Raw genomic sequence first — 55,078 nt, forward strand, 5'->3', positions numbered from 1 at the left:
AAGAAACCGAGCCGGTCGAGCCACGGTGAGCTGCGAGGGTTCTGCGCGATGTAGTCGGCGACGCGGCCGGCGTCGATGTTGCGCTGCGGGAAGATCGAGCCGGGCACGGCCGCGATCGAGAGCAGCAGGAGCAGGAAGAGCGCGGTGCGCATGCTCGTCAGCTGGCGCCATCCCCAGCGGAGCATGCCGATGGTGCCGAGGGTCGGGAGCGTCGGCTCCTGGCGGTCGGGCCGCATCCCCTTGCGTAGGCCGCGGGCGTCCTTGGTGCTCACCCCACCGTTCGCGGTCGCCGAGTCCTGCTCGGTCGCCGACCCGGTGGAGGAGTTGGTGTCGGTGCTCATGTCAGATCGCCACCTGGAAGCCGTTGACGAGCCGCACCTGGATCCAGACGACGACGTCCTCCCAGACCCCGGTCAGCATGAGCAGGCCCACGGCGACGAGGAGCAGGCCGCCGACGTTCTGCAGGGCTCGGCGGTGCCGGCGCAGCCAGTCGCTCGCCGTGCCGGCGCGCTCCCAGAGGGCGGCCATGAGGACGAAGGGCAGGCCCAGTCCGATCGAGTAGATGCCGGCGAGGGCCAGGCCCCGGCCGATCGATCCGGACTCGGCCGAGATCGGGGCTGCCATGGCCTGGATGGCACCGAGCGTGGGACCCATGCAGGGTGACCAGCCGATCGCGAAGGCGGCGCCGAGCAGGGGAGCCCCGGCGAGACCGGCACGCGGTCGCCAGCTGACCGGGACGGCATACGACCGGCCGACCCCGAGGAAGAGCAGACCCATGACGAGCACCACCGCTCCCCCGATGCGCAGCAGTGCGCTCTGGTGCTCGCGGAAGGCGAGGCCGACGGCCGAGACGGCCGCAGCGGCGACGAGGAAGACCACGGTGAAGCCGAGGACGAAGAGCAGCGCTCCCAGCACGAGCCGGCCCCGGGACCGCTTCTCCAGCGACACGTCCGACAGGCCGGTGACGTAGCCGAGGAAGCCGGGGACGAGCGGAAGCACGCACGGCGAGGCGAAGGAGACGAACCCGGCCACGAGGGCGACGAGGGCGGCTGCGAGGAGCGACCCGGAGGCGAGCTCGGTGGTCACGGCGGCCTCAGGCCCCCTCGGCGAGGACGTCGTCGACGAGGCCGAGCAGGGTCGTCGTCGAGACGGGCCCGGAGACGCGGGCAGCGATGCGGGCCTGACGGTCGAGCACGAGGGTCGTCGGGGTGGCTGAGGCCTTGCCCTGGAGCGACAGGATCGGCACGCCGCCGTCGTAGGCGAGCGAGGGGTAGGTGACCTTGTTGGCCGTCTGGAAGGCGAGGCCGGTCTCAGGTCCCTCGAGCTTGTCGAGGCCGATGAACTCGACCTTCTTGCCCTTGGCCTGCACGGTCTCCCACGCCTTCTGGAGGTCGGGGGTCTCCTTGATGCATGGCGGGCACCATGATCCCCAGACGTTGATGACGAGGACCGTGCCCGCACGGTCGGCGCTGCTCCACGGCTTGCCCTCGAGGGTCGTGCCTTCGAGCTTCACCGGCTCTCCGCGGTCGGTGACGGGTAGCTGCTCGATCGAGCCGTCACCGGCGACGTAACCCTTGCGGTCCCCCGAACGGGCTTGGTCCGCAACGGAGTTCGGGTCCGACGAGCACGCGGCGGCGAAGGTCACGAGGCTTCCGGCCATGGCGACGGCGGCCCACCGCAGTGCGGTGCGTCGGTCGAGGTGGTCCATCAGGCGCCCACGCTCTTGCTGGCCCTGGCAACCAGCTCGGCAGCCGGCTCGGAGTAGGTGATCGAGGCGAGCTCGTCGCCGCGGTAGGTCAGTGAGGTCAGGGAGGCGAGCGTGCACTCCCGTTTGCGGGGGTCGTGCCACAGCCGCCGCCCCTCGAGCTTGTTGCGCACCGTCCAGACGGGCAGCTGGTGGCTCACGACGACGGCCTCGTGGCCACGGGCGGCGGCGCGCGCGTCGGCGATGGCCGCCAGCATGCGCACGGCGATGTCCTCGTAGGGCTCGCCCCACGACGGCTTGGTGATGTCGGTGAAGAGGCGCCAGTTGCGCGGGTGGAGCAGGTCGCTCAGGCCGACGCTGCGGCCCTCGAACTGGTTCTCCGACTCGATGACCCGCACGTCGGTCGTGATCTCCACCTCGTGGCCGACCGCGATCGGGGCGGCCGTCTCCTGGGCCCGTTCGAGCGGTGACGCGACGACGTGGGTGATGTCGTTGGTCTCGAGGTGGGCCGCGACGAGGCGCGCCATCTCGCGACCGAGCTCGGAGAGGTGGAAGCCGTCGAGCCGGCCGTAGAGCACGCCGTCGGGGTTGTGGACCTCTCCGTGCCGCATCAGGTGCACGACGGTGAGGTCGCCGGCGCCCGGCGCCGCCCCGCTCGTGCTCTGACCCATGGGCGACAGTCTCTCAAACGTCGTGCTCAGGACCGAATCCGCATCCGAGCCTGTGCACCCCCTGTGACGTGCATCGACGTGCATCGACGTGCACTGGCGGGCGGCGACGTCGGTGGAACGCCGGCCGGGGGGCGGGACGGCCCGACCTAGACTCCGTGACGTGTCATGGTCACTCTGGCTGACGCTCGTCGCGGCGGGCGCGCTCATCTCTCTCACCCCGGGCGCCGGGGCGGTCAACACGATGGCGAACTCGCTGGGGTCCGGCTGGTCCCGCTCGATCTGGGGCATCCTCGGCCAGCAGGTGGCGCTGCTCGCGCACATCGCCGTGGTGGCCGCGGGCGTCGGGGTGCTCGTGGCCGGCTCCCCCGTGCTCTTCAATGTCATCCGGTATGCCGGTGCCGCCTATCTCGTCTACCTCGGCGTGCGGCAGTTCCGCTCGCGTGCGGGGGTCGCCCGGGTCGGCGAGACGGCCAGCGAGCCGGCGTGGTCGATGTTCCGACGTGGCCTGCTCGTCAACCTCACCAACCCCAAGGCCGTCGTCTTCTTCCTGGCCTTCACCCCACAGTTCATCCGCCCGGAGCGGCCGCTGCTGCCGCAGTACGCCGTGCTCGCCGCGACGATCATCGCCATCGACGTCGTCGTCATGTGGTTCTTCTTCGCCGCGGCGGCACGCGGGCTCGGGCGGCTGACCCAGCGAGAGTCGGGTCAGCGCACCCTGAACCGCGTCTTCGGCGGACTCTTCGTCGGCGTGGGCGTGCTCCTCGCCGCCGTCCACTAGCAGGGCAGCGGGCGCACCGGGCCCGACGGAATCAGACGAGCTCGGGCACGTCGAGGTGCGCGATGGCGAGGGAGAACTCGCCGATCTCGGTGATTCTCATGCCGGTCTCCTGCACGAGGTCGGCACGCAGCCCCATCGCCGCGTTGCGGTTCGCCATCATGGCCTCGGGCGAGTCGTACGTCGCGGTGACACATGACCGTCCGGCGGCTCGGTCCACGAAGAGGCTTGCGCTGCAGAAGCCCTCGAGCTGCTCCACCTTGGGCATGATCCCCATGCGGAAGGCCTCGATGATGCTGTCGACCTTCGCGGGGTCCGACTCGGACCACGTCACCCGGGCGCAGCAACCGTCGGCGACCCGGTGGTCGCGGTGGAGGTAGGCGATCTCCCACTCGTCGACCGTCGCTTCGCCGCCGAGGAGGTCTGCGGCCTGCTGTCGGAGCGGTGCGACGCTCTCGGCGGTGGCGCGCATCGCGGCCTCGTCGCGCCAGGCCGTCGTCACGATGCACCGGCCACTGATGCGGTCGGCGACCATCGACAGACCGACACAGCCGTCCATCGCCCTGACCTGCGGCATCACCACGTCCTGGACGTGCGCGATGCCGGTCTCGATCATGCCGGGTCGGCCCATGACAGTCGTGGAGCGTGCGTGCACGACCCCACCTCCTCCGGTCGGGGCGGCACCCGGACGGCGCCGCCGTCACCGACCAGCGTCCTCCACCCGCGGCGGGCACACAATGCCCGACCCACCCGAGCCGGCCGGGCGTATGCCGTGTGGCCGGCTCGGCTCGCCGGTGCCGTCAGTCGGGGGTGGCGGCGGCCCGAGCGGCGGCGGGGAGAGCCGCCAGCACGTGGTCGACGGCCGCGTCATCGTGCGAGGCCGAGACGAACCAGGACTCGAACGCGCTCGGCGGGAGGTGCACGCCCTGGCCCAGCATCGCGTGGAAGAAGCGGCGGAAGGCGCCGGTGTCCTGGTCCTTGGCGTCGTCGTAGCTCGTGACCGCGCCGTCTCGGAAGAAGACGGAGAACATCGACCCGGCCCACTGGATCGTGTGGGGCACCGAGGCCGCGGTCAGCTCGTTCGCCACGGCGCCGGCGATGGCGTGGGAGACCACGTCGAGCCGTTCGTAGACGGCGGGGGTGCAGCCCTGCAGCGTGGCGAGGCCGGCGGCCGACGCGACGGGGTTACCGGAGAGGGTGCCGGCCTGGTAGACGGGCCCCAGCGGCGCGAGCAGCGCCATGACGTCGGCGCGGCCACCGAAGGCCGCCGTCGGGAAACCGCCACCCATGACCTTGCCGAAGGTGAAGAGATCGGGCGCGCCCGCGGCATACGGCCCCTCGAGGCCGTAGAAGCCGGACGCGCTGCAGCGGAAGCCGGTCATCACCTCGTCTGAGACGAGCAGGGCGCCGTGCGCCTTGGTGACGCGCAGCAGGCCCTCCGTGAAGCCGGGAGCCGGGGGGACGACGCCCATGTTGCCGGCCGCGGCCTCGGTGATGACCGCGGCGATCTCGTGTCCTCGCTCGGCGAAGACGGCCTCGAGGGCAGGCAGGTCGTTGTAGGGCAGGACGATCGTCTCGCCGGCGCTCGACCGCGGCACCCCGGCGGAGTCGGGCAGGGCGAACGTGGCGACCCCCGAACCGGCCGAGGCGAGCAGCGCGTCGACGTGGCCGTGATAGCAGCCGGCGAACTTCACGATGACGTCGCGGCCCGTGAAACCTCGTGCGAGGCGGATGGCCGACATCGTCGCCTCGGTGCCCGAGTTGACGAGGCGCACCTGCTCGACGGGCTCGACGCGGGCCACGATCTCCTCGGCCAGCCGCACCTCGTTCTCACTGGGCGTGCCGAACGAGAAACCGTGTGCCGCAGCCTCGGTCACCGCCGTAAGGACGTCCGGGTGGGCGTGGCCCAGGATCATCGGACCCCACGAGCAGATGAGGTCGACGTAGCGCTTGCCGTCGGCGTCGGTCAGCCACGGGCCCGACCCGCTCGCCATGAAACGCGGGGTGCCACCGACCGCCCGGAACGCACGCACCGGGGAGTTCACACCACCGGGGATCACCTCGGCGGCGCGCGCGAGGAGCGCTGCGGACGCCGGCGCGTCGGAGTCGGTCTGGACGGGTAGGGGCTGCGAGCTCATGACCCCAGTGTCTCAACCCGCACGGGTGCCCGACGCACGGCATACGCCATGGGGCCGGTGGGGCCCGGTCAGCGTCCGCTGGCGCTGCCCGGGTCGAGGTGGTCGCGCACGATGCCCATCGCGTCGCCGATCGCCCTGAACTGGGCCGGCGTCATGATGTCGACGAGGTTGTCGCGCACGCTCTCGACGTGGACGCGGGAGATGTCGCGCACGGCCGCCAGGCCGCCCGAGGTCAGCACCAGCTCGACGCCGCGCTTGTCGTCGGCGCACTGCTCGCGGGTGACCCAGCCCCGGTCCTCGAGCCGCTTCGCCGTGTGCGTCAGGCGGCTGCGCGACTGGACGACCATCGCGGCGAGCTCACTCATCCGCAGCCGGTGGTTCTCGCTCTCGGACAGCATCGAGATGATCTCGTACTCGCTCAGCTGCAGCCCGGCGTCGCCGAGGGCGTCGTCGAGCGCGCGTTCGAGCAGCCTCGTCCCGCGCAGGATGGCGCGCCACGACGACTGCTCGGCGTCACTGAGCCAGCGCACGCCGTCGTCCCCTGTTCCTGACATGTCAACCTCCTGCGATTGCACAGATGGTAGTGGTGTCAGGCGGTCCATTCGGCCACGTCGAGCGCGAAGTACGTCAGCACGACCTGCGCGCCGGCACGGCGGATCGAGGTGAGCGACTCGATGGCGGCGGCCCGGAGGTCGATCCAGCCGTTCGCGGCGGCCGCGTGGATCATGGAGTACTCGCCCGACACCTGGTAGGCCGCGACCGGCACCGACGACCGCTCGGCGGCCGCCGAGACGACGTCGAGGTAGGACATCGCGGGCTTCACCATGACCATGTCGGCGCCCTCTGCGATGTCGAGGTCGATCTCGCGGAGCGACTCGACGATGTTGGCGGGGTCCTGCTGGTAGGTGCGTCGGTCGCCCTGCAGGCTCGACTGCACGGCCTCGCGGAACGGCCCGAAGAACGCCGACGCGTACTTGGCCGAGTACGCGAGGATCACCGTGTCGGTGAGGCCCTCCGCGTCGAGCGCCTCTCGGATGACGGCGACCTGGCCGTCCATCATCCCCGAGGGGGCGACGACGTGGGCGCCGGCCCGAGCCTGCGCGACGGCCATCTCGGCGTAGAGCAGGTTCGTCGCATCGTTGTCGACACGGCCCTGCTCGTCGAGCACGCCGCAGTGCCCGTGGTCGGTGAACTCGTCGAGGCACGTGTCGGCCATCACGACGAGGTCGTCGCCGACCGCCTCGCGGACGGCGCGGAGGGCCACGTTGAGTATGCCGTCCGGATCCACGGCGCCCGTGCCCGTCGCGTCCTTGTGCTGGGGCACGCCGAAGAGCATGATCCCGCCGAGACCGGCCTCGACGCAGCGTCGAGCGACCTCGACGACGGTCTCGAGCGTGTGCTGGTCGACGCCCGGCATGCTCGCGATCGGGTGCGGCCGCGTCAGCCCCTCGCCGACGAACACCGGCAGCACGAGGTCGCGCGGGTGCAGCCGGGTCTCGGCGACGAGCGACCTGAGGACGGGGCTCTGGCGCAGGCGACGGGGACGCTCGATCATCCGGAGGCTCCTCTCAGCGGGCGCGGCGGCGCGAGGCCGGGCGCTTGTCGCTGGGACGCTGCACGGGCTGGCCGGCCTCTGCCGCAGCGACGGCGAGTCCGACGCCGTGACCGGCGAGGGCGTCGACGAGGCTGATGGCCGAGGCCTCCGGCGCGAGGACGTCCACACGAAGCCCGTGCTCCTGTGCCGTCTTGGCCGTGGCCGGACCGATGCACGCGACGACCGTTGCGGCGTGGGGCTTCCCGGCGATCCCGACGAGGTTGCGGACCGTCGAGCTCGACGTGAAGAGCACGGCGTCGTAGTCGCCGCCCTTGATGGCGTCGCGGATGTGCGCGGCCGGCGGCGCGGCGCGCACGGTGCGGTAGGCGGTCACGTCGTCGACCTCCCAGCCCATGTCGCGCAGGCCGGCAACGAGCGTCTCGGTCGCGATGTCGGCGCGCGGCAGCAGGACCCGGTTGATCGGGTCGAGCACCTCGTCGAACTCGGGCCACGACTCGAGGAGCCCGGCCGCCGACTGCTCGCCGGCAGGAACGAGGTCGGGGTTGATCCCCCACTCGCGCAGGGCAGCCGCAGTGACGCCACCGACGGCGGCGACCTTGAGACCGGCGAAGGCGCGGGCGTCGAGGCCGAACTCCTCGAAGCGCTCGCGCACGGCACGCACGGCGTTGACCGACGTGAAGCCGACCCACTCGTAGCGGCCCGTGACGAGGCCCTTGACGGCCTTCTCCATCTGCTGCGGCGTGCGCGGCGGCTCGACCGAGATCGTGGGGACGACGTCTGCCGTCGCGCCGTAGCCGGCGAGGCGCTCGACCATCGAACCCGCCTGCGCCTGGGTGCGCGGCACGAGGACCTTCCAGCCGAACAGCGGCTTGGACTCGAACCACGAGAACTCGTCACGCAGGGCGACGTTCGGCGAGACGACGGCGAGGGAGACCTCGAGAGGCTCCTTGCCGCCGAAGACGCCGTCCGCCTCGCCGAGGGTCGTGGCGACGGACGACTGGCGCACCGTCGTGCCGCGGGCCGTCAGGACGACGAGCGAGTCCGAAGGCCGTCCGGCGGCGCGCAGCGCGCTGAGCGCGCTGCGGATGCCGTCGGTGCCACCGAGGAGCACGAGGGTGTCGGTGTCGGCCGCGTAGGCGGACCAGTCGACACCGGTGCGCTCGACACCGACGACGTGGACGGCGCCGGTGGACTTCGAGGTCAGCGGCACCCCGGCATACGTCGGGCCGGCCGTGAGGGCCGAGACGCCCGGCACGACGTCGAAGGTGACACCGGCCTTGCGGCAGGCGCGCACCTCCTCGACGAGGCCGTTGAAGGTCGCGGGATCCCCGTCCATGAGGCGCACGACGAGACCGCTCGGGCCCACGGACTTCGCGGCCTTGACGACGAGCTTGGCGCGCACCGCATGGGTGAGCTCCTGACCCTGCTCGCCGTGTCCGGCATCGATGATCTCGACGTCGGGACGGGTGTGCTCGAGCACGACGTCGTCACGGGCGATGCGGTCGAGCACGACGACGTCCGCGGCGGCGAGCAGGTCGCGACCGCGCAGCGTCATCAGGCCGGGATCGCCCGGACCGGAGCCGACGAAGGCGACCCGCGCCGGCGTCGTCGCGTGCGTCGTCGCGTGGGTGGGAGTCGGGTCCGTCTGCTCTGACGGCTGGCGGGAAGGAGTCACGAAACTTGCTCCGGTTGGTGTGGGGCGTGGTCTGGGACAGGTCCAGCTGGCGTGGCGACCTGGAGGTCGGCGGCGCCGTCCTCCAGCAGGATGTGGGCGAGCCGTGAGCCGAGGGCCTCCGGCTCGTCGTAGGGCCCGACGAGCGAGCGGCGCAGCTCGACGGAGCCGTCCTCGGTGCCGGCGAAGGCACGCAACGACAGCTCGAGACCGTCGTCGCCCTCGACGACCTCGGCGAGTGCCCCGACGGGCGCGGTGCACCCGGCCTCGAGCGTTGCGAGCAGTGAGCGCTCGGCGACGACGCACGCCCGGGTCTCGGGGTCGTCGAGCACCGAGACCGCGGCCACGACGTCGTCGCGGTCGGACCGGCACTCGACCGCGAGGGCGCCCTGCCCGGGAGCGGGGAGGACCTGGATGGGGTCGATGACCTCGGTGGCCTCGCCGAGGCGTCCGAGACGAGCGAGCCCTGCGCGCGCCAGGACGACCGCATCGAGCGCACCGGAGGACACGAATCCGATTCTCGTGTCGACGTTTCCGCGGATCGGTCGGATCTCGACGCCGAGTCCGAGGGCGGCGATCTGGGCCGTGCGACGCGGTGAACCGGTGCCGACGACCGAGCCCGCGGGCAGCTCGCCGAGCGTCAGGCCGTCGCGCGCCACCAGCACGTCGCGACTGTCCTCGCGCACCGGCACGGCAGCGACGACGAGACCGGGCTCGGGCGTGGTCGGTAGGTCCTTGAGGGAGTGGACGGCCACGTCGATGCGACCGTCGAGCAGGGCTCGGCGGATGGCTGCCGCGAAGACGCCGGTGCCGCCGATGGCGGTGAGCAGCTCCCCCGACACGTCGCCCTCGGTGGTGATCTCGACGAGCTCGACCTCGTGACCGGCCTCGCGCAGCCGGTCGGCCACCCAGCCGGACTGGGTGGTGGCGAGGGCGGAGCGGCGCGTGCCGAGGCGCAGGGTGGTCATGGCTGGGCCCGCTTCGGGGGCGTGGACACGTTGGCGACGTCCTTGGGCTCGAGGTCGAAGAGCTCTCGCAGGGCCGCGGCGTAGTCGTCTCCGCTGCCCTCCATGGCGAACTCCTTGACGCGCATGGTCGGCGTGTGGAGCAGCTTCTCGACGATCCGGTGGACGGCGAGACCGACCTCGGCCCGCGTCGTCTCGTCGAGCTCGGGAAGGCGCTGGTCGAGCCGGTCCATCTCGGTCGCGACGAGGGCGGCCGCCCGGGCCCGCAGCGCGGCCACGGTCGGGGCCACCGACTTCTCCATGCGACGGGTCAGGTAGTCGGCGACCTCGCCGGTGACGAGCTCGCGCACCCGGACGACCTGCGTCGTGTCGGCACGACCCTCGAGCAGCAGGCCCAGTGCCTGCAGGTCGATGAGCGTCACGCCCCGCACCGGGCGGACCCAGGAGTCGACGGGCTCGACGTCGCGCGGCAGGGCGAGGTCGACGACGACCTGGGGCCGTCCGTCACGGCGTGCCGCGCTCTCTTCGAGCATCTCGGCGGTGATGACGTGTCCGACGGCTCCGGTGCAGGTGATGACGAGGTCGCTCTCGGCGAGGACGTCGGGCAGCTCGGCCCACGCACGGGCCACGCCCGACGTCGAGGTCGCGAGCCGCTCGGCGCGCTCGGGGGTGCGGTTGACGATCGCGAGCGGGTCGACACCCTGCCGACGCGCCGTCGCGGCGGCGAGGCCGCTCATCCCGCCGGCGCCGACCACGGCCGTGGGGGCGCCGTGGAGAGGCCCGAGGACCGCCGATGCCTCCTCGAGCGCGATCTGCACGAGCGAGACGCTGTGCTGGTCGATGTCGGTCTCGGTGTGGGCGCGCTTGCCGACGCGCAGAGCGCCCTGGAAGAGCGCGTTGAGCGACTCCCCGGCCTGCCCGCGGCCCTGGGCACCGGCGAGCGAGTCGCGCATCTGTCCGAGGATCTGGGACTCCCCGACGGCCATCGAGTCGAGCCCGCAGGCGACGGTGAACGCGTGCGCCACGGCCGCGTCGTCGTAACGGACGTAGAGGTGGTCGGCGAGCGCCTCGGCCCGGGCGGCGAGCGCATCGGCCGGGTCGCCCGGAGGCAGCTCGGCGACCGGACGCGCCCCCTCGGGCTCCTCGATGCCGGCAGCGAGCGCGAGCGCCTCACCGATGGCGGCGACGGCGGGGTGGAAGGCCGGGACCGACGCGTACACCTCGAGGCGGTTGCACGTCGAGAGCACGACGGCCTCGGTGGCCGTGGCCGATCCGAGCACCGACGCCGCGATGGCCTCCGCCCGGTCGGGACGTTCCGAGAGCGCCTCGAGCACCGACAGCGGCGCCGTGTGGTGGGACAGTCCGATGACGAGCAGGCTCATTGCGCGACCACCGCCGACTGGAGGTCTCCCGCGGCGAGCGACTTGCGCTGGGCGTGGAAGGCGAGGATCTGCAGCTCCGTCGAGAGGTCGACACGGCGTACGTCCACGCCGCTCGGCACGGACAGCACGGCCGGGGCGAAGTTGAGGATGGAGCTGATCCCGGCGCCGACGAGGGCGTCGCAGACGGCCTGGGCGGCGGGGGCGGGAGTCGCGATGACGCCGATGGCGATCGGGTCCACGGCGTGGTCGGCGCTCAGCTCGGCGAGCGGGCGGATCGCGATCCCGACGATGCGCTCGTCGGTGAGGGCCGGGTCGTCGTCGTAGAGCCCGACGATGCGGAAGCCCTTGGTGACGAAGCCGGAGTAGGAGGCGAGCGCGTGCCCGAGGTTGCCCATCCCGACGATGGCGACCGGCCAGTCCTCGGTCAGGCCCAGGGCCCGGGAGATCTCGAGGGCGAGCGTCTCGACGTCGTAGCCGACGCCGCGCACTCCGTAGGAGCCGAGGTGGCTTAGGTCCTTGCGCAGCTGCGCGGAGCGCACCCCGACCTCGGCCGCGAGCTCCTCGGACGAGACCGACAGGACGCCGTCCTCAGCGAGGCGCGAGAGCGTTCGCAGGTACTCGGGAAGCCGCGCGACGGTTGCGTCGGGGATCTCTCGACGCAGTGCAGGGTCGGCGGACACTCTTGCTCACCGGCTCCTCTCAAACGAGGCGTTTTTCCCGAACGCAAAGCACGTGGGGACCAGTTCAGGCTAGACGTTTGTGAACCCATGCACAAAGTTGACTTCGCGGGCCTACCACGGCATGGGACGCACCCCGCAGGCAGGTCACCGGACTCGACGGACCAGGGCCCGGGTCGAGCCTCGGTGCGGGGCTCAGGTCAGGGCTGCACGCAGACGACCTTCGTCGACCCTCCAGAAGTCGTGGCGCCGCCCGTCGACGAAGGTGACCGGGATCTGCTCGGCGTAGCGCCGCAGCAGCTCGGGGTCGTCGTCGATGGAGTGCTCCTGCCAGCTCACGCCCAGCTCCTGCGTCACCCGCTCGACGACGGCGCGTGCCTGGTCGCACAGGTGACACCCGGGACGGCCCAGCAGGACCACGCGGGGTGCCGACGGCGTCACGGGCACCGCGATGGGGTGGTCGCTGCTCATGGACCAACTCTAGGCACGCTCGCCCGGACCGGGCGTCGGGTCGGCCACAAAACGTCGTGAGACTCCCGCGCGATGGCGCATTCCGACAGACTGTGCACGATGCGCGCGAACAGGACGCCGGCTCGCCGGCACCGACCTGTCACCGCGTCGGGAAGGACCCCGACGCGAGTGCCGCTCAGCCCTGCCCGGACAGTCCCCCCGGGACTCGTCTCGATGGCCGGCGCTCCCGCGCTCCCGGCTCTCCCGGCGATCGCCCGGCTGCCTGTCCTGCCGACGTGGCGGTCGGCGCTCGACGCCATCTGGTCGGCCCTGGCCGACGACGGAGGCGCCGGTGCCGGGCTCACCCGCACCGGCCCGCCCTCCCCCGGCGACGGTCCGCGCCGGCACCTCGAGCGGGACGCGGACGAGCAGGCCCGCATCGCGGCCCTCGTCGAGCTCGCGCAGGGCGGCGACAAGGAGGCGTTCGCGCAGCTCTACGACGTCTATGTCGACACGGTCTTCCGCTACGTCATCGTCCGCGTCGCCAACCGGGCGCTCGCCGAGGACCTGACGTCCGAGACCTTCCTGCGGGCCATGCGCCGGATCGACACGTTCACGTGGCAGGGCAAGGACATCGCCGCCTGGTTCGTCACCATCGCGCGCAACCTCATCGCCGACCACGTGAAGTCGGCGAAGTTCCGCTTCGAGGTCGCGACCGCCGACATGCGCGACGCCGACGAGCGCGTCGACGCGCCTGACACCGAGGTGCTGACCCGGCTGCGCGACGAGCGGCTCGTCTCGGCGATCCGGAACCTCGGGTCGGACCAGGCCGAGTGCATCACCCTGCGCTTCCTGCAGGGGCTCAGCCTCGCCGACACGGCGAAGGTGCTCGGCAAGTCCGAGGGAGCCGTCAAGCAGCTGCAGCTGCGAGCGACGCGCGCCCTGCGCAAGGCGCTGGACGGAGTCGAGCTGTGACCCGCGTAACCCACTCGGCACCTGCGTCGTTCTCACGGCGTAGGGACGGTGCGTGTGGGCCCGCTCCGACGCTCGGGGCACCGACCGGCGCCACCGTGGAACGCGTGAATGCAGGCGGATCGATGGCAGCGATGACGGTGCTCCGGCCTCTGCAGAACGACCCGCACCACCCACCCCTCGCCGTAGACCATGGCACGCGGAACCTCGCCTGCCGTGCCGTATGCCGTGCCGTATGCCGTCACCTGGCAGGCCCGCACGGGCCGCCGGGTCGGGTGGGGAGATCCTTCCTGCCCTGACGGCGGCGACACCCCCAGCACGAACCGACAGAGCACGACCGATGCGAGAGACGAAGGAGGCGACATGGACCTCGGTGCGAACGCCGACGGCGAGCTGCTCCAGCGCGCCCTCGACGGCGAGCACGTCTCCGAGCCGGGCATCCTCGAGCTCGTCGCCGTCCTCCACGCCGTCCAGGCCGTCGACCAGGCGGGCCTGGCCCCGCGTGCCGAGTTCGTCTCCGACCTGCGCGCCCGGCTGCTCGCCGACGACGCGTCCTCGCTCCCACCCACTGCACCCGTCCTGCCCGTGGCGCCTGACTCCGGTCAGCCCGACGGCTCTCCCACCGGCGGCACCGTTTCGGTGTTGCGGGTCGCCGCACGGCCCCTCAAGCTGATTGCCGCCGCCGCAGCCAGCATCCTCGTCATCGGTGGAGCCCTCGGGTTCGCCTCCCGCTCGGCGGTGCCGGGCGATGCGCTCTACGGCGTCAAGCAGCTCCTCGACCGGGCCGCGATCCAGCTCGCCGGCTCACGCTACGACGAGGGGCTGACCTACCTCGCCCAGGCCCAGGAGCACATCACCGAGGCCCGCGAGCTGCTCGACGGAGGCACGCCGTCGACGCACGACCTCGACACGGCATACGACTCGGCCACGGATGCCACGGGACGGGCTCAGACCATCCTCATGGAGGTCTACCGGACCGAGCAGCGCACCGAGGCGCTGACCGACCTGTCGGACTTCTACAAGCGGGCCATCCCGCAGGTCGACGCGATGCGTCCACGCGTGCCGACCGGGTCGCTGCCGGCCTGGCAGCGCCTCCGCGACCTGCTCGGGGCGGGCGAGCTCGCGACGTTGCGCGGTCTCGCCGAGTGCGGTGCGTGCGGCGAACGCGCCACCGCTGCCCGGCAGACACTCGCCGGGCTCACCGGAACGCTCCGGCCCAGCACCCCGGGTAGCGGCACGCCCGCCCCGGGCACGCTGCCGTCCGGGGCCACGACCGGCCGCCCCACGGCAGCTGCGTCCCGCCCGCCCGCCACGTCGGCGCCGGGCGTCGGCGGCCTGCCCCTGCCCGGCGTCAAGGTCACGGGTGGCGTGACGCTGCCCGGCGGCACGATCAACCTTCCGGGAGCCGGGGTCGGGTCCTCGACCGTCGCTGCCGGCGGTGGCGGGGTCACCCTGCCCGGCGCGACGGTGAGCCTGCCGGGTGTCGGTGTCACGTCGTCGACCATCGGGATCGGCGGTGGCGGGGCCACCCTGCCCGGCGCGACGGTCCCGCTGCCGTCGACGACCCTCGGCCTGCCGAAGCTGCCGACAACGCTCGCGCCCACCCGGATCCTGCCCTGACCCGAGGGCGATGGGTGCGGCGCAGAACCGCTTTGAGCCGTGTCAGATGAAGACGGACTTGCGCTGCATCAGCAGGCTGTAGAGCGTCTGCTGGATCGTCTCGCGCACCTGGTCGGTGAGGTCGAAGACGAGCATCGGGTCATCGGCCGCCTCGGGGCCGAACCCCGTGGTCTCGATGGGCGGCCCGAACTCGATGAGCCACTTGCTCGGCAGCGGCACCAGGCCGAGAGGTCCGAGCAGCGGGAACGTCGGCGTGATCGGGGCGTAGGGCAGGCCGAGCAGCCGGGCGACGGCCGGCATGTTGCCGAGGATGGGGTAGATCTCCTCGGCGCCCACGATCGAGACCGGCACGATGGGCACACCGGCGCGCAGGGCCGCCGAGACGAAGCCGCCGCGGCCGAAGCGCTGGAGCTTGTAGCGCTCGCTGAACGGCTTGCCGACGCCCTTGAAACCCTCGGGCCAGACTCCGACGAGCGCACCGCCGCTGAGCAGCCGCTCCGCGTCGGAGTTCGCCGCGAGGGTGGTGCCCGAGCGCCGTGCCATGGTGCCGATGAAGGGCGTCTGGAAGACGAGGTCGGCGCCGAGCATCCGCAGGTGCCGGTGGCGGGGGTGCTCGTCGTAGACGGCCACCTGCGTCATGAGCGAGTCCATCGCGATGGTGCCCGAGTGGTTGCCGACGACGAGGGCGCCGCCCTCGTCGGGGATGTTCTCGATGCCGCGCACCTCGACCCGGAACCACTTCTGGTAGAAGGGGCGCAGCAGCGGCAGATGGACGTTGACGGTGTAGTCCTCGTCGAAGCCGAACTCGTCGACGGTGTAGTCGCCGGTGAGGCGGCGGCGCAGGTAGGCGAGGGTCTCGGCGACCTGGCGCTCGACCTCCTCCGCGGGCACCCCTGCCGAGGTCGCCGCCGCGCGCAGCACGTTGACGGCGAGCTCCACGAGCTCGGTGGGGCCTGGTCGCGACTCCGAGGAGAACTCGGCACCCTCGAGCACCGCACCGACGAGCTTCTCGGCGCGCGACTGCAGCCCCGAGGTGAGCGCGTGCTCCCAGCCGCCCTCCGTCGACACCGGCGTATGCCGGGTGGCCCGGTCTGCGCCGGGCGTCTCGTCCGGCGAGGCCGCCGGGACGGACGGGACGGCCCGCAGACGCGCAGGCTCGCCTGGAGTCGCCCGGCGCTTCGCGCGCACGGAGGCTCGACTGGGCCGGGTGCGCGGCGGGGTCGGCTCAGCCGGCAGGTCCGCTGCGAGGTCGTCGGCACCAGCCGCCTCTGCCTGCTCGGTCGGCTCGGTGGGCTCGGTGGTGGGCTCGGTGGTGGGCGCCGTCGGCTCGGTGGGCTCGGCGACGGCCCGTTCGCGCACGGTGGTCTCGGGCGTCTGCGCCTGCCCCTTCCGCGTGGCGGACGCCTGGGTCTCGGGCTCGGTCGGGCCCTCTGTCACGGCGGCCACCACGACGTCATCCGCTGCGGAGTCCGCTGCGGAGTCCGCTCCGGCGGCGAGTCGTCGAGCGGCGCTGAGCTCGACCGGCGCGACCGGGACGAGCGGCGTGCCGCTCCGTCGCCGGCGTTCGCCCGACGCTCGGGCCGCTCCAGCGGCGAACGCGCCGCGCGCCGGTCGAGCGGAGGTGCCGTTCGTCGTGTCGGCCTTCTTCGACGGAGCTGTCCTCGTCGTGGCCTTGGTCGTGGCCTTCTTGGGCGCGGGCTTCTTCGCCGCGGACTTCTTTGCCCCGGACTTCTTCGTCGTCGGCTTCTTCGTCGTCGGCTTCCGCGTCGCGGCCTGGGCGGCCGGCTTCGTCGCTGCCCCCTCCGGCACGGCAGCCTGGTCCGCCGTCTTCGGCGCGGCGGTCTTGCTCGGGTCGGCGGTCACGGCTGGATCCTGTCGAAGACTCGGGAGAGTGCTGCGGCGGTGCCACCGGCGGCGTCGCTGACGACCTCACCGACGCCCTCGACCCCGGGCACCACGGGCCGCAGGTGGCGGGCATAGTCCTCGAACGCCTGGCGGGTCGTGAACTGCGGCTCGAACTCGAGCACCGAGCGCATCCGCGCCGTGTCGAGCCCGCGGCCGAACGCGAGGAAGGTCAGCTGGTCGGACGAGAAGTCGGCGAAGCCACTGCGCTTGATGATGTTGCCGATGACGCCCGCTGCCTGGAGCGGCACCGGGACGACCGGACGCCGGGCGATCGCGGTGCACTGCGTGACCGTGACGAAGCCGTCCCCTGCCACGTTGACGATGCCCGCAGGGGGTCCGGTGGTCGCCAGGATCATGGCCGCGGTCGCGTCGTCCTCGTGGATGAACTGGAAGCGCGCGTCGAAGCCCAGTGGGATGGGCACGAGCGGCAGCGCGAAGTAGTCGGTGATGGCGGTGTGGATACTCGGCCCGACGACGTTGGCCAGGCGCAGCATCGTGATCTCCACGTCGGGCCGACGACGGGAGAAGCCGCGGACGTAGCCCTCGACCTCGACGGAGTCCTTGCCGAAGCCGGTTCGGGGCAGCGTCTTGGGGTTCATGTCCTCGGTGAACATGGCGGGGTCCCGCGGCGAGGATCCGTAGACGGCGGCGGAGGACTTCACGACGAGCCGCGAGACCGACTCCGACTTCTGGCACGCAGCGAGCAGCTGCATCGTGCCGATGACGTTGATCTCCTTCTGCGTCACGCGCCCGCCCGTGTCCTTGGGCGTGGCGATGACGTTCATGTGCACGACGGTGTCGACCTCGGCCTGCGCCATGATCCGCCCGATCATCGGGTTCCGGATATCGGCGCGCACGAACTCGGCCCGGCCGATCGAGTGCTTGGGCGGCACCACGTCCACGCCGAGGATCCGCTCGATCGAGGGGTCCGTCGACAGCCGGCGGGCGTAGAGGCCCCCGAGGTAGCGCGACACCCCCGTGACCAGGACGACCTTGGCCATCGGCTCCTCCTGTCGTCGGTCGGTGCGGACACGTCGTGCACGTGCTGCGCCCCGTAGGGCCACTCGCTTCGGCACGCGCGGCGGAGGAGACCTCGCTCCCCCGCCATCGCAGCCTATCGAGAGCGTGCCGGGTTCGTACCCGCGCGGGGCCCTACGGCGCGCGATGTGTCGAGCCTCTCGACCGTTGCACCTACTCGGCGGCCACTCACGCCGGCGTCCACCCCGGGAACGCGAACGACCCCCACCGGAGGTGAGGGTCGAGAGCGTGCGGGGCGATGCCCCTGTTTCCTGAGCTGGTCAGGTCACTTCTTGTTGCGACGCTGGTGGCGCGTCTTGCGCAGCAGCTTGCGGTGCTTCTTCTTCGCCATCCGCTTGCGGCGCTTCTTGATGACAGAACCCATGTTTGTCCTTGTCGTGAGTTTTGAGACGTGTCCTTGAACTGAGCTGGTGCCGACTTGCGTCGACACCCCCGCAAGGAGGTAGGTCGAACTTCACGAGCCGAACAGGGTTCACAGACTAGCGCGTGGCCGGCCTCTATCCCAAAAGCGGATCCGCTCACTCACCGGCCCCCACGTGCGGGAATGCCGAAGGGGCGGCCCGACCGGGTGGTCGAGGCCGCCCCTTCGGGGTGCGTCGTGACGCTGCAGTCACGCGGTGTCGATGAAGGACGTCTCCAGGTACTTGTGCACCGCATCCTCCGGAACCCGGAAGGAGCGGCCGACGCGTACGGCCGGAAGGTCTCCGCCGTGGACGAGTCGGTAGACGGTCATCTTCGACACGCGCATGATCGAGGCGACCTCGGCGACGGTCAGAAACCGCACCTCGGCGAGCTGGCGCTCATTCGACATGTGTTACCCCGATCTTCAGGTGGGTTGCACCCGCGCGTCGACGGCTTCCCCTCCGGCGAAACTGCACGCAGGTGCAAGAAGCAACACTAGGGGCAGATGTGACTGGAGGGGAAGTGATCGACAGAACGAATCGATGACGCGCAACTCGACACGCCGGTGCGGTCCCTGTGGATCTCCCGGCCGGTCTCGACTCGTCACGGTTCCAGACGGTGCAGGTCCCGCGGGAAGAGGGTCACCTCACGGATGTTCTCGGCGCCCGTCAGTCGCCCGACCCACCTTTCCAGACCGATGGCGAACCCGCCATGGGGAGGCATGCCGTGGGCGAAGGCGTCGAGGTAGCCGGCGAGGACCGCGGGGTCGGTTCCTGTGCGCTCCATCGCCGCGGCGTAGTCCGACGGCCGGTGCAGGCGCTGCCCGCCCGTCGTCAGCTCGAGCCCCCGGAAGAGCAGGTCGAAGCTGTTGCTCCACCGCTCGTCACCGGGTTGCGGGTGCGTGTAGAAGGGTCGCTTGCCCATCGGGTAGCCCTCCACCGCAAGGAAGTCCGAGTCGTATGCCGTCTTGGCCCACTCGCTGAGGGCGCGCTCGTGCGCGGGGCTGAGGTCGGGCTCGTCCGGGTCGGCGCCGACCCTGGCCAGCGCGTCGCTGAAATGGATGACGGGGAACTCCTCGGGCACCCGCGGCAGCTCGACCGCGAGGAGCGCAGCGGCGTCGCCGGCATGCTCCCGGATCGCGTCGACCATGCCCGCGATCGCCTCGCGGAGCACGGCGAGCACGTCGCGGTGGTCGCGGACGAAGCCGAGCTCGGCGTCGAGCGAGGTGTACTGCGCGAGGTGGCGCACGGTGTCGTGCGGCTCGGCGCGGAAGACCGGCCCGACCTCGAAGACGCGCTCGAAGACCCCGACGAGCATCTGCTTGTAGAGCTGTGGGCTCTGCGCGAGATAGGCCGTCCGGCCGAAGTAGTCCACGGTGAAGACGTTGGCGCCCGACTCGGTGGCGGTGCCGACGAGCTTGGGGGTCGCGATCTCGGTGAACTCGAGGGCGCCGAGGGCCGCGCGGAAGCCACGCATCGATGCCCCGGCGATCTGCCAGGCGGCCCGGTGGCGGGGGTGGCGCAGGGTCACGGCGGCGTGGTCCAGGTGCGTCGGCAGCCCGGCCCCGAAGGTCGGCCGCCACAGCTCGGTCGGCGGCGCGAGCGCCGGCTCGGTGAGCGCCGTGATCGTGGGTTTGACGAGCTCAGCGCCGCCGGGAGCGGACTCGTTCGCCGAGACCATGCCGGTCACCTCGACGACGGTCTCCTCGGGCAGCCCGGCCAGCTGCTCGACGGTGTCGCGGTCCTTGACGACGACCTGGGCCAGGCCCGAACGGTCGCGCAGGACGAGGAACGTGACGTTCGCGAGGATGCGGCGCCGGTGGATCCACCCGGCGAGCGTCGCCGGCTGACCGGACTCGACGGAGCCGAGGTCGCCTGCGAGCACGCGCGGAGCACGGGTCGTGGTCGGGTTTGGTTGCATTCCGTTCACCTCCAGAGGGTTGGTGCCCCGGAGGTGTGGGCGATGGGGAATGTCGCTGTGCCACCACACCTTCGCCGCCGCGGATCGCGGACGGCCTCTGGTCGTGCTCGGCTCAGGATCGTCAGGCCCGTCGTCGCCGTGCGGTCATGCTAGGCGCTCACCCCGTTGCCCACCAACCCGATTGCGGCCACGCCGCGGCGCCGACGTTGCCTGGACGAAGCGCAGCGAGCGAGGCGCCAACAGCAGGCCGAGGCGCCAACAGCAGGCCGAGGCGCCGGCGTCGCCTGGACGCAGCGCAGCGAGCGAGGAACGAGCGAGCGAAGCGGAGGAAGGCGACGTCTGACGGGCGCCGGGGCACGCGGCGCAGCGAAGCGAGGCGCCAACAGCACGCCGCGGCGCCGACGTTGCCTGGACGAAGCGCAGCGCGCGAGGAACGAGCGAGCGAAGCGGAGGAAGGCAACGTCTAAGGGGCGCCGAGGCACGCGCGAAGCGAAGCGAAGCCCAAGAACTCAGTCGAAGTGGATGTCGAGGCCGTGCAGCGGGAAGACGGCGGTGCGCGTCGCCATGATCGCGCGGTCGACCTCGCTCGCCGGGTCGTAGCCCATCTCCCAGGACCGCCACCAGAGCGGGCCGTCCTCGGTCGTCAGGTCGCCCATCCGCCGCGGCCCCGGGCGGCCGAAGACGAGCTCGACGTGGGAGCGCCAGTCCTCGGGGACGGGCACCGTGGTCTTGATCGGGGCGTGCGCGGCGATCGCGGTCAGGTGCGTCCACGTGCGTGGCACGACGTCGACGACCTCGTAGCCCCCGCCGCCGAGGGCCACCCACCGCCCCTCGCACACCTCGTGCGCGAGCCGGTGCAGCGACTCGGCCGCCGCTCGCTGGGCGTCGACGGTGACGGCGAAGTGCGCCAGCGGGTCCTCGGCGTGCGTGTCGCACCCGTGCTGCGTCACGAGCACATCGGGCCGGAACGCCCGCACCAGGGGGGTCACGACGGCATGGATCGCCCGCAGCCAGCCCGCATCGCTCAGGCCGGGCGGCAGCGCGACGTTGACGGCGCTGCCCTCCGCGTCGGCACCCCCGACGTCGGCGGGCCACCCGGTGCCGGGGAAGAGCGCCCGGCCGGTCTCGTGGACCGAGATCGTGAGGACCCGGGGGTCGTCCCAGAAGATGCGCTCGACGCCGTCACCGTGGTGCACGTCGACGTCGACGTAGGCCACGCGCTCGGCGCCGTGGTCGAGCAGCCACTGGATGCCGACCGCGATGTCGTTGTAGACGCAGAAGCCGCTCGCCTTGCCGCGCATGGCGTGGTGCAGGCCGCCGGTGAAGTTCACCGCGTGCTCGGCCTCGCCCTCCCAGACCGCGCGGGCGCTGTCCACGGTGCCGGAGACGACTCGGGCGCTCGCGTCGTGCATGCCCTCGAAGGCCGGGTCGTCCTCGGTACCGAGGCCGTAGGCGTCCTGGGCCCTCGAGGGGTCGAGCGACGCCTCCTTGACCGCAGCGACGTAGTCGTCGTCGTGGATGGTCGCGAGCAGCTCGTCCGGGGCCACCTCGGCGCCGACCACCTCGACGCCGTCGACGTCGAACACCCCGAGGGCCTCGCAGAGCCGCGCCGTGAGGTCGAGGCGGACGGGTGCCATCGGGTGGGTGGGGCCGAAGTTGTACCTCGTGAAGGAGGCGTCCCAGACGACCCGGGCCTGAGTTGGCATGATTGAGACGCTATCGCGGAAACGCGCACCGGATGACGGAGGTAACACGCATGGGCCGCAACCGGCTCTTCGAGGACGACGTGATCGTCATCGGGCTGGGACGCTTCGGCGCCGCCGTCGCTCTCGAGCTCACGAGGCTGGGCCACCGCGTCATCGCCGTCGAGCGTGACAACTCCATCGCCGAGAGCTACGTCAACAAGGTCGCCAAGGTCGTGCACGCCGACATGGCGCAGTCGAGCGCCCTCGAGATGATCCGCGCGGCGCAGCCGAAGATCGCGATCGTCGGCATCGGCTCGTCGGTCGAGTCCTCGGTGCTCGCGGCCGCCAACCTGGTCGACGCCGGCGTCCCCTCGATCTGGGCCAAGGCGCTCTCGCCGGAGCACAAGCGCATCCTCGACCGCATCGGCGTCCACCACGTCATCTCCCCCGAGGCCGACTCGGGGCGCCGCGTGGCCCACCTCGTCAACGGCAAGCTGCTCGACTACATCGAGTTCGACGACGGGTTCGCCATCGTCAAGCTCAAGCCGCCGTCGGAGACGGTCGGCTTCACGCTCGAGCAGAGCTCGATCCGCCGCAAGTACGGCGTCACCGTCGTCGGCGTCAAGGCGCCGGGCGAGGACTTCACGTATGCCGTCCCACAGACGAAGATCTCCGCGCACCACATGCTCATCGTCAGTGGTCCGGTCGAGCTCATCGAACGCTTCGCTGCCCGTCCCTGACCGCCGATCTCGCTGCCGGACAGACGAACCCACCGACACCCGTGACTCGGGGCGGTGGGTCCGAACGGCTCTGGCGTGAGCGTGGTCAGAGACGCAGCAGGGGCCCGTTGTCGGCGCCGAGCGGCAGGACCATGGCGATCTCCTCCTCGCCGTCCTCCTCGCTGACGACGCCCATCGGACGGCGGTAGTCGGTCGGGCGGAAGCCCATACCGCTCGCGAACGCGACGGCGCGACCGTTGTCCGTGCCGACCCAGTAGACGAGATGGGAGTGACCGCGCTCCGCCGCGAGCGAGGCGCCGTCCTTGACGAGTCGGGTCGCGACGCCGGAGCCCCGCGCCTCGGGGCGCACCCAGAGGCCGAAGAGCTCGCCGGCCGCGTCCTCGCTGCCCTTGGCGGCTCCCACGCTGACGACACCGACCGCGTCGCCCGCCCGCTCGGCCACGAGCCGCGCCGACCGCAGCATGCGCTGGCGCCAGAAGTCCTCGTCGTAGGCCTCCTCCTGCTCGAGCGTGGCCACGAACGCCTCGGGCGACTCACGGAGCGCGGCCAGACGGACGGATCGATAGTCCTGCCAGTCGTCCTCGCCGAGGGGACGCACGGTGATGTCGTTCGTGGTGCTCATGGGTCCACCATCGCACGACAGGCAGTCGCACCGCACCAGCGAGCCGGTGAACGTTCGGTGCCCCACGGGCCCTGCTGCCCGAGAGACGGACTCAGAAGCGATGCGTCATCTCGACCTCGCGGAGGTCGGGCCGTCGAGGGTGGTCGTGGACGGCACCGGTGCGCACGAAGCCGCACCGCGCATACAACGTCTCTGCGGCGACGTTCGAGCTCGCGACCTCGAGGACGACCTCGGACTTGCCGAGCCGGCGAGCCTCGTCCAGGACCGCCCGCACGAGTGCCTCTCCCACGCCCCGACCGCGCGCCCTGGGGGCGACGTACATGCCGAAGAGCGTTGCCGTCGTTGCCCGCTCGGGCTCCCAGTGCGAGCCGAGGCCCGCGCTGCCGAGGACCCCCTTGGCGTCCCGCGCCTGGACGAGCCAGGCCCCCTCGATGCGTTCGCGCCAGTCGGCCTCGTCGTAGACGGCCTCGTCGGCGTAGGTGAACCAGAACGCGTCCGGCGCCTCCCGAAGCATCTCGAGACGCACGTCGCGGTGCGACTCCCAGTCGTCAGCCGTGACCGGGTGCAGGTGCAGGGCGGGGTGCGGTTCTGCCATCACCCCACAGTGCCCTCAGACCTGTCCCGACGCCAGTTCTCGGGACCGTGCGGCCGCCGCCTCGATGGCCGTGACGAACGCGGCGCGCACCTTGTGGTCGTCGAGCTGGCGCAGCGCCGCGACGGTCGTGCCCCCGGGCGAGCTGACCTGCTCGCGGAGGACCGTCGGGTGCTCCTTGGTCTCCTTGAGCATGGTGGCCGCCCCGTAGAGCGTCTGGACGACGAGCTCGGTCGCGGTGGCGCGCGGCAGCCCGAGCACGACGCCCGCCTCGATCATCGCCTCGACGACGTAGAAGATGTAGGCCGGGCCGCTGCCGGAGATGGCCGTCACGGCGTCGAGGTGCTTCTCGGGCAGGCGCACGACCCTGCCGCACGAGCTGAGCAGCGCCTCGGCCTCGGCGAGGTGGTCGTCGGTGCAGTGGCTTCCGGGCGAGATGCCGGCCATGCCCTGGTCGACGAGCGCCGGCGTGTTCGGCATGACGCGGATGACCGAGGTGCCCTCGGGCAGCCGGGACTCGAGGTACTCGGTCGTGATCCCTGCCGCGAGCGACACGACGGTGTTGCCGGGGGCCACGTGGTCGTGGATCTCCTCGAGCAGGGCAGCCATGTCCTGCGGCTTGACGCAGAGCACGAGGGTGTCGGCGACGTCGGCCGCGTCGGCGTTGGCCATGACGCGGACGCCGTGTCGCTCGGCGAGCGCGTTGACCTTGTCGGGCGTGCGGCCGGTGACGACGAGGTCACCGGGGGTGCGGCCCGAGCGGATGAGGCCCGAGACGAGCGTCTCGCCCATGACCCCCGCACCGAAGATCGCCGTCGTCGTCATCGCGTGTCCCCCGCTCAGTTCTTCGTCGCGACGCCGCGCAGGAAGAACATGACGTTGGCCGGCTTCTCCGCCATGCGGCGCATGAGGTAGCCGTACCACTCCTGCCCGTAGGGGATGTAGACGCGCATCTGGTCCCCGCGGTCGGCGATCCGCTTCTGCTCCTCGGGCCGGATGCCGTACAGCATCTGGTACTCGAACGACCTCGGGTCGCGGCCGGCCTGGCCCGCGAGCGCGCCGGCGATCTCGATGAGTCGCGGGTCGTGCGAGGCGACCATCGGGTAGCCCTCGCCCTGCATGAGGACCTTCAGGCAGCGCACGTACGACTTGTCGACCTCGGAACCCGCCTGGAAGGCCACCGACTCCGGCTCCTTGTAGGCGCCCTTGCAGAGGCGCACGCGCGAGCCCGCGTGGGCGAGGTCACGACAGTCGGCCTCGGTCCGGTAGAGGTAGGCCTGGAGCACGGCGCCGACGGTCGGGAAGTCGGCCCGCAGCTCGCGCAGGGCATCGAGCGTGAGGTCCGTCGTCGTGTGGTCCTCCATGTCGAGGGTCACCGTGGTGCCGGCCTGCTTCGCGACGTCGCAGATCTCACGGGCGTGGTCGAGGGCGATCGCGTTGCCGTCACCGGGCAGGGCCTGACCGAGCGCGCTCAGCTTGAGCGACACCTCGACGGTGCCGCCCTCGGTGAGGCCCTCGTCGCGCAGCGCGGTGAGCAGGGAGACGTAGGCGTCGCGGGTGTGCTGCGCTTGGGCGAGGTCCGTCGTGTCCTCGCCGAGGTAGTCGATCGTCGAGCGCCGTCCGGACTCCGCGATCTCGGACGCGGCGGCGACGACGTCGGCGCGGTCGGCGCCGGGCACGAAGCGCTTGACGACCGAGCGCGACACGGGCGCCTTCTCGATGACGTCTCGGATCTTCTCCTGCTTGGACAGCTGCAGGAGCGAGTTGCGCAGCAGGTCGCTGGCGTCCACGGGGGCCTCCGGGTGGTGCTCGGGATGTCGCTCGGGTGACGGTGGTGGACGGTGGTGACCGTCCCGCCGGGCAAATCTACCGCCGCACCCCCGACCCGCCGGTCCTCGGGCCGGGACATGCGGCACACTCGCTGCCATGCCAGGACCCACGGCTGCTCCCGGAGGGCGAGGCCCCACCCTCGACGAGCTCGGCGAGGCGCTCGGAGCCGCGTCGACCGTGCTGCGCGCCAACGCGGTGGCAGCGGGCCTCGGCGCACCCGTCCCGACCTGCCCGGGCTGGACCGTGCTCGACCTCGTCGCCCACCAGGGGATGGTCCACCGCTGGGCCGCGAGCCACCTGCGCGGCGAGCCGATCGAGCCGCCCGAGCCCCTCGAGCAGCAGGGCCGCGAGTCGTCCGACCCGCTCGGGTGGTTCGACGAGGGCGCCACCGCGCTCCTGCAGGCCATCGTCGACGCGCCGGACGATCTCGAGGCGCTCGTGTTCCTGAACGACGCACCGGCACCGCGGCTGTTCTGGACGCGCCGGCAGTGCCACGAGACCACGATCCACGCCGTCGACGCCCTCGGCGCCCGGCTCGGGCGACCCCCTCGGGCCGACGAGACATGGATCGCGCCCGAGGTCGCGCTCGACGGCATCGACGAGCTGCTCGTCGGCTTCGTCACCCGTCGTCGGGAGGGCACGTGGCCCGGCTCCCCCACCCGGCTCCTCGTGCGCCCCGACGGCGCCGACGTCGCATGGCTCGTCGACCTCGCGGCAAGCCGGCCGGTCTCCACCCGGCGCGTCGGTCCGACCGGGCCTGAGGCAGCCACCGCCGACCACGTCCTGTCGGGAGACCCGGTCGACCTGTACCTGCGGCTGTGGAGCCGCAGTCCGGCGGATCCGGTCGACGAGCTCGAGCGCTGGTGGCGCGACACGGTCTCCGTCACCTGGTGAGCCCCGCCCCCGCGCCGTAGCAGGATGGGCGCACCCCCGGCCGCACCGCCGCGGACGGGCTTCGCGCGACCAGAGGAGCAGGTATGCCACAGGAGGGCATCGGCCGGACCGTGCAGTCCGCGATCTACCGGGCCGGCGCCTTCGGTCGCCGACCTGCGGTGCCCACGGACGGCACGCAGCTCGAGGCCGCGGCCCGCAAGGTCATGTCGAAGCGCGGGTTCGCCTACGTCGCAGGCTCGGCCGGTTCCGAGGCGAGCGCCGATGGCAACGTCGCCGCGTTCTCCCGGTGGCGCACGGTGCCACGGATGCTCGTCGACACGACCGAGCGCGACACGTCCGTCGAGCTCTTCGGTCGCCGGCACGAGAGCCCCCTCCTCGTCGCCCCCGTCGGCGTGCTGTCGATGGCCGACGACGCCGCCGACCTCGCCGTAGCGCGTGGCGCCCGGGAGCAGCGCGTGACCCCGATCCTCAGCACGCAGGCCTCGGTGCCGATGGAGGACGTCGCCCGCGCCCTCGGCGGGTCGGGCCACTGGTACCAGCTCTACTGGAGCAGCAACGACGAGCTCGTCGAGAGCCTCGTCGCTCGGGCCGAGGCGTGCGGCAGCGACGCCCTCGTCGTCACGCTCGACACGGCATACCTCGGCTGGCGTCCACGCGACCTCGACCTCGGGCACCTGCCGTTCGCCCGCGGCGAGGGGATCGCCCAGTACACGTCCGACCCCGTGTTCCAGCGGCTGGTCCGCGAGCGCTTGGCGGCAGCCAAGCCGTCTGCGCGTCCCCGCCCGACGCCGGCCGCGGTCGCCACCCTGCTGTCGATGTCGCGCAACCACCCGGGGGACACGCGCCACAACCTCACCGCGCCCGAGCCGCGAGCGGCGGTCGAGACGTTCCTCGACGTGTTCAGCCGGCCCTCGCTGACCTGGGACGAGCTGCCGCGGCTGCGTTCCCTGACGAGCCTGCCGATCGTGCTCAAGGGCATCCTCCACCCCGACGACGCGCGACGCGCCGTGGACGTGGGGGTCGACGGCGTCTACGTCTCGAACCACGGTGGTCGTCAGGTCGACCGGTCGGTCGCGGCGCTCGACGCCCTGCCCGGGGTCGTCGAGGCGGTTCGGGGGACAGGATCGCAGGCTCCGATCATCTTCGACAGCGGGATCCGTTGCGGGGCAGACGTCTTCGTGGCACTGGCCCTCGGCGCGACGGCGGTCGGCATCGGGCGGCCGCACGTCTACGGCCTCGCCCTCGCCGGCGCCGACGGCGTGTCCGAGGTGCTGCGCAACCTGCGGGCGGAGCTCGACCTCCAGCTCGCCCTCACCGGCTGCACGTCGCTCGCTGACCTCACCCCGGACCGCCTCGTGCGCGCCGACTGACGCACGCGCCTCGCAGACGCCCGCCCCGTGAACGGGCTCGACGGCATACGTCGTCGTCCCCGAGGATCGAGGCATGCCCGCCCTCGACCACCTGACCCGCGACGCCTTCCCCAAGTCCTCGAAGTACGACGCCAAGTGGCTCGTGGACCTCGACATGGGCCCGCACCCGCTGTGGCTGCTCGAGGACCTCGCCGCCGACCTCGACCTGCGCCCCGGCATGCGCGTGCTCGACCTCGGCTCGGGTCTCGGCGCGACGTCGGTCTTCCTCGCCCGGGAGTACGGCGTGCACGTCATCGCCGCCGACCTCTGGGTCGACCCGACCGCCGCCGCCGGGGTGTTCCGCAAGGAGGCGGTGGACGACCAGGTGCTGCCGATGCGCGTCGACGCCCACGCCCTCCCGTTCGGTCGCGGGTCGTTCGACGCCATCGTCAGCATCGACGCGTGGGAGTACTTCGGCACCGGCGACCACTACCCGCCCTACCTCGCCACCTTCCTCAAGCCCGGCGGCCAGCTCGGCGTCGCGACGCCTGCGCTCACGACGGAGGTGCGCGAGCTCGGCGAGATCCCCGAGCACATCGACCGCGTCGTCGGGGCCGAGTCGGCCGCGTGGCACACCGCCGAGTGGCTGCGCAGCCAGTGGGAGTTCAGCCGGGCGTTCCGGACCGTCACGGCGCGCAACCAGGCTGACGCGTGCGCGAACTGGCTGCTGTGGGAGCGCGCCGTCATGGAGCTCAAGGGCCAGCCGACCTCGCCGGTGCAGTCGATGCTCGAGGCCGACGGCGGCGCGTTCGTCACCTTCGCGCTCGTCACCGGGAGGGTCGCGTGAGCGTCGATGCCACCGACCTCGGCCACCTGCGCCGGGCCGTGGAGCTCGCCCGCCTCGCGCTCGAGCGAGGCGACGAGCCCTTCGGCTCCGTTCTCGTGTCGGGCAACGACGAGGTCCTCTTCGAGGACCACAACCACGTCGTCGCGCTGGATGCCACCCAGCACCCCGAGCTCGCCATCGCCCGCTGGGCCGGTGCCCACCTGACCGGGCCCGAGCGCGCGGCCGCGACGGTCTACACCTCGGGCGAGCACTGTGCGATGTGCTCGGCCGCGCACGGCTGGGTCGGCCTCGGGCGGATCGTGTATGCCGTGAGCTCGGCCCAGCTGGGTGCGTGGCGGTCCGCGTGGGGTGCCGGTCCCTCACCGGTCGCTCCGCTCTCGATCCGCGAGGTCGTGCCGGGTGCGGTCGTCGACGGCCCGGTCCCGCAGCTCGAGGACGAGGTGCGCGACCTCCACCGCCGCTTCGCCCACCGCTCCGACTGACCCCGCCACCCGGCATACACCCCCGCCAGCCCCGCCCCTCCCCGCACCTTCCGGCGCCACGGCCCCCAAACCGACCACACCGGGCGCCAACCCCGCACCTTCCGGCGCCGCGGCCCCCAAACCGACCGCGCCAGGCGCCAAACCCGCACCTTCCGGCGCCGCGGCCCCCAAACCGACCGGACCGTGTGCGACCCGGGCTGTGGAGGACGCGGGCACGGGCCTCTGCTCCTGGGGGATCGTCGGGACATGACCCCGAACGAGGGACGACCGTTCCTCCGGTCCGACGCCAGGCACCTGTCGGACCGAGAGCTGCGCCGCGGTTACCGCGCGCTCTTCCACGGGGTCCACGTCCATCGCCAGGTGCCGGTCGGCGACCTCGAGATGGCCAAGGCCGCCCTGATGGTGGCCGAGCCCGGCAGCTACGTGTCCCACCACACCGCTGCCAGGCTGCTGGGGGCCATCGTGCCGGACCATCCGGACGTCCACGTGACCTCGCGCCGGCAGCGGGTCAAGGGGGCGGGGCTGGCGGGGCACCGGTCGAAGGCCGGGCAGCGCGTCGTGCAGTGGGGTGCCATCCGGATGACCTCACCGGTCCAGACCTTCCTGGACCTCGCCCACTACCTGCCCCTGGTCGACCTCGTCGTGCTCGGCGACTCGCTGGTGAGGCGCCGGCGCACGACACCCGAGCAGCTCGTGTCAGCCACGCGTGACCACCGGGGGCCCTACTCCCGTCTGGCCCGTCAGGCCGCCGCGCTCGTCCGGACCGGAGTCGACTCGCCCATGGAGACGCGGCTCCGGCTGCTCATCGTGCTCGCCGGACTGCCCGAGCCCGAGGTCGACCACCGGGTCCACGACGAGGACGGCACGCTGCTGCGTCGCTACGACCTGGCGTACCTCCCGCACCGGCTCATCATCGAGTACGACGGGCGGCAACATGCGGAGTCGGACGCGCAGTGGCTCACCGACATCGGTCGCGACGAGCTCCTGGACGACGAGCGCATCCGCCGCCTGGTCGTCGTGTCGCGCGACCTCTACTCGACTCCGGCCGCCACGCTCGCCCGGATCACCAAGGCCATGCGCGCGGCCGGCATGACCGTGCCTGCGCTGCGCGACGAGTGGCGTCGCCACTTCCCGAGCCGACCCGGCGACCTGGCCGTCCCGGCGTGACGTCGAGCGCCACGGCAGAGGTCGTCGGGGCCCGGGGCGCGGTGGCTGCGCAGGCACCACGGGTACGACATGGCATACGCAAGGATGACGACTCCCCACCCGGCGTGTCCGCTCACGGCGAACAGAGGCGGAACCTGAGCCGATCACGCTCAGGATGGGAACAGGACGCGCATGCCTCGCGTTGGTCGGGGTGTGCTCGTCCACAGCGGGCACGGATAGCATCGAGATGTCTCTCGATCAGTCAGGAGAAGAACATGTTCGAACGGTTCACCGACAGGGCCCGAAGGGTGGTTGTCCTCGCGCAGGAGGAAGCTCGCCTGCTCAACCACAACTACATCGGGACCGAGCACATCCTCCTGGGTCTGATCCACGAAGGCGAAGGCGTCGCCGCGAAGGCCCTCGAATCGCTCGACATCTCGCTCGAAGCGGTCCGGGCCCAGGTCCAGGAGATCATCGGCCAGGGGCAGCAGGCCCCGACCGGCCACATCCCCTTCACGCCCCGCGCGAAGAAGGTTCTCGAGTACTCGCTCCGCGAGGCACTCCAGCTCGGCCACAGCTACATCGGCACCGAGCACATCCTGCTCGGTCTGATCCGCGAGGGTGAGGGCGTCGCCGCCCAGGTCCTCGTCAAGCTCGGCGCGGAGCTCAACAAGGTCCGCCAGCAGGTCATCCAGCTGCTCTCCGGCTACCAGGGTGGCCAGAGCGGCGAGAAGGCCGGCGCCGGCGTCGGCCAGGGCCAGGCCGAGGGCACGCCCGCGGGCTCCCTCGTGCTCGACCAGTTCGGTCGCAACCTCACGCAGGCGGCCCGCGAGGGCAAGCTCGACCCGGTCATCGGGCGTGAGAAGGAGATCGAGCGGGTCATGCAGGTGCTGTCCCGCCGCACGAAGAACAACCCGGTCCTCATCGGTGAGCCCGGCGTCGGCAAGACCGCCGTCGTCGAGGGTCTCGCCCAGGACATCGTCAAGGGCGAGGTGCCCGAGACGCTCAAGGACAAGCAGCTCTACACCCTCGACCTCGGCTCGCTCGTGGCCGGCAGCCGCTACCGCGGTGACTTCGAGGAGCGGCTGAAGAAGGTCCTCAAGGAGATCCGCACCCGCGGCGACATCATCATCTTCATCGACGAGATCCACACGCTCGTCGGTGCCGGTGCGGCCGAGGGCGCCATCGACGCCGCCAGCATCCTCAAGCCGATGCTGGCCCGCGGCGAGCTGCAGACGATCGGCGCGACGACGCTCGACGAGTACCGCAAGCACATCGAGAAGGACTCGGCCCTCGAGCGGCGCTTCCAGCCGATCCAGGTGCAGGAGCCGACGCTGCCGCACGCCATCGAGATCCTCAAGGGTCTGCGTGACCGCTACGAGGCACACCACCGCGTGACGATCACCGACGGCGCGCTCGTCGCGGCAGCCAACATGGCCGACCGCTACGTCAACGACCGCTTCCTGCCCGACAAGGCGATCGACCTCATCGACGAGGCGGGCGCGCGACTGCGCATCCGCCGGATGACGGCTCCGCCGGACCTGCGCGAGTTCGACGAGAAGATCGCCGCGCTCGTGCGTGAGAAGGAGTCGGCCATCGACGGCCAGGACTTCGAGCGCGCGGCGCGTGTCCGCGACGACGAGAAGCGCCTCCGTCAGGAGAAGGCCGCCCGTGAGGCCCAGTGGAAGTCGGGCGACATGGACGTCGTGGCCGAGGTCGACGAGGAGCTCATCGCCGAGGTCCTGGCTGCCAGCACCGGCATCCCGGTGTTCAAGCTGACCGAGGAGGAGTCCAGCCGACTGCTCCACATGGAGGACGAGCTGCACAAGCGCATCGTCGGCATGGACGACGCCGTCAAGGCGCTGTCCCAGGCGATCCGCCGCACCCGTGCCGGCCTGAAGGACCCGCGCCGCCCCGGTGGCTCGTTCATCTTCGCCGGCCCCACCGGCGTCGGTAAGACCGAGCTCGCCAAGACGCTCGCCGAGTTCCTCTTCGGCAGCGAGGACGCGCTGATCCAGCTCGACATGTCCGAGTACTCCGAGAAGCACACGGTGAGCCGGCTCTTCGGTTCGCCTCCCGGCTACGTCGGCTACGAAGAGGGCGGCCAGCTCACCGAGAAGGTGCGCCGCAAGCCGTTCTCCGTCGTGCTCTTCGACGAGGTCGAGAAGGCCCACCCGGAGATATTCAACTCGCTGCTGCAGGTGCTCGAGGACGGCCGCCTCACCGACTCGCAGGGTCGGATGGTCGACTTCAAGAACACGGTCATCATCATGACGACCAACCTCGGCACGAGGGACATCTCCAAGGCCAACATGGGCTTCTCGTCCGGGCCCGACAGCCGCACCGACTACGAGCGGATGAAGGCCAAGGTCACCGACGAGCTCAAGCAGCACTTCCGGCCCGAGTTCCTCAACCGCGTCGACGACACCATCGTGTTCCCGCACCTCAACAAGGCGGAGATCACGCAGATCGTCGACCTCGAGATCGCCAAGCTCGACAAGCGGCTCAAGGACAAGGACATGGGCATCGAGCTCACGCCCGAGGCCAAGGACCTGCTCGCCAAGAAGGGCTACGACCCCGTGCTCGGTGCGCGCCCGCTGCGCCGCACCATCCAGCGCGAGATCGAGGACGCCCTGTCGGAGAAGATCCTCTTCGCCGAGTTCACCTCGGGCCAGTACATCAGGATCGGCACCGAGGGCGAGGGCAAGGAGGAGAAGTTCACCTTCTCCGACATGGCCCACCCGGACGCCGCGCACCGTCCGGCCGACGACCTCCCGGAGCTTCCCGAGGGCGCTGCCCTCGACGAGGCGCTCGGGGTCAACATCACGGCCGGACCGCCCGTGCCCGACGACCAGGTCTACCCCGACGCGGGGCTGACCGGCACGGAGCGCTGAGCACCGCTCGAAGGATCGACCGGAGGGGTCGGGGACACAGGTCCCCGGCCCCTCCGGCGTACGTGACGGTCCCCCACGTCATACCGGGGTCGTATGCCGTCCCGCCCGGAGAGCGACCACGGCCCGATGTGGGGCCCCGCCCTCCCGGGCGAGGCTGGGGCCATGAGCTACCACGACCCCGCCCGCATCCCGGCCGGCGCGCCCGAGCGACGCGCGTCGCCCACCCTGCCCTCGCCCATCCTTCCCTCGCCCACCCTGCCCCCGCCCACCACGACGTCGGTGCCTGATCCGACGCGCGACCTCGTCGCCCGCGGCCTCGTCATGACCTACGGCCGTTCCGGCGCCTCCGCCGGTCCGCCGGCACTCGGCGGCGTCGACGTGACGGTGCGCGCGGGTGAGAGCGTGGCGGTCATGGGCCCCTCGGGTTCCGGCAAGACGACCTTGCTGCACGTCCTGGCCGGCATCCTGCGCCCCACCGGCGGGCAGGTGCTGTGGCGTGGTCGCGACGTCGCACGGATGTCGGACCGGGACCGGACCGTCCTGCGCCGCAAGGACTTCGGCTTCGTCTTCCAGCAGGGCATGCTGCTACCCGAGCTGCCGGCCATCGAGAACGTCGCCCTGCCGCTCATGCTCGGAGGGGTCTCTCGGTCGGAGGCGACCGCCCGTGCCGCCACCCTCTTCGCGCCGCTCGGCCTCTCCGGTCTCGAGAAGCGCCGCCCCGGTGAGCTCTCGGGCGGTCAGGCACAACGCGTCGCGATCGCCCGCGCGCTCGTCGCCCGTCCCGGGGTCGTCTTCGCGGACGAGCCCACCGGCGCCCTCGACCAGACCACGAGCGCCGAGGTCATGCAGCACCTGACCCAGCTCGCGGCCCACACCGGGGCCTCGCTCGTCGTGGTGACCCACGACGAGAACGTCGCCCGGTGGTGCCACGGGGTGGTCCGGGTCCGCGACGGCCGCCTGGCAGGCGGATCCACGACGCCGCTGCCGTCAGGCGTGACGCGATGAGGGCCGCGACCGGTCTCTGGTGGCGCCTGCGGAGCGCCGGCGCCGCGGACAACCGGGTGCCGGGTGTGCTCGCTGCCGTCTCCTTCACCGTCGCGACGGCAGCCCTGCTCGCCTGCGTGGCGGGCCTCAGGGCGTTCGAGGCTCGCAACCCGCCGCCGCCGGGGGGCCTCCAAGGCCCGCTCACGGACCAGGCGGCGCTCGGCAACCTCTACGTGACTCTGGCCTGGGTTGCGACGACGTGCATGGTCATCCCGATCCTGACCCTCGGCGGCGTCGCTGCCCGGCTCGCCATCGCGCGGCGCGACCAGCGCCTGGCCGCGCTGCGCCTCACCGGCGCGACGTCGGGCCAGGTGACGCTCATGACGCTGGCCGAGGCCGCCGCACAGGCCCTCGTCGGGGCCGTGGCCGGTGTCGTGCTCTACCTCGCCGCGCTGCCCCTCGTGGCGCGCCTGAGCTTCCAGGGCCGGCCGTTCGAGCTGCGTGAGCTGGTGCTGCCGCTGTGGCAGACGCTCGCGGTGGTCGCAGCGGTCGTCGTCGTCGCGATCGTCTCGGGCGCGTCCAGCCTCGCACGCGTGGCCGTGAGCCCCCTCGGTGTCGCGGCGCGCACGAGCCCGAAGCGGCTCAGCGTCCTGCGGCTCCTCGTGGCCCTGGCCGCGGGCGCGGGCTGGGTCCTCGTCATCACGCCGATGAAGGAGCCGCAGCGGATGATGATCGTGCTCGTGCTGGGCGCCGTGATCCTGGCCGTCAACGCCGTCGGTCCCTGGGTCGTCATGGTCGCCGGGCGCCTCGCGGCACGCGTGGCGCCGACCGCTTCGACGCTGCTGGCCGCGCGGCGCATCGCCGACGACCCGAAGAGCACGTGGCGAGCCGTCGGGGCGTTGGGCCTGGCCGTCGTCGTCGTCGGCTTCACGAGCCTCGCCCAGGTCGACGAGCCGAGAAGCCCGCTCGAGGCGTACCTCGCCGACGATTTGGGCACCGGCGCGCTCGTCACCCTCGTCATCATCACCATTGTCGGTGCGACCTCGACGGGCGTCGTGCAGGCCGCCCGCGTGCTCGACCAGCGCGAGCAGTACCGGGCGCTCGCGCTCGCCGGCACGAGCGAGCGGTCGCTCCACCGGGCGCGGGCCCTCGAGGTCGCACTGCCCCTGACGATGACGATCTCACTGTCGGCCGGCTTCGTGCTCGTGCTCATGCTGCCCTTCACGAACGCCATCGACGCGGCGCTCGTGGTGCGCTTCGTCGTGACGTCGGCGGTGGCCGGGGCGGTCGTGCTGGCCTCCGTGCTCGCGTCGCGGTCGCTCGTGCGGACGGCCTCCCGCGTCGTGTGAACCGGTCGTCTACGGTGGGGCGGTGATCTCCGAGCAGCGCCCCACCGCCCGGCCGCATCCCGATGAGGTATGCCGTCCGGCCCGGTCGCGGAGACGCGTCGGCTCTCGCGCCGCGACCCTCGCGGTCGCGGGATCGCTGGCAGCGGCGGTCACGCTCGCTGCCTGCACGGGCGAGACGCCCTCACCGGCCGGGGCGTCGTCGCCGGCGGGCGGGAGCGCCTCGGCTGGCACGAGCAGGAGCGACGCGGGCCTCGTCGTCGACGGTGCGCCCGCTCCCCTCGCCGCGCTGGTCCGCTCGGTCTACACGGGCGGGGACCTCACGCATACGGCATCGCCCACGGCGGCGGCCGCGCTCAAGGCGCGCAAGGCCGCCGGAGGGTCGCTCAAGGCCACGGCGAAGGTCGGGTCGTGGATGGGCACGCCGGTGGCCGTCGTCACCGCCGGCGAGGACGTGACCCTCGCCGTCGGTCCGACCTGGAAGGTCGTCGGCGGCTGGTGGCCCTCCCTCGGCGTCGCGAAGCCGAGCCTCGGCTCGGGCCCGCGCTGGGTGCTCGCGATCGGTTCGGACGCCCGGAAGGGCCAGCCCCTCGAACGCACCCGGGCCGACGTGCTGCAGGTCATCGGCATCGACGGCAAGGGCGGCGGCGGGGTCATGGGCATGGCCCGGGACCTCTGGGTGCCGCTGTCGACCGGGGGCAAGGGGAAGATCAACTCCGCCATGGTGCTCGGCGGCCCGAGGGCCCAGGTCAAGACGGTCACGAACGTGACCGGGCTGCCGGTCGAGGGCTATGTCGTGCTCGGTTTCACCGGGTTCAAGAAGATCGTCGACGACGAGGGCGGCATCCCCATCGTCATCCCCAAGACCGTCGTCGCCTCGCACGCGAAGAACATGGTCATCAGGGCCGGGCCCCAGACGCTCACCGGAGCCCAGGCGCTGGCCTACGCGCGTGAACGGAAGACCTTGCCCGACGGGGACTTCGGGCGATCGAGGCACCAGGGCGAGGTCATCCTCGCCGCCGCGGTCAAGGCCAAGCTCGCCGGCCCGATCGCCATCCCGTCGGCCCTCACGAGCTTCAGCAAGGTCGGCAGGAGCAACCTCACGGCCGAGCAGATCCTCACCTTCACGGCCGGGCTGCACCAGCTCAGCCCGCTCAAGGTGGGGCGCGGGGTGGCCAAGGGCGCCTTCGGCTGGGCCGGTCAGCAGTCGATCGTCATCCTCGGCGACCAGGCTCGGAGCCTCTTCGCCCAGTTCCGCGACGGGAACCTCTCGTGACCGGCGCGATGCCCGTGCTCCGGCGCGCCCGCACCTCCGACGTGCGCGCCATCCGGGCCCTCGTGGCCCCGCTGGCCGAGCGGCGGGTGCTTGTCAGCAAGGAGGCGGTCACCTACTTCGAGAGCCTCCAGGAGTTCCGGGTCGCCGACCTCGACGGCCGCGTCGTGGGCTGCGGCGCCCTCCACGTCATGTGGGAGGACCTCGCCGAGATCCGCACCCTCGCCGTGGCACCCGACCAGCTCGGCACCGGGCTGGGTGGGCGCCTGCTCGAGACCCTCGTGGACGACGCCCGCGAGATCGGCGTCGAACGTCTCTTCTGCCTGACGTTCGAGACCGACTTCTTCCTGCGGCACGGCTTCGAGGTCATCGAGGGACAAGCCGTGCCGATGGACGTGTACGCCGAGCTGCTGCGCTCCTACGACGAGGGCGTCGCCGAGTTCCTCGACCTCGAACGGGTCAAGCCCAACACCCTCGGCAACACCCGCATGCTGCGCACCCTCTGACCCCGACTGCCCTCATCCCAACCGTCGATGGGCCACGAGCCGGGGCGCGGTTCGTGGCCCATCGACGGTTGGGGGTCACTGGACGAGGGCGACGTTGCCCCTCGGCGGGTCAGGTGCGGCCGGACGCGGCGTAGATGCGCCGGACCACGTCCTCGATGTCGGGCTCCTCGATGGTCAGGTCACGCACCTCGTGCCGTGACGACACGTGGGCGAGCACGGCCGCGACCGTCGTCGCCTCGGCGTCGAACGCGAGGCGCTGGCGCAGGCCGTCGGACTCGCTGTCGACGAGGGTCGCGCCGGGGACGTCGTGCAGGTCGGGGGTCGACGCCGCGAGGTCGATGACGAGGACGCGCTGCGCCCCGACCGTCCCCGCCAGACCGGTCAGCGTGCCGTCGAAGGCGAGCCGTCCGTGGTCGACGACGAGCACCCGGTCGCAGAGCCGCTCGATGTCGCCCATGTCGTGCGTGGTCAGCAGCAGCGTCGTGCCCTGCTCGTGCCGCTCCGCGATGAGGAACTCGCGCAGCCGCTGCTTGGAGAGCACGTCGAGACCGATGGTCGGCTCGTCGAGGATGAGCAGCTCCGGTGAGTGCAGCAGGGCCGCCGCGATCTCGGCGCGCATGCGCTGACCCAGGGACAGCGAGCGCACCGGCGTGCCCAGCTGGGGACCCATCTCGAGCTGCTCGACGAGCAGGTCGGTGCGGGCGCGGGTCGCCTGCTCGTCCATCCGGTGGATCGCCCCGAGGATCGCGAACGAGTCACGCAGCGGCAGGTCCCACCACAGCTGCGAGCGCTGGCCGAAGACCACGCCGACCCGGCGCGCGACCTCGACCCGCTGACGCATCGGGTCGAGCCCACACGTGCGCACGTGCCCCGACGTCGGCTTGAGGATGCCGGTGAGCATCTTGATCGTCGTCGACTTGCCGGCGCCGTTCGCGCCGATGTAGCCGACCGCCTCGCCGGGCTCGACCGAGAAGGTCATCCGGTCGACGGCACGCGTCTTCTTGAAGTCGCGCACGAGCTCCCGGGTCTCGATGACGGGGTCGGTGCTCATCCGCCTGCTCCTTGGTAGTGACGTGTGCCGAGCCTCCAGCAGAGACCGGCGATGCCCCACGCGAGCAGAGCTGCGAGGGGGGTGCACCACGCCAGCCAGGGCGGCGCGAGGGGGTCGCCCGGCAGGTCGAGGATGGCCACGGCCGGGATGTAGGCCACGAAGGCCGTCGGCACGACGAACGTCCAGAAGATGCGAAGCGGGTCGGGGAAGACCTGCTGACTCTGCTGGGCGGCATACGACCCGCCGTAGGTGAAGGCGTTGGTGAACTCCGAGCCGTCCACGAGGAAGAACTGGAGGCCGCCCGCGGCCGTGAACAGGGCCGAGAAGATCGCGGTCCCGCTCACGACCGTGAGGGCGATGAGCGCGACGGTCCCGAGGGACCATGCGATGTCGGCGCGGGTCAGCGCGACGGTGAGTGCGACGAGGGCGACGGACAGGCGGCCGACCCGTCGCAACGACAGGTCGCTCGTCATGAGCTGGGCGAGCAGCGGCAGCGGGCGCACGTAGAACGCGTCGACCTGACCGGCCCGGATGTAGCGGGGCAGCTGGTCGAGGTGGCCGACGAACATGTCCGCGAGCGAGAAGGCGAGGTTGGAGAGGGCGAAGACGAGCAGCGCTGCGGTGAAGTCGAGCCCGCCCAGCACGTCGACGTTGTGGAAGATGACCCAGACCTCGGCGAACTCGGCGAGCCCCACGCCCACGGTGCCGAGGATGTCGGTGACGAACGACGTGCGGTACTGCATCTGCGCGCGGGCCCTCGAGGCGAGCAGCACCCGGTAGGGACGCAACCGCTCGGACAGCGTCTCGTCACCCACCCTGCACCTCGAGACGGCGTCGTCCCGCGTGCAGCACGAGCTGCCCCAGCCCGAGCAGCACGACGGCCCAGAAGACCTGCACCGCCACCGCCGAGGCGATGTCGACCCCGACGACGCGCCCGGCGAGGATGTCGATGGGGTTCTGCAGCATCGACGGGAACGGCGACCAGTTCGCGATGGTGCGCAGCCAGTCGGGGAACCACGGGACGGGCAGGTAGAGCCCGCACAGCAGGCCGCCCGTGATCATCCACAGCAGCGTGATGCCGCGGATCTCCACGAGCCAGAAGGACAGCAGGTTGATCACGAAGTTGCCGGCGAAGGCGACGACGACGGCGAGCACCACCGAGACGGCACCCGCGGCCCAGCTGACGGCCGACGGCGGCCACGCCAGGTCGAAGAGCAGCGCACCGAGCAGGATCGCCGGCAGCCCGCGACCGATGAGGTTGATGCCGGCCCTGCCGAGATCGCCTGCGAGATAGGCCAGCTGCGGGTTCACGGGCCGGAGGAAGTCGACCGCGATGTCACCCGTGCGCACGCGGTCCTTGACCTCGGCGAAGCCCCACAGGTTGACCGTGCCGAGCAGGGCCTGCCCCCACCAGACGAAGGCGATCGCCGTCGGGGCGTCGTAGCCGCCGATGGCCGAACCGGCCGAGGCCAGCGCTGCCAGCAGGATCGAGGCCCGGATGAAGCCGAACACCGAGTTGGTCGTCATGCCCGCGAGCAGAGCCAGACGGTAGGTCGAGTGGCGGCGGAAGCCGGCGCGGACGAGCAGCCAGAAGGTCCTCATGACGCGTCGAGACCCCCTTCGAACCAGCGCGCCCGGCAGATGGCACGAGGGGCGACGCTACAAGCCGACGCCGTCGGCGGCAACCCCCGCGCTCCCGGTCGCCGGGGCTCATCTACCGTGGCCCCGTGGCCCGATCCCCCCGCGACCTGTCCCCGGACGCCCTCGAGTTCCTCGCCGTGCGACACCTTGCGACCCTGACGACCCAGCGACGTGACGGTTCGCCACACGTGACGCCGGTCGGGTTCACCTGGGACACAGAGACGCTGGTCGCCCGCGTCATCACCAGCCGCACGAGCCAGAAGGCCGTCAACGCTGCGCGCGGCGAGCGCGCAGCGATCTGCCAGGTGGACGGGCGCCACTGGCTGACGCTGGAGGGCCTGGCCCGCGTCGCCGACGACGCCGCCACGGTGACCGACGCCGAGCGGCGGTATGCGGCGCGCTACCGGGAGCCGCGCCCCAACCCGCAGCGGGTCGTCATCGAGATCGCCGTGGACCGGGTGCTCGGCAACCTCTGAGCACGGTGCTCACCCGGGGAGGCGGTAGAGCTCTCCCTCGAGGGGTTCGACGAGGCCGTCGGCGACGAGCGAGTCGAGGCAGCGCATCACCTGCCCCCGGTCGTCAGCCGAGTCCTCGAGCCGCGAGAGCGGCAGTGCGGTGTGCGCGTCGCGGAGGCGGCGCAGGAGCTCCCCGCGCACCTGCCGGTCGGTCCCGTGCCAGCTCTGTCCGCGTCGTGGGGGTCCGTCGTAGGCCGGCCGGCCGGCCACGTTCCAGGCACACAGGTCAGCCACCGGACACTCGTCACAGCGGGGACCTCGTGCTACGCACACGAGGGCACCGAGCTCCATGACGGCGACGTTCCACGTGTTCGCCGTGGCCGGCTCGGCGGGCATCGACTCGGCGGCCAGCTTCGCCTCGGCACGGTTGAGCGTGAGGTTCGGGAACGCCTTGCCCTCGAGGGTGCGGGCCAGGACGCGCCGGACGTTCGTGTCGACGACGACCTCGGGGATGCCGAAGGCGAAGCACGAGACGGCTGCCGCCGTGTAGGCGCCGACCCCGGGAAGGGCCAGCAGGTCGGCGGGGCTGCCCGGCACCTCACCTCCGTGCCGCTCGACCATCGCTGTCGCGGCCTCGTGCAGGCGCAGCGCCCGACGGGGATAGCCGAGCCGGCCCCAGGCCCGGACGGCGTCTCCGGGAGCCGCGGCCGCGAGGTCGGTCGGGGTCGGCCAGCGATCCATCCACTCGCGCCAGATCGGCTCGACGCGAGCGAGGGGCGTCTGCTGGGACATCACCTCGGAGAGGAAGACACCCCACGGGCTGGCGTCGGGCTCGCGCCACGGCAGGTGCTTGCGCCCGGCCTCGGCGTACCAGCCGTTGACGCGCTCGTGGAGCAGCGACAGCGGGACCTCGCGAGACGGCATACGGACACGCTAGTGAGGGCCCGACGAGGCTGGACTTTCGGGGGCACCCGGGGGCTCCTGAGGACGCCGGCCCGCCCGGACCGTGAGCTCCCGGGGTTCAGACGTAGCGCTCGAGGATGCTCGACTCGGCCAGACGCGAGAGACCCTCGCGCACGGCCCGGGCCCGGCCCTCGCCGACGCCCTCGACGAGCATGAGGTCCTCGATGCCGGCCGCGAGCAGTCGCTGGAGCGACTCGAAGTGCGTCACGAGCCGGTCGACGATGGCGGTCGGCAGGCGAGGCACCTTGGTCAGCAGGCGGTAGCCCTGCGGCGAAACCGGGACGTCGAGGCTGTCGCCGACGACGGAGAACCCGACGGCCCGGGCTCCCGCGGAGAGGTCGAGCAGCTCGACGGAGTTGAGCGACTGGAGGTTGGTGAGGGCGGCGTCGACGTCGAGGCCGGACTTGGTCGCGGGGAGGTAGTCACGGATGACGAGCTCCCGGTCGTTGCCGAGCCCGCCCACGAGCTCCTCGAGCTGGAGGCTGAGCAGGCGGCCGTCGGTGCCGAGCTCGACGACGTAGTCCTGGATCTCGGCCGAGATGCGCCGCACCATCTCGAGGCGCTGGAGCACCGCCGTGACGTCACGGACGGTGACGAGGTCCTCGATCTCGAGAGCGGACAGCGTCCCCGTGACCTCGTCGAGGCGAGCCTTGTAGCGCTCGAGGGTCTGCAGCGCCTGGTCGGCGCGCGAGAGCGTCGTGGGCGAGCCCTCGATGACGTGGCGGAGGTCGCCGACGTAGAGCGCGACGACACCCATCGACTGGCTCACGGAGATGACCGGGAAGCCGGTCTGCTTGGCCACCCGCTCGGCCGTGCGGTGGCGGGTGCCGGACTCGGTGGTCTCGATGCGGGAGTCGGGCACGAGCTGGGTCGCGGCGCGCAGGATGCGGGTGCCCTCGCGGTCGAGCACGACGGCGCCGTCCATCTTGCACAGCTCGCGCACGCGCGTCGCGGAGAACTCCATGTCGAGCACGAAGCCGCCCGTGCAGATCGAGTCCACGACGCGGTCGAAACCGAGCACGATGAGGGCTCCGGTGCGTCCGCGCAGAATCCGTTCGAGGCTGTCACGCAGCTCGGTGCCGGGTGCCACAGCGGCGAGGGCCGCGCGGAGCAGCAGCTCGTCGTTCCGGTCCATCACTTCCCTGTTCGCAATGGGGGTGCCGAGCGCGTCCAGCCCGGTCGCTCGCAGTCTAGACGGTGCCGACGGCCGCCGTGCTCGTTGACCGGCCACCGGCGAGGCGTCCCATCGCCTCGATCGCCCGGGGCACGTCGGCGACCTCGACGGCCCGGATGCCGGCGGGCACCACCGAACCGGACAGGCTCCCGGCGGGCACGAGCGCATGGCGGAAGCCGAGGCGCGCCGCCTCGGCGAGACGGCGGTCGAGCCCGGTCACGCGACGCACCTCTCCGGCCAGGCCGACCTCTCCGAAGGCGACGACGTCGGTGGCCAAGGGTCTGTCGACGACGGACGAGGCCACGGCGCACACGATGGCGAGGTCGGCGGCGGGCTCGGTGATGCGGACTCCGCCGACGGTGGCGGCGAAGATGTCGCGCGAACCCACCGGCGCCCCGGCCCGCTTGTCGAGGACCGCGATGATCATCGCGAGACGCGACGCGTCGAGGCCGCTGGAGGTGCGGCGGGGCGAGGGCAGGGTGGAGGGGGCCACGAGCGCCTGGACCTCGGCGACGAGCGGCCGGCGCCCCTCGAGGGTGACGGTGACGCACGTGCCCGGGACCGCATGGTCACGCGTGGACAGGAACAGCCCGCTCGGGTCGGACAGGCCGGTGATGCCGGAGTCGGACAGCTCGAAGCAACCGACCTCGTCGGTGGGGCCGAAGCGGTTCTTGACCGCCCGCACGAGGCGCAGCCCCGAGTGGCGGTCGCCCTCGAACTGGATGACGACGTCGACGAGGTGCTCGAGCAGCCGGGGACCGGCGATCGAGCCGTCCTTGGTCACGTGCCCGACGAGGAGCACCGCCACGCCGCGGGACTTGGCCGCGGCGATGAGGGCGCCGGTGACCTCGCGCACCTGGGAGACGTTGCCCGCCTGTCCCTCGACGTCGGCGCTCGCGATGGTCTGCACCGAGTCGACGACGAGCAGCCCCGGCGAGCGGGCCTCGACATGCCCGAGCACGGTCGCGAGGTCGGTCTCGGCGGCCAGGTAGAGCGTGTCGGCCATGGCGGAGATGCGTTCGGCGCGCGTGCGCACCTGGGCGGCCGACTCCTCGCCGCTGATGTAGAGGACCTCGGAGCCGGAGCGCGCCGCCCGGGCAGCGACGTCGAGCAGCAGGGTCGACTTGCCGACACCAGGCTCTCCGGCGACGAGCACGACACCACCGGGCACGAGACCGCCACCGAGCACGCGGTCGAACTCGGCCACGCCGGTCGGTCGGGCTGCTGCGCGGCTCAGGTCGACGTCGGCGATGCGCTGCGCGGGCGTGACCACGGGAGCCGCCGTCGTGCGCGCGGCCGTGGGCGCGCCGGTCTCGGAAACGGTGCCCCACGCCTGGCACTCACCGCAGCGGCCGACCCACTTCGCGGTGGTCCACCCGCACTCCGCGCAGCGGAAGCCGGGGGTGCGTCGCGTCGTCGTCCTCGTAGCCATGGGCACGACCGTACGGCGCGGGTGCGACAGCGCCGGAAGGGCCGGCCGCGCAGCCGTGAGAAAATGGCGCCATGGAATCGGTTCTGCCCTATGTGCTCGCCATCGTGCCCACGGTCGGTGTGGGCGCGCTCTTCTACTTCGTGATCAAGAGCATCCTCGAGGGCGACCGTCGCGAGCGCCTGGCGCAGGCACGGTGGGAGGCCGAGCACGACCGGCGCGGGGGCAACCCGGGGCCCGGCCCGAGCCCCACCGTCCCCGACAGCTCGCGCGGCGAGACGACGACTCCTCAGGACCGCACCGCAGAGCGCTGACGCCGTTTCTCCTGCAGACCTGAGCGCGCGTCGTCATTCGTCGCGGGCTCTCCGGCAGGCTCCGCACGGGCTCACGTCGGGGCATTTGATCGCAGGCATTCGTCGGCGCCGGCACCACCATTACCGGTCGTCCCCGAAAGGCGCGGCACGACACATTTCCGTACCGATCGGCGCCATTGTTTTCGATGGAAATGCATTCAGGGCCATATGGCGCTAAATTGATCCTGCCCGCGGGTCTCGCATTCGCGGATTACCCCTCCCAATACACAATTCGCAGATGGAGAAAAATGGCTCAGCGTGTCGAAGTGGTGTTGATCGATGACATCGACGGTGGCAATGCCGCCGAAACGGTGACCTTTGCCCTCGATGGCGTCACGTACGAAATCGACCTGTCCGACAAGAATGCCCGCAAGCTGCGCGACGACTTCGCCACGTGGACGGGCCACGCCCGTCGGGCTGGCACCGCCAAGGCGTCCGCGCGCCGCCGTGCGGGTTCCGGTGCGGCCAAGCGGACCGACCTGGCAGCCGTCCGCGAGTGGGCTCGGGCCAACGGCCACGACGTCTCGGACCGGGGCCGCATCTCGGCCGACGTCCAGGCGGCGTACGACAAGGCGCACTGACCGAACCGGTCACGGCTCGACGAGAGGGCCCGGCACACCACATGTGCCGGGCCCTCTCGCGTCCCCTCCTACCCTTCGCTGCGCGTCTCAACCAGCGATGCCGGCGGCGAGGTCGCCGTCGCGCGCGACGCGGTCGAGGACCTCGTCCGCCGTCAGCTGCTCGAGCTCGCCGCCCTCGGCCCCCGCCTCGACCTCGTCCCACGAGCGGGGCGCCGCGACGGTCGGGCGGTCCCGGCCGCGCAGCGAGTAGGGGCACACCGTCGTCTTGGCCGCGACGTTCTGGCTCCAGTCGAGGAAGATCTTGCCCGGCCGCAGCTCCTTGGCCATCTTCCACACGACGAGGTCGGGGTGGGCCTTCGTCAGCTCCTGCGCGAGCTGCTGGACGGTGTCGCGGATCTCGTCGCTCGTGTGCGCGCCGGGCAGCACGGCATACAGCTGGAGTCCCTTGCTGCCGCTGGTCACCGGGACGGTGTCGAGCCCGATGCCGCTGAGCCGCTCGCGCACGATGAGGGCGACACGGGCGCACTCGTGCAGCCCCGTGCCCGGTCCGGGGTCGAGGTCGATGACGAGGCGGTCCGGGTTGAGTGGGACGGCATCGCGCCCCTGCCCCTCGTAGCGCCACTGGTGCACGTGCAGCTCGAGGCTGTTGAGGTTGGCGAAGTACGTCAGCCCCGCGAGGTCGTCGATGAGCGGGAAGACGGGGTCACGTCCGGCACGGCGGATCCACGCGGGCGTGCCTGCGGGGAGGTTCTTCTCGAAGAACTGCATGTCACCGACGCCGTGCGGGAAGCGGATTCGCGTGACGGCGCGGTCACGCAGGTGCGGCAGGATCACCGGCGCGACCCGAGCGTAGTAGTCGATCACCTGGGCCTTGGTCGTGCCGGTGCGGGGGTACATCACCTTCTCGAGGCTCGACAGCTTCATCCGCCTCCCGTCGACCTCCACAGTCACCTTGGTGGCCTCGTAGGGCATCACTCACCGTCCCCGTGGTCGTCGACGTCGGCGGGCGTCAGGTCGCTCCGCAGGCCTTTGTATGCCGGCTGGCGCAGCTTGCCCTGTCCGCTCAGTCCCAGCGACTGCACGTCGGCCACGAGGACCGGGCGGACCCAGGTGGCGCCGGCCGAGTCCTCGACGGGCACGTCTGTGGCGAAAGGGGATTCGGCGGAAGTCAGCGACTCGAGGTCGCGCATGAGGGACTGCCCCGTCTTGCCGGCGAGGCCGGATCCCACCCGGCCGAGGTAGCGCAGGCCGCCGGGGTCCGGGACGCCGACGAGCACCGCGCCCAGGCGACGCGACACGGTGCCGGTGGACTCCGGGCGCCACCCGCCGATGACGACCGAGACGGTTCCACGATGGGGCGACTTGAGCCAGTAGGGCGAGCGCAGCCCGGGGACGTAGACGGAGTCGATGCGCTTGGACACGATGCCCTCGAGGCCCTGCTCCTTCGTCGCCGCGTGGAGCGTCACGCCGTCGGAGAAGGTCGGCGGCGTCTGCCACCGCGGGCCGGAGAGCTCGAGCCGCTCGAGCGTCGCGCGCCGGTCGCTCCAGGCTCGGGGAAGCAGCTCCACGCCGTAGAGCCGTAGCAGGTCGAACGTCATGAGGGTGACGGGCGATACCTCGGCGAGCATCGCCGCGCGTCGGGCGTCGGTGACGTGGAAACGTTCGGCCATCGCCGAAAAGGACGGCACGCCGTCGCGCATCGCGACGATCTCGCCGTCGAGGAGCATGTCGGCATACTCGTGCGCCAGCCCGCGCAGCTCGGGAAAGGCGACGGTGACGTCGCGTTCCGTGCGGGAGAAGAGGCGGATCTCCCCGTCCGTGACGTCGGCCAGCACCCGCATACCGTCCCACTTGACCTCGTGCTGCCAGCGGTCGCCGACCGGAATGGTCGTCGAAGCCGTCGCGAGCATGGGGCGCATGGGTGCATTCTTGTTCCCATGCGAGCCATCTGGAAAGGCGCCGTGTCGTTCGGCCTCGTCAATGTGCCGGTCCGACTCTTCTCGGCGACGGAGAACCACGACGTGCAGTTCCGTCAGGTCCACGAGAAGGACGGCGGCCGCATCAAGTACCAGCGCGTCTGCTCGATCGACGGTGAGGAGGTGCCCTACTCCGACATCGCCAAGGGTTATGAGGCGGCCGATGGGCAGATGGTCGTGCTCACCGACGAGGACCTCAAGAGCCTCCCGACTCGGTCGACCAAGGAGATCTCGATCGAGAAGTTCGTGCCGTCCGAGCAGATCGACCCGCTGCTCTTCGACAAGAGCTACTACCTCGAGCCCGACAAGACCGGTCTCAAGCCCTACGTCCTGCTGCGCGACGCGCTCGAGAAGGCCGACCGGATGGCCCTCGTGACCGTCTCGGTGCGCACCCGCATGACCCTTGCCGTGCTCCGCGTGCGCGACGGGGTCATCGTGCTGCAGACCCTGCTGTGGGCCGACGAGGTGCGCACGCCCGAGTTCGAGTCGCTCTCGGAGGAGACCCACGCGACGGCCAAGGAGCTCGCCATGGCGTCCTCGCTCGTCGACTCGCTGTCGGGTGACTACGAGCCCGAGGAGTTCGAGGACGACTACGCCGAGGCCGTGACCCAGCTCGTCGCGACGAAGATCGAGGGCGGCGAGCTCACCGAGACGCCCGAGGCCAAGGGCGAGGAGACCGAGGTGGTCGACCTGCTCGCGGCCCTGCAGCGCAGCGTCGACAAGGCCAAGGCGGCCAGGTCCGGTGGCTCCGCCGGATCGGAGGGCGACGAGGCCGACACCAAGAAGACAGTGTCGAAGTCGGCGGCCAAGAAGGCGACGACGAAGACCGCCGCCAAGAAGACCACGGCCAAGACGACAGCCAAGACGACGGCCAAGAAGGCGACGACGAAGAAGGCGGCCGCCAAGAAGGCGAGCTGACCCGAGCCGACCCGAGCCGACCCGAGGCCGCCCGGCACCTCCTCACGTTTGGCGACGTTGGTCACCTCGCACGGCATACGCCCTCTTCCGGGCATCTGCTGCGCAAGGATGAGGACGTGCGGACGGCGACGATCGACGAGCTCACCCAACGGCTGCGGACACTTCCCGAGAACCCTCGTGTCGTCGTCAGCGGCAACATGGCGGTGCCGTGGGAGGCGGTGCGGGCGCTCGACGCCGCCCAGCCGACCTACGTGCTGCACGCCCTCAACGCGCCCGCGGGGCTGCCCACGCGCGACGGCGTGACCGTCGAGACGTGCTTCGTCGGACCGGGTATGCGTCGGCACCCGCGGCTGAGCTACGTGCCCTCGCGCCTCTCCCTCGTCCCACTGCTCTTCGCCAGGGCCCTGCCGCCCGACGCCGTGCTGCTCCACTGCGCGCCGCCCCGCCACGGCCAGGTGAGCATGGGCCTGGAGGTCAACGTGCTGCCGGCGGCGCTCGAGGCGTGCCGCGCGCGCGGCGGGCTGGTCGTGGCCGTCGTCAACCCGCAGATGCCCTACACCTTCGGTGACGCCGAGGTGCCGCTCGAGCACATCGACCTCATGGTCGAGGTCGACTCCCCCATGGCCTCGCACGCCGCCGTCCCACCCGACCCGGAGAGCCAGGTCATCGGCGAACGCGTCGCGGCGATGGTCAAGGACGGCGCGACGATGCAGCTCGGCATCGGCGCGGTGCCGGACGCCACCCTCGCCGGCCTGACGTCGCGGCGCGGTCTGCGCATGTGGACCGAGATGTTCTCCGACGGGGTTCTCGCGCTCGACGAGGCCGGCGCCCTCGATCCGGACCACCCGCTCGTCACGTCGTTCAGCTTCGGCTCGACCGACCTCTACACCTGGCTCGACGGCAACCCGAGGGTGCGGATGATGCGCACCGAGAAGACGAACGACCCCGGGCTCATCGCCTCCCAGCGGCAGATGACGTCGGTCAACACGGCGCTCGAGGTGGACCTCTTCGGCCAGGCGAACGCCTCGCGCATCGACGCCCGCATCCACTCGGGCTTCGGTGGCCAGACGGACTTCATCGTCGGCGCCCTGCACTCCCCCGGCGGGCAGTCGTTCATCGCGCTGCGCTCGTGGCACCCCAAGGCCGACGTGTCGACGATCGTCCCCCTCCTCGACGAACCGGTGACGAGCTTCCAGCAGAGCGCCATCGTCACCGAGCACGGCGTCGCACCCCTCTGGGGTCGTAGCGAGAAGGACCAGTGCCGCGACATCATCGAGGAGTGCGCCCACCCGCGTGTCCGCGACGACCTCTGGGAGGAGGCGCAGGCCCTCGGCCTCGCCTGACCCCGCGCCCACCCGACGGACGGCGTATGCCGTGTCCGCCCTCCGCGACGCACCCACCCTCCCCGTCGAGTGAGCGCCCCGCCACAGTCGAGCGAGCGCCCCGCCACGCCGGCACCGCTGTCGTGGGACCGGGCGCTCACTCGAGTGGGACTGAGCGCTCACTCGGCGTGGGGTTGGGGGCTCGTAGGGTGTCGGGATGACCTCCCAGCCCGCAGGCCCCGACTCCCGGACTCGCGCGTCCTCGAACCCTGACGGGCGCCCGGTCGCGGTCGTCACCGGGGGCACGCGCGGCATCGGGCTCGCGGTCGCGCGCGACCTCGCGGACACCCACCACCTCGTCATCGGCGGGCGCAGCCGGGACTCGGTGGCCGAGGTCGTCGCCTCGCTCCCGTCGGCACAGGGCCTCGTCGCCGACCTCGCCGACTGCTCCGACGACGGGTCGCTCGCGACCGCCCTCGACGCGCTCGTGCCGCGCCTCCCCCGCGTCGACGTGCTCGTCCACTCCGCCGGCGTGCTGCGCAACGGCACGGTCGCCGACTCTCCCGCGGCGGACTGGGCCGACTCGATGACCGTCAACGTCGTCGCCGTCGCGGTCGTCACCCGCGCCCTCCTCCCGGCCCTGCGAGCCGCCCACGGTCTCGTCATCACGGTGAACTCCGGCTCGGGTCTCACGGCGACGCCGGCGTCGGGCGCCTACTGCGCCTCGAAGTTCGCGCTCCGTGCCCTGAGCGACTCGTTGCGCCAGGAGGAACGTGAGCACGGCGTCCGCGTCACGTCGCTGCACCCCGGACGCGTCGACACGGACATGCAGCACGAGCTCGTCGAGTTCGAGGGCGCGGAGTACGACGCCGGGTCCTACCTCGAGGTGGCCTCGGTCGTCCGCGCAGCACGCCTGGCCATCGACGCCGGTCCGGACGCGAGCGTCGACATGATCTCGGTGCGACCCCGCGGCTGGCGCCCCGACACCACCTGACCCGCAACACACCGAGCAGCCGCCAACTCCTGCGGTTGTAGCCGGCGCGGTTGGCTGGTTCTCGGTGTGTTGCGAAGCGCTTGGCGGCCGAGTCGGAGGGCGGTCAGATGCGGCTGGCTCCGCGGGTCGGCACGAGCGCGAGCCGGGCGAAGGCCAGCGCCTCGGCGAGGTCGACCTCGCGCTGCTCGCGCCCGACCTTGCGGGTCGAGACCTCGACGACCACGTCGCCGTCCCACCGGCTGTCGGCAAGGTGCTCGAGCACTGCTGCGCACGGCTGGGCCCCACGGCCCGGCACGAGGTGCTCGTCGAGGAAGGAGCCCAGACCGTCGGCGAGGTGCAGGTGCGCGAGACGGTCGCCGAGCCCCTGCGCCATCTCGAGCGCGTCGGAGCCGGCGGTCGCCGTGTGCGACAGGTCGAGGGTGACGTTGTCGTAGGCCTGCCCCACCGGGTCCCAGTGCGGCAGGTAGGCCATGACGTCGCGGCGCGCCGTGCGCCAGGGATACATGTTCTCCACGGCCAGCCTGATCCCCGACTCGTGCTCACGGAGCGCGACCCCGTCGACGAAGCCCGCGGCATACTCCCGCTGCCAGCGGAAGGGCGGGTGGAGCACGACGGTGCGGGCGCCGACCTCGAGCGCGAGGTCGATGGACCGGTCGACCTTGCCCCACGGGTCGGTGCCCCAGACGCGCTGGGTCAGCAGGAGGGTGGGTGCGTGCACCGACACGATCGGCAGCGCGTGCAGCTCGGAGAGCGCCCGGAGCGCACCGGGCTCCTGCGTGACGGGATCGGTCCAGACCATGACCTCGATCGCGTCGTAGCCGAGCCGCGCGGCGGTCGCGAAGGCGGTCGCCGCGTTGTCGGGGTAGAGCGAGGCGGTCGACAGGCCGACCCGGATGGTCATGCCGCCATTGTGCGCCACGGCTGCCGGGCACCTTCTGGCCGGGGCGGGCGGCAGGGGCTGCTCGCCGTCATGACGCGAGGTGGTCGAGGCGGCGGAGGATGAGGCCCTCGCGCAGCGCCCACGGGCAGATGTCGAGCTGTTCGACCTGGAGCAGGTCGAGCGCCGCCTCGGCCACGAGCGCACCGGCGTAGAGCTGACGGGCGCGACCCTCGGAGACGCCGGGCAGCAGGGAACGAGCGGCCTCGTCGAGCGGCCTGACCCGCGCGACGATCGCACGCAGGTCGTCGCGGGTCAGGGTCCGACGGACGAACGGGCCCTCCGCTCGCGGTGCGGCGCCGGCGATCCGCGCCAGCGAACGCATCGTCTTCGACGTGCCGACGGCGCGGTCCGGGGACCCCGACGTCAGGAGTGGACGCACCTGCTCGGCGAGCGCCGAGCGCACCAGCGACCGCAGCTCGCGGGCCGCCGCCTCGGTCGGCGGGTCGTCGTGCAGGTGCTCACGGGTCAGCCGACCCGCACCCAACGGCAGGCTGAGCGCGACGTCGGGCTCCTCGTCGAGGCCGGTCGCGAGCTCGAGGGAGCCGCCGCCGATGTCGACGACGAGCAGCCGGCCGCTCGACCACCCGAACCAGCGACGCACGGCGAGGAAGGTCATCCGGGCCTCGTCCGGCCCGCTCAGGGCCTCGAGCTCGACGCCGGTCTCGACGCGCACCCGCTCGATGACGGCGTCGCCGTTGGGCGACTCGCGCAGCGCCGACGTCGCGAAGGCGAAGAGGTCGCCGACGCCCTGGTCCTCGGCCACCTCGAGGCACTCGCGGATGAAGGCGACGAGCCGGTCGGCCGTCCGGTCACTGACCCGCCCGTCGGCCTCGAGGTTCTCCGACAGGCGCAGCTCGGTCTTGTGCGAGAACGCCGGGAGCGGCTGCGCTCCGGGGTGGGCGTCGACGACGAGGAGGTGGACGGTGTTGGACCCGATGTCGATGACGCCCAGGCGCATGCGTTCACCCTAGTGGCGCCGAACCAGTGGCGTATGCCGTCAGGCCGAGCGGCGGCTCAGCGTGAGCGAGGCGAGGGCGAGGGCACCCCCGATGAACGCCGCGACGATCGCGAGGTCACCCATCACCGAGGCGACGGGGTCGGCGTTGGCGGCGATCTCCTTCATGGCGTCGACGGCGTAGGACAGCGGCAGGACGTTGCTGACCCACTCGAGCACGGTCGGGAGCTGGTCCCGGGGGACGAGCAGCCCGCACAGCAGGAACTGCGGCAGCAGGAACGCCGGCATGAACTGCACCGCCTGGAACTCGGTGCGCGCGAAGCCGCTCGCGAGCAGCCCCAGCGCGGTGCCGAGCACGGCGTCGAAGACGGCGACGACGACGAGGAGCCACAGTGGTCCGGCCACGTCGAGGCCGCACACCCAGATGGCGAATCCCGTTGCGATCAGGGCCTGCACGGCTGAGAGCGCACCGAAGGCCGCGGCATACCCGAGCATGAAGTCGCCCTTGCCCATCGGTGTCGTCAGCAGGCGCTCTAGCGTGCCGGTCTGGCGCTCCCGCAAGGTGGCCACCGAGGTGACGATGAACATGACGATCATCGGGAAGACGCCCAGGAGGGCCGGCCCGATGGCGTCGAAGACGGGGGTGCCGGTGTAGATCCAGGCGAGCAGGCCGAGCAGGACGCACGGCACGACGATGATGAGGCCGATCGTGCGGCGGTCGGTGCGCACCTGGCGCAGCACGCGGCCCGAGGTGGCGACGGTGAGCCCGGCGTTCATGACGCGCTCCTTCCACCGGACCGGGCGGTCTCGGCGTCGATGAGGGCGAGGAAGGCCGCGTCGGCGTCGACGGCGCCGGTGCGCTCGAGCAGCTCGGCGGGGGTGAGGTCGGCGAGGACATGCCCCTCGCGCAGCAGCACCAGCCGGTCGCAGCGGGTGGCCTCGTCCATGACGTGGCTCGACACGACGAGCGAGTGGCCGCGGTCGGCGAGGTGTCGGAAGAGGTCCCACAGGTCGCGGCGCAGCACCGGGTCGAGGCCGACGGTGGGCTCGTCGAGGACGAGCAGGCTGGGGCGGCCGACGAGGGCAGCGGCGAGCGAGACGCGCGACTCCTGTCCTCCCGAGAGGTCCTGGACGAGCTGCTCGGCGTACGACTGGAGGTCGACCTCGGCGAGGGTGCGGTCGACGGCCTCGCGCAGCTCGGCGCCCCGCAGGCCGATGGCGCGGCCGAAGTAGACGACGTTGTCGCGCACGCTGAGGTCGGCGTACACGCTGGGGCTCTGCGTGACGTAGCCGACGCGGTCGCGCAGCACGGGCGACCCGGCCGGATGGCCGAGGACGGTGACCGTGCCGGACTCGATGACCTGCACCCCGACGATGCAGCGCATGAGCGTCGACTTGCCCGAACCCGAGGGGCCGAGCAGGCCGATGACCTGACCGCCCGGGATCTCGAGGTCGAGCCCGGGGATGACCCTCCGCTTGCCGCGCACGACCCGCAGGCCGCTCACGGCGACCGCCGGCCCACTGTTATTCATCATGCGATGAAATCTACTCCCGCTCGGGCACCCTGTCCACGAGATGCGCTTGGAGCACCGGACCGATCCGCTCGACGAGCTCCTCGCGCGTGGCCTCCACCAGCGCGGGCACCCGGATGACGTAGCGCGCGACGACGAGCCCGATCATCTGCGAGGCCGCGAGGGCACCACGCAGCTGCGGGTCGGCGGCTCCGGTGCTGGCGGCGATCCGCCCGAAGACCTCGCGGCCGAGAAACTCTCGCAGCATGCGGGCCGCCTCCTCGCTCGTCATGCTCGAGCGGACGAGGGCCACGAGGGCGTCACGCCGCTCCGGCGGCTCCCAGACCGTCAGGAACGTCTCGACGATGCGCCAGCCGAGCCGGTCGACGTCGCCGGCGGTGATGCGATCGATGAGCTCCGCCGGGTCGACCGGCACGTCGAGGGTGGCCGCGAAGAGCCCGGCCTTGCCTTCGAAGTAGTGGTGCACGAGAGCGGGGTCGACCCCGGCCTCTCTGGCGATGCCGCGCATGCTCGCCTTGTCGTATCCCTTGGCCGCGAACGACTTCCGCGCGGCGTCGACGATCGCGGCACGCGTGTCAGTGCCTCCGGGGCGCCGTCCGCGTCCCTTCGGTGTCGTCTCGCTGCCGGCCCTCGACGTCATGCCCACACGCTAGCCCTCGTCGCCGGAGGCACCTTGTGTATGCCGTGTGGTGGCCCGTGCGTGGCGCAGCACCTCGGCGGCCGCCTCGTTGCGGGCCCACAACGCCCACCGGTACGGCGTCGTCCCGTGTTGGGCGTCGACCAGTGTCGGGTCGGCGCCGGCCTCGAGGAGCGCCGTGACGAGCTCGACGTCGCCGAGGAGAGCCGCCCGGTGCAGCGCCGTGCGTCCGTCCTGCCGGGCATCGACGTCGGCGCCGGCCGCGGCCGCCTCGCGCACCGCCTGCGGGCTGGCTGCCCGGTGGATGTCCGCGGCAGGGCCGTGGAAGGACCCGGTCACGGGGACGCCGTCCCGGACGACGTCCCCGGGTGCCGGATCCCCTGCCCGGTGCCCCACGAGACCGTGCTCGACGAGCAGTGTGAGGCGGTCGGTGAAGCCGTGGTCCCGGGCCCAGCCGACCTGGCGGGCGATCATCTCCTCGACGGTCTCCGCGGGCTCACCGGTGCGGCGCGCCCAGACCTCGGACGAGGGCCGGCCGAGCCCGTGCGCGAGGAGCAGCTCGAGGTGGCTGTCGTCGCGGTTGAACATCCGGTTGTAGAGCGTCTGACGGTCGTTCGGGTCGGCGCCGCGGTCGAGGAGCAGCTCGGCGAGCGCACGCCACTGCGGGTGCCGGGGCTGGCGACCCGGCCCCTGCTCGCCCTCGCCGAACACCCCGGTAAGCGCGGTGAAGGCGGTGGGCAGTCCCTGCCACAGATAGCCGCTGTCCGGGTCGGCGCCGGCGTCGAGCAGGACCCGGGCCGACCCGACGGCGTCGGCCTGCGGCACCCGCGAGTAGACGACGTAGAGCAGCGGTGGCCACCGGAACGGGCCGCCCTCCCCGGTCATGGCACCCGGGTCGGCAGTGACGTGCGACCGCAGGGCCTCGGCGTCCCCAGCCACCGCCGCGACGAAGACGTCGCGGCGCACGAGGGACGGGTCGCGGTCGAGCAGCTCAGCAGCCCTCGCCCACCGCGCCGGTTCGTCATGACTGGTGTAGGTCAGACACGCGAGCGCGCCCACGGCAGAAGCGATCTCGGCCTCGACCCCCCCCTCCCCGACAGGTCCAGGGTCGAGCGCCTCC

At 71.9% G+C, this 55,078-nt stretch carries 57 protein-coding genes (2 of these 57 only partly in view); 20 read left to right on the plus strand and 37 right to left on the minus strand.

Annotated elements, in window-relative coordinates; all coding sequences use genetic code 11:
* The 4 genes in view from resB to ABD831_RS17005 are tightly spaced (at most 7 nt apart) and all read right to left on the minus strand, a layout consistent with a single transcriptional unit that may run on beyond the window.
* Positions 1-341, minus strand: the start of a protein-coding gene (resB, locus tag ABD831_RS16990; RefSeq protein WP_344949289.1) for a cytochrome c biogenesis protein ResB. 1,393 nt of this gene lie to the left of the window's left edge; 341 of the gene's 1,734 nt are visible here — the first part of the coding sequence; its start codon is at positions 339-341; its stop codon lies off the left edge, out of view.
* A 1-nt stretch (position 342) separates the two neighbouring features.
* On the minus strand, positions 343-1,086 hold the full coding sequence (locus ABD831_RS16995) for a cytochrome c biogenesis CcdA family protein (RefSeq protein ID WP_344949292.1): 744 nt from the start codon (positions 1,084-1,086) through the stop codon (positions 343-345).
* 7 nt (positions 1,087-1,093) lie between these two features.
* The gene (locus ABD831_RS17000) at positions 1,094-1,708 is read right to left on the minus strand and encodes a TlpA family protein disulfide reductase (RefSeq protein WP_344949295.1); all 615 of its coding nucleotides are present in this window, start codon (positions 1,706-1,708) and stop codon (positions 1,094-1,096) included.
* On the minus strand, positions 1,708-2,376 hold the full coding sequence (locus ABD831_RS17005) for a histidine phosphatase family protein (RefSeq protein WP_344949298.1): 669 nt from the start codon (positions 2,374-2,376) through the stop codon (positions 1,708-1,710). The genes ABD831_RS17000 and ABD831_RS17005 overlap by 1 nt, the downstream gene beginning before the upstream one ends.
* Positions 2,377-2,536: 160 nt before the next feature.
* Between ABD831_RS17005 and ABD831_RS17010 the strand changes: the two genes are divergently transcribed.
* A complete protein-coding gene (locus tag ABD831_RS17010) occupies positions 2,537-3,154 on the plus strand; it encodes a LysE family transporter (protein WP_142179002.1) in 618 nt (205 codons plus the stop codon).
* A gap of 31 nt (positions 3,155-3,185) precedes the next feature.
* On the opposite strand, the gene ABD831_RS17015 is transcribed toward ABD831_RS17010, so the two are convergent.
* The 9 genes from ABD831_RS17015 to ABD831_RS17055 all read right to left on the minus strand — a co-directional run bounded on the left by ABD831_RS17015 (position 3,186) and on the right by ABD831_RS17055 (position 12,011).
* Positions 3,186-3,806 (minus strand): putative quinol monooxygenase, encoded by a 621-nt coding sequence (locus tag ABD831_RS17015; protein ID WP_344949302.1) that lies wholly within the window; start codon positions 3,804-3,806, stop codon positions 3,186-3,188.
* Between the two features lie 145 nt (positions 3,807-3,951).
* Positions 3,952-5,289 (minus strand): glutamate-1-semialdehyde 2,1-aminomutase, encoded by a 1,338-nt coding sequence (gene hemL, locus ABD831_RS17020; RefSeq protein WP_344949305.1) that lies wholly within the window; start codon positions 5,287-5,289, stop codon positions 3,952-3,954.
* Positions 5,290-5,357: 68 nt separating this feature from the next.
* Positions 5,358-5,843, minus strand: coding sequence for a MarR family transcriptional regulator (locus ABD831_RS17025; protein WP_185744777.1), 486 nt, complete (start codon positions 5,841-5,843; stop codon positions 5,358-5,360).
* 35 nt (positions 5,844-5,878) lie between these two features.
* Entirely contained in the window at positions 5,879-6,844 is a 966-nt protein-coding gene (gene hemB, locus ABD831_RS17030; RefSeq protein WP_142179005.1) for a porphobilinogen synthase, read from the minus strand.
* A 13-nt stretch (positions 6,845-6,857) separates the two neighbouring features.
* Positions 6,858-8,519 carry a bifunctional uroporphyrinogen-III C-methyltransferase/uroporphyrinogen-III synthase gene (locus tag ABD831_RS17035; protein ID WP_344949315.1) on the minus strand — a complete coding sequence of 554 codons (1,662 nt, stop codon included), beginning with the start codon at positions 8,517-8,519 and terminating at the stop codon, positions 6,858-6,860.
* Complete coding sequence (gene hemC / locus ABD831_RS17040) at positions 8,516-9,484, minus strand: hydroxymethylbilane synthase (protein ID WP_344949318.1); 969 nt, start codon at positions 9,482-9,484, stop codon at positions 8,516-8,518. Before hemC ends, ABD831_RS17035 begins: the two co-directional genes overlap by 4 nt.
* Complete coding sequence (hemA, locus tag ABD831_RS17045; protein ID WP_344949322.1) at positions 9,481-10,863, minus strand: glutamyl-tRNA reductase; 1,383 nt, start codon at positions 10,861-10,863, stop codon at positions 9,481-9,483. Before hemA ends, hemC begins: the two co-directional genes overlap by 4 nt.
* Positions 10,860-11,543 carry a redox-sensing transcriptional repressor Rex gene (locus ABD831_RS17050; protein WP_142179009.1) on the minus strand — a complete coding sequence of 228 codons (684 nt, stop codon included), beginning with the start codon at positions 11,541-11,543 and terminating at the stop codon, positions 10,860-10,862. Before ABD831_RS17050 ends, hemA begins: the two co-directional genes overlap by 4 nt.
* A gap of 192 nt (positions 11,544-11,735) precedes the next feature.
* On the minus strand, positions 11,736-12,011 hold the full coding sequence (locus tag ABD831_RS17055) for a glutaredoxin family protein (RefSeq protein WP_344949336.1): 276 nt from the start codon (positions 12,009-12,011) through the stop codon (positions 11,736-11,738).
* Between the two features lie 213 nt (positions 12,012-12,224).
* On the opposite strand from ABD831_RS17055, the gene ABD831_RS17060 reads away from it, so the two are divergent.
* Positions 12,225-12,965 (plus strand): RNA polymerase sigma factor, encoded by a 741-nt coding sequence (locus tag ABD831_RS17060; RefSeq protein WP_344949339.1) that lies wholly within the window; start codon positions 12,225-12,227, stop codon positions 12,963-12,965.
* A 360-nt stretch (positions 12,966-13,325) separates the two neighbouring features.
* Complete coding sequence (locus ABD831_RS17065; RefSeq protein WP_344949342.1) at positions 13,326-14,582, plus strand: DUF5667 domain-containing protein; 1,257 nt, start codon at positions 13,326-13,328, stop codon at positions 14,580-14,582.
* A 42-nt stretch (positions 14,583-14,624) separates the two neighbouring features.
* Here ABD831_RS17065 and ABD831_RS17070 read toward each other — a convergent pair whose 3' ends face one another.
* The 6 genes from ABD831_RS17070 to ABD831_RS17095 form a co-directional block, all read right to left on the minus strand.
* Positions 14,625-16,445, minus strand: a complete 1,821-nt coding sequence (locus ABD831_RS17070; protein WP_344949345.1) for a lysophospholipid acyltransferase family protein — start codon at positions 16,443-16,445, stop codon at positions 14,625-14,627.
* Positions 16,442-17,488 carry an NAD-dependent epimerase/dehydratase family protein gene (locus tag ABD831_RS17075; RefSeq protein ID WP_344949348.1) on the minus strand — a complete coding sequence of 349 codons (1,047 nt, stop codon included), beginning with the start codon at positions 17,486-17,488 and terminating at the stop codon, positions 16,442-16,444. The genes ABD831_RS17070 and ABD831_RS17075 overlap by 4 nt, the downstream gene beginning before the upstream one ends.
* Before the next feature lie 302 nt (positions 17,489-17,790).
* Complete coding sequence (locus ABD831_RS17080) at positions 17,791-17,889, minus strand: 30S ribosomal protein bS22 (protein ID WP_003792170.1); 99 nt, start codon at positions 17,887-17,889, stop codon at positions 17,791-17,793.
* Positions 17,890-18,135: 246 nt separating this feature from the next.
* Positions 18,136-18,336, minus strand: coding sequence for a helix-turn-helix domain-containing protein (locus tag ABD831_RS17085; RefSeq protein WP_030195773.1), 201 nt, complete (start codon positions 18,334-18,336; stop codon positions 18,136-18,138).
* A gap of 194 nt (positions 18,337-18,530) precedes the next feature.
* Positions 18,531-19,847 carry an aspartate--tRNA(Asn) ligase gene (gene aspS / locus ABD831_RS17090; RefSeq protein ID WP_344949352.1) on the minus strand — a complete coding sequence of 439 codons (1,317 nt, stop codon included), beginning with the start codon at positions 19,845-19,847 and terminating at the stop codon, positions 18,531-18,533.
* A gap of 509 nt (positions 19,848-20,356) precedes the next feature.
* A complete protein-coding gene (locus tag ABD831_RS17095; RefSeq protein ID WP_344949356.1) occupies positions 20,357-21,553 on the minus strand; it encodes an acetoin utilization protein AcuC in 1,197 nt (398 codons plus the stop codon).
* A 50-nt stretch (positions 21,554-21,603) separates the two neighbouring features.
* Here ABD831_RS17095 and ABD831_RS17100 point away from each other — a divergent pair, with 50 nt between their 5' ends.
* Complete coding sequence (locus ABD831_RS17100) at positions 21,604-22,272, plus strand: FAD-dependent oxidoreductase (RefSeq protein WP_142179015.1); 669 nt, start codon at positions 21,604-21,606, stop codon at positions 22,270-22,272.
* A gap of 85 nt (positions 22,273-22,357) precedes the next feature.
* On the opposite strand, the gene ABD831_RS17105 is transcribed toward ABD831_RS17100, so the two are convergent.
* The 4 genes from ABD831_RS17105 to ABD831_RS17120 form a co-directional block, all read right to left on the minus strand.
* Entirely contained in the window at positions 22,358-22,894 is a 537-nt protein-coding gene (locus tag ABD831_RS17105) for a GNAT family N-acetyltransferase (RefSeq protein ID WP_344949360.1), read from the minus strand.
* 91 nt (positions 22,895-22,985) lie between these two features.
* Positions 22,986-23,489: a GNAT family N-acetyltransferase gene (locus ABD831_RS17110; RefSeq protein WP_344949363.1), complete on the minus strand. Its 504-nt coding sequence runs from the start codon at positions 23,487-23,489 to the stop codon at positions 22,986-22,988.
* A gap of 15 nt (positions 23,490-23,504) precedes the next feature.
* Positions 23,505-24,311 carry a pyrroline-5-carboxylate reductase gene (gene proC / locus ABD831_RS17115; protein WP_344949367.1) on the minus strand — a complete coding sequence of 269 codons (807 nt, stop codon included), beginning with the start codon at positions 24,309-24,311 and terminating at the stop codon, positions 23,505-23,507.
* 14 nt (positions 24,312-24,325) lie between these two features.
* Positions 24,326-25,276 (minus strand): proline dehydrogenase family protein, encoded by a 951-nt coding sequence (locus ABD831_RS17120; RefSeq protein ID WP_142179018.1) that lies wholly within the window; start codon positions 25,274-25,276, stop codon positions 24,326-24,328.
* Positions 25,277-25,412: 136 nt separating this feature from the next.
* On the opposite strand from ABD831_RS17120, the gene ABD831_RS17125 reads away from it, so the two are divergent.
* The 10 genes from ABD831_RS17125 to ABD831_RS17170 all read left to right on the plus strand — a co-directional run bounded on the left by ABD831_RS17125 (position 25,413) and on the right by ABD831_RS17170 (position 37,037).
* Positions 25,413-26,210: a maleylpyruvate isomerase N-terminal domain-containing protein gene (locus ABD831_RS17125; protein WP_344949377.1), complete on the plus strand. Its 798-nt coding sequence runs from the start codon at positions 25,413-25,415 to the stop codon at positions 26,208-26,210.
* An 83-nt stretch (positions 26,211-26,293) separates the two neighbouring features.
* A complete protein-coding gene (locus ABD831_RS17130) occupies positions 26,294-27,580 on the plus strand; it encodes an alpha-hydroxy-acid oxidizing protein (RefSeq protein ID WP_344949380.1) in 1,287 nt (428 codons plus the stop codon).
* A 73-nt stretch (positions 27,581-27,653) separates the two neighbouring features.
* Positions 27,654-28,406 (plus strand): SAM-dependent methyltransferase, encoded by a 753-nt coding sequence (locus tag ABD831_RS17135; protein ID WP_344949383.1) that lies wholly within the window; start codon positions 27,654-27,656, stop codon positions 28,404-28,406.
* Positions 28,403-28,888, plus strand: coding sequence for a nucleoside deaminase (locus ABD831_RS17140; protein WP_344949387.1), 486 nt, complete (start codon positions 28,403-28,405; stop codon positions 28,886-28,888). Before ABD831_RS17135 ends, ABD831_RS17140 begins: the two co-directional genes overlap by 4 nt.
* Before the next feature lie 246 nt (positions 28,889-29,134).
* Entirely contained in the window at positions 29,135-30,055 is a 921-nt protein-coding gene (locus ABD831_RS17145) for a hypothetical protein (protein WP_344949390.1), read from the plus strand.
* Between the two features lie 254 nt (positions 30,056-30,309).
* The gene (locus tag ABD831_RS17150; RefSeq protein WP_344949393.1) at positions 30,310-32,928 is read left to right on the plus strand and encodes an ATP-dependent Clp protease ATP-binding subunit; all 2,619 of its coding nucleotides are present in this window, start codon (positions 30,310-30,312) and stop codon (positions 32,926-32,928) included.
* 162 nt (positions 32,929-33,090) lie between these two features.
* Positions 33,091-33,933 carry an ABC transporter ATP-binding protein gene (locus ABD831_RS17155; RefSeq protein WP_344949396.1) on the plus strand — a complete coding sequence of 281 codons (843 nt, stop codon included), beginning with the start codon at positions 33,091-33,093 and terminating at the stop codon, positions 33,931-33,933.
* Complete coding sequence (locus tag ABD831_RS17160) at positions 33,930-35,261, plus strand: FtsX-like permease family protein (RefSeq protein WP_344949399.1); 1,332 nt, start codon at positions 33,930-33,932, stop codon at positions 35,259-35,261. The genes ABD831_RS17155 and ABD831_RS17160 overlap by 4 nt, the downstream gene beginning before the upstream one ends.
* Positions 35,262-35,283: 22 nt before the next feature.
* Complete coding sequence (locus ABD831_RS17165) at positions 35,284-36,534, plus strand: LCP family protein (protein WP_344949402.1); 1,251 nt, start codon at positions 35,284-35,286, stop codon at positions 36,532-36,534.
* A gap of 8 nt (positions 36,535-36,542) precedes the next feature.
* Positions 36,543-37,037: an amino-acid N-acetyltransferase gene (locus tag ABD831_RS17170; protein WP_344949668.1), complete on the plus strand. Its 495-nt coding sequence runs from the start codon at positions 36,543-36,545 to the stop codon at positions 37,035-37,037.
* A gap of 109 nt (positions 37,038-37,146) precedes the next feature.
* Here ABD831_RS17170 and ABD831_RS17175 read toward each other — a convergent pair whose 3' ends face one another.
* Genes ABD831_RS17175 through ABD831_RS17185 form a run of 3 tightly spaced genes read right to left on the minus strand, consistent with a single transcriptional unit; the run spans position 37,147 to position 39,690 of the window.
* Positions 37,147-38,088: an ATP-binding cassette domain-containing protein gene (locus tag ABD831_RS17175; RefSeq protein ID WP_142179026.1), complete on the minus strand. Its 942-nt coding sequence runs from the start codon at positions 38,086-38,088 to the stop codon at positions 37,147-37,149.
* Positions 38,085-38,903 carry an ABC transporter permease gene (locus tag ABD831_RS17180; protein WP_344949407.1) on the minus strand — a complete coding sequence of 273 codons (819 nt, stop codon included), beginning with the start codon at positions 38,901-38,903 and terminating at the stop codon, positions 38,085-38,087. Before ABD831_RS17180 ends, ABD831_RS17175 begins: the two co-directional genes overlap by 4 nt.
* Positions 38,896-39,690 (minus strand): ABC transporter permease, encoded by a 795-nt coding sequence (locus tag ABD831_RS17185; RefSeq protein ID WP_344949409.1) that lies wholly within the window; start codon positions 39,688-39,690, stop codon positions 38,896-38,898. The genes ABD831_RS17180 and ABD831_RS17185 overlap by 8 nt, the downstream gene beginning before the upstream one ends.
* 125 nt (positions 39,691-39,815) lie before the next feature.
* Between ABD831_RS17185 and ABD831_RS17190 the strand changes: the two genes are divergently transcribed.
* Entirely contained in the window at positions 39,816-40,205 is a 390-nt protein-coding gene (locus ABD831_RS17190; protein WP_344949412.1) for a PPOX class F420-dependent oxidoreductase, read from the plus strand.
* Positions 40,206-40,214: 9 nt separating this feature from the next.
* Here ABD831_RS17190 and ABD831_RS17195 read toward each other — a convergent pair whose 3' ends face one another.
* From ABD831_RS17195 to radA, 3 genes are all read right to left on the minus strand, one after another.
* Entirely contained in the window at positions 40,215-41,108 is an 894-nt protein-coding gene (locus ABD831_RS17195; RefSeq protein ID WP_344949415.1) for an HhH-GPD family protein, read from the minus strand.
* Positions 41,109-41,205: 97 nt separating this feature from the next.
* On the minus strand, positions 41,206-42,282 hold the full coding sequence (gene disA, locus ABD831_RS17200; RefSeq protein ID WP_142179031.1) for a DNA integrity scanning diadenylate cyclase DisA: 1,077 nt from the start codon (positions 42,280-42,282) through the stop codon (positions 41,206-41,208).
* A 55-nt stretch (positions 42,283-42,337) separates the two neighbouring features.
* Positions 42,338-43,753, minus strand: a complete 1,416-nt coding sequence (gene radA, locus ABD831_RS17205; protein WP_344949419.1) for a DNA repair protein RadA — start codon at positions 43,751-43,753, stop codon at positions 42,338-42,340.
* A gap of 71 nt (positions 43,754-43,824) precedes the next feature.
* Here radA and ABD831_RS17210 point away from each other — a divergent pair, with 71 nt between their 5' ends.
* A complete protein-coding gene (locus tag ABD831_RS17210; protein WP_344949421.1) occupies positions 43,825-44,064 on the plus strand; it encodes a hypothetical protein in 240 nt (79 codons plus the stop codon).
* A gap of 287 nt (positions 44,065-44,351) precedes the next feature.
* Positions 44,352-44,684 (plus strand): Lsr2 dimerization domain-containing protein, encoded by a 333-nt coding sequence (locus ABD831_RS17215; RefSeq protein ID WP_142179034.1) that lies wholly within the window; start codon positions 44,352-44,354, stop codon positions 44,682-44,684.
* An 87-nt stretch (positions 44,685-44,771) separates the two neighbouring features.
* On the opposite strand, the gene ligD (ABD831_RS17220) is transcribed toward ABD831_RS17215, so the two are convergent.
* Together ligD (ABD831_RS17220) and ligD (ABD831_RS17225) are read right to left on the minus strand one after the other, a co-directional pair.
* Positions 44,772-45,656: a non-homologous end-joining DNA ligase gene (ligD, locus tag ABD831_RS17220; RefSeq protein ID WP_344949425.1), complete on the minus strand. Its 885-nt coding sequence runs from the start codon at positions 45,654-45,656 to the stop codon at positions 44,772-44,774.
* On the minus strand, positions 45,656-46,603 hold the full coding sequence (gene ligD, locus ABD831_RS17225; RefSeq protein ID WP_344949429.1) for a non-homologous end-joining DNA ligase: 948 nt from the start codon (positions 46,601-46,603) through the stop codon (positions 45,656-45,658). The genes ligD (ABD831_RS17220) and ligD (ABD831_RS17225) overlap by 1 nt, the downstream gene beginning before the upstream one ends.
* Positions 46,604-46,621: 18 nt before the next feature.
* Between ligD (ABD831_RS17225) and ku the strand changes: the two genes are divergently transcribed.
* The 3 genes from ku to ABD831_RS17240 all read left to right on the plus strand — a co-directional run bounded on the left by ku (position 46,622) and on the right by ABD831_RS17240 (position 49,894).
* Positions 46,622-47,578: a non-homologous end joining protein Ku gene (gene ku / locus ABD831_RS17230; protein ID WP_344949431.1), complete on the plus strand. Its 957-nt coding sequence runs from the start codon at positions 46,622-46,624 to the stop codon at positions 47,576-47,578.
* Positions 47,579-47,694: 116 nt separating this feature from the next.
* Positions 47,695-48,921 carry an acetyl-CoA hydrolase/transferase family protein gene (locus ABD831_RS17235; protein ID WP_344949434.1) on the plus strand — a complete coding sequence of 409 codons (1,227 nt, stop codon included), beginning with the start codon at positions 47,695-47,697 and terminating at the stop codon, positions 48,919-48,921.
* A 196-nt stretch (positions 48,922-49,117) separates the two neighbouring features.
* Positions 49,118-49,894, plus strand: coding sequence for an SDR family oxidoreductase (locus tag ABD831_RS17240; protein WP_344949436.1), 777 nt, complete (start codon positions 49,118-49,120; stop codon positions 49,892-49,894).
* A gap of 103 nt (positions 49,895-49,997) precedes the next feature.
* On the opposite strand, the gene ABD831_RS17245 is transcribed toward ABD831_RS17240, so the two are convergent.
* From ABD831_RS17245 to ABD831_RS17270, 6 genes are all read right to left on the minus strand, one after another.
* The gene (locus ABD831_RS17245; protein ID WP_344949439.1) at positions 49,998-50,795 is read right to left on the minus strand and encodes a sugar phosphate isomerase/epimerase family protein; all 798 of its coding nucleotides are present in this window, start codon (positions 50,793-50,795) and stop codon (positions 49,998-50,000) included.
* A gap of 67 nt (positions 50,796-50,862) precedes the next feature.
* On the minus strand, positions 50,863-51,792 hold the full coding sequence (locus tag ABD831_RS17250; RefSeq protein WP_344949441.1) for a Ppx/GppA phosphatase family protein: 930 nt from the start codon (positions 51,790-51,792) through the stop codon (positions 50,863-50,865).
* Between the two features lie 39 nt (positions 51,793-51,831).
* On the minus strand, positions 51,832-52,566 hold the full coding sequence (locus ABD831_RS17255; protein ID WP_142179041.1) for an ABC transporter permease: 735 nt from the start codon (positions 52,564-52,566) through the stop codon (positions 51,832-51,834).
* Complete coding sequence (locus tag ABD831_RS17260) at positions 52,563-53,324, minus strand: ABC transporter ATP-binding protein (protein WP_344949445.1); 762 nt, start codon at positions 53,322-53,324, stop codon at positions 52,563-52,565. Before ABD831_RS17260 ends, ABD831_RS17255 begins: the two co-directional genes overlap by 4 nt.
* Before the next feature lie 10 nt (positions 53,325-53,334).
* Positions 53,335-53,961 (minus strand): TetR/AcrR family transcriptional regulator, encoded by a 627-nt coding sequence (locus ABD831_RS17265; protein WP_344949448.1) that lies wholly within the window; start codon positions 53,959-53,961, stop codon positions 53,335-53,337.
* Positions 53,962-53,970: 9 nt separating this feature from the next.
* Positions 53,971-55,078, minus strand: partial view of an ankyrin repeat domain-containing protein gene (locus ABD831_RS17270; protein ID WP_344949451.1) — the 3' portion only. The gene runs 257 nt beyond the window's last position; only the last 1,108 of its 1,365 coding nucleotides appear in the window; its start codon lies beyond the right edge, outside the window; it ends in the stop codon at positions 53,971-53,973.

It is taken from the genome of Terrabacter ginsenosidimutans, assembly GCF_039539425.1.
Classification (GTDB): Bacteria; Actinomycetota; Actinomycetes; order Actinomycetales; family Dermatophilaceae; genus Terrabacter; species Terrabacter ginsenosidimutans.

What these genes read in the sequence shown, in the direction of transcription:
- ABD831_RS17000 (WP_344949295.1), bottom strand. Translation starts at nt 1,708, where the DNA reads ATGGACCACCTCGACCGACGCACCGCACTGCGGTGGGCCGCCGTCGCC.
- ABD831_RS17005 (WP_344949298.1), bottom strand. Translation starts at nt 2,376, where the DNA reads ATGGGTCAGAGCACGAGCGGGGCGGCGCCGGGCGCCGGCGACCTCACC.
- hemL (WP_344949305.1), bottom strand. Translation starts at nt 5,289, where the DNA reads ATGAGCTCGCAGCCCCTACCCGTCCAGACCGACTCCGACGCGCCGGCG.
- ABD831_RS17025 (WP_185744777.1), bottom strand. Translation starts at nt 5,843, where the DNA reads ATGTCAGGAACAGGGGACGACGGCGTGCGCTGGCTCAGTGACGCCGAG.
- hemB (WP_142179005.1), bottom strand. Translation starts at nt 6,844, where the DNA reads ATGATCGAGCGTCCCCGTCGCCTGCGCCAGAGCCCCGTCCTCAGGTCG.
- hemC (WP_344949318.1), bottom strand. Translation starts at nt 9,484, where the DNA reads ATGACCACCCTGCGCCTCGGCACGCGCCGCTCCGCCCTCGCCACCACC.
- hemA (WP_344949322.1), bottom strand. Translation starts at nt 10,863, where the DNA reads ATGAGCCTGCTCGTCATCGGACTGTCCCACCACACGGCGCCGCTGTCG.
- ABD831_RS17055 (WP_344949336.1), bottom strand. Translation starts at nt 12,011, where the DNA reads ATGAGCAGCGACCACCCCATCGCGGTGCCCGTGACGCCGTCGGCACCC.
- ABD831_RS17060 (WP_344949339.1), top strand. Translation starts at nt 12,225, where the DNA reads ATGGCCGGCGCTCCCGCGCTCCCGGCTCTCCCGGCGATCGCCCGGCTG.
- ABD831_RS17065 (WP_344949342.1), top strand. Translation starts at nt 13,326, where the DNA reads ATGGACCTCGGTGCGAACGCCGACGGCGAGCTGCTCCAGCGCGCCCTC.
- ABD831_RS17075 (WP_344949348.1), bottom strand. Translation starts at nt 17,488, where the DNA reads ATGGCCAAGGTCGTCCTGGTCACGGGGGTGTCGCGCTACCTCGGGGGC.
- ABD831_RS17080 (WP_003792170.1), bottom strand. Translation starts at nt 17,889, where the DNA reads ATGGGTTCTGTCATCAAGAAGCGCCGCAAGCGGATGGCGAAGAAGAAG.
- ABD831_RS17085 (WP_030195773.1), bottom strand. Translation starts at nt 18,336, where the DNA reads ATGTCGAATGAGCGCCAGCTCGCCGAGGTGCGGTTTCTGACCGTCGCC.
- aspS (WP_344949352.1), bottom strand. Translation starts at nt 19,847, where the DNA reads ATGCAACCAAACCCGACCACGACCCGTGCTCCGCGCGTGCTCGCAGGC.
- ABD831_RS17095 (WP_344949356.1), bottom strand. Translation starts at nt 21,553, where the DNA reads ATGCCAACTCAGGCCCGGGTCGTCTGGGACGCCTCCTTCACGAGGTAC.
- ABD831_RS17100 (WP_142179015.1), top strand. Translation starts at nt 21,604, where the DNA reads ATGGGCCGCAACCGGCTCTTCGAGGACGACGTGATCGTCATCGGGCTG.
- ABD831_RS17105 (WP_344949360.1), bottom strand. Translation starts at nt 22,894, where the DNA reads ATGAGCACCACGAACGACATCACCGTGCGTCCCCTCGGCGAGGACGAC.
- ABD831_RS17110 (WP_344949363.1), bottom strand. Translation starts at nt 23,489, where the DNA reads ATGGCAGAACCGCACCCCGCCCTGCACCTGCACCCGGTCACGGCTGAC.
- proC (WP_344949367.1), bottom strand. Translation starts at nt 24,311, where the DNA reads ATGACGACGACGGCGATCTTCGGTGCGGGGGTCATGGGCGAGACGCTC.
- ABD831_RS17125 (WP_344949377.1), top strand. Translation starts at nt 25,413, where the DNA reads ATGCCAGGACCCACGGCTGCTCCCGGAGGGCGAGGCCCCACCCTCGAC.
- ABD831_RS17130 (WP_344949380.1), top strand. Translation starts at nt 26,294, where the DNA reads ATGCCACAGGAGGGCATCGGCCGGACCGTGCAGTCCGCGATCTACCGG.
- ABD831_RS17135 (WP_344949383.1), top strand. Translation starts at nt 27,654, where the DNA reads ATGCCCGCCCTCGACCACCTGACCCGCGACGCCTTCCCCAAGTCCTCG.
- ABD831_RS17145 (WP_344949390.1), top strand. Translation starts at nt 29,135, where the DNA reads ATGACCCCGAACGAGGGACGACCGTTCCTCCGGTCCGACGCCAGGCAC.
- ABD831_RS17150 (WP_344949393.1), top strand. Translation starts at nt 30,310, where the DNA reads ATGTTCGAACGGTTCACCGACAGGGCCCGAAGGGTGGTTGTCCTCGCG.
- ABD831_RS17155 (WP_344949396.1), top strand. Translation starts at nt 33,091, where the DNA reads ATGAGCTACCACGACCCCGCCCGCATCCCGGCCGGCGCGCCCGAGCGA.
- ABD831_RS17160 (WP_344949399.1), top strand. Translation starts at nt 33,930, where the DNA reads ATGAGGGCCGCGACCGGTCTCTGGTGGCGCCTGCGGAGCGCCGGCGCC.
- ABD831_RS17170 (WP_344949668.1), top strand. Translation starts at nt 36,543, where the DNA reads ATGCCCGTGCTCCGGCGCGCCCGCACCTCCGACGTGCGCGCCATCCGG.
- ABD831_RS17175 (WP_142179026.1), bottom strand. Translation starts at nt 38,088, where the DNA reads ATGAGCACCGACCCCGTCATCGAGACCCGGGAGCTCGTGCGCGACTTC.
- ABD831_RS17185 (WP_344949409.1), bottom strand. Translation starts at nt 39,690, where the DNA reads ATGAGGACCTTCTGGCTGCTCGTCCGCGCCGGCTTCCGCCGCCACTCG.
- ABD831_RS17195 (WP_344949415.1), bottom strand. Translation starts at nt 41,108, where the DNA reads ATGCCGTCTCGCGAGGTCCCGCTGTCGCTGCTCCACGAGCGCGTCAAC.
- disA (WP_142179031.1), bottom strand. Translation starts at nt 42,282, where the DNA reads ATGGACCGGAACGACGAGCTGCTGCTCCGCGCGGCCCTCGCCGCTGTG.
- radA (WP_344949419.1), bottom strand. Translation starts at nt 43,753, where the DNA reads ATGGCTACGAGGACGACGACGCGACGCACCCCCGGCTTCCGCTGCGCG.
- ABD831_RS17210 (WP_344949421.1), top strand. Translation starts at nt 43,825, where the DNA reads ATGGAATCGGTTCTGCCCTATGTGCTCGCCATCGTGCCCACGGTCGGT.
- ABD831_RS17215 (WP_142179034.1), top strand. Translation starts at nt 44,352, where the DNA reads ATGGCTCAGCGTGTCGAAGTGGTGTTGATCGATGACATCGACGGTGGC.
- ligD (WP_344949425.1), bottom strand. Translation starts at nt 45,656, where the DNA reads ATGCCCTACGAGGCCACCAAGGTGACTGTGGAGGTCGACGGGAGGCGG.
- ligD (WP_344949429.1), bottom strand. Translation starts at nt 46,603, where the DNA reads ATGCGCCCCATGCTCGCGACGGCTTCGACGACCATTCCGGTCGGCGAC.
- ku (WP_344949431.1), top strand. Translation starts at nt 46,622, where the DNA reads ATGCGAGCCATCTGGAAAGGCGCCGTGTCGTTCGGCCTCGTCAATGTG.
- ABD831_RS17240 (WP_344949436.1), top strand. Translation starts at nt 49,118, where the DNA reads ATGACCTCCCAGCCCGCAGGCCCCGACTCCCGGACTCGCGCGTCCTCG.
- ABD831_RS17245 (WP_344949439.1), bottom strand. Translation starts at nt 50,795, where the DNA reads ATGACCATCCGGGTCGGCCTGTCGACCGCCTCGCTCTACCCCGACAAC.
- ABD831_RS17250 (WP_344949441.1), bottom strand. Translation starts at nt 51,792, where the DNA reads ATGCGCCTGGGCGTCATCGACATCGGGTCCAACACCGTCCACCTCCTC.
- ABD831_RS17255 (WP_142179041.1), bottom strand. Translation starts at nt 52,566, where the DNA reads ATGAACGCCGGGCTCACCGTCGCCACCTCGGGCCGCGTGCTGCGCCAG.
- ABD831_RS17260 (WP_344949445.1), bottom strand. Translation starts at nt 53,324, where the DNA reads ATGATGAATAACAGTGGGCCGGCGGTCGCCGTGAGCGGCCTGCGGGTC.
- ABD831_RS17265 (WP_344949448.1), bottom strand. Translation starts at nt 53,961, where the DNA reads ATGACGTCGAGGGCCGGCAGCGAGACGACACCGAAGGGACGCGGACGG.